At 66.3% G+C, this 55,259-nt stretch carries 56 protein-coding genes (1 of these 56 running past the window's edge); 29 read left to right on the plus strand and 27 right to left on the minus strand.

Features of this window, described 5'->3' with window-relative positions:
* Positions 1-419 precede the first annotated feature (419 nt).
* Positions 420-632 carry a helix-turn-helix domain-containing protein gene (locus VOI27_RS03755; RefSeq protein WP_323763961.1) on the plus strand — a complete coding sequence of 71 codons (213 nt, stop codon included), beginning with the start codon at positions 420-422 and terminating at the stop codon, positions 630-632.
* Between the two features lie 39 nt (positions 633-671).
* Here the strand turns inward: VOI27_RS03755 and VOI27_RS03760 are convergent, their stop codons facing one another.
* From VOI27_RS03760 to VOI27_RS03815, 12 genes are all read right to left on the minus strand, one after another.
* A complete protein-coding gene (locus tag VOI27_RS03760; RefSeq protein ID WP_323763962.1) occupies positions 672-1,874 on the minus strand; it encodes a M24 family metallopeptidase in 1,203 nt (400 codons plus the stop codon).
* A 209-nt stretch (positions 1,875-2,083) separates the two neighbouring features.
* Complete coding sequence (locus VOI27_RS03765) at positions 2,084-3,319, minus strand: FAD-dependent oxidoreductase (RefSeq protein WP_323763963.1); 1,236 nt, start codon at positions 3,317-3,319, stop codon at positions 2,084-2,086.
* A gap of 1 nt (position 3,320) precedes the next feature.
* Complete coding sequence (locus VOI27_RS03770; RefSeq protein ID WP_323763964.1) at positions 3,321-3,638, minus strand: 2Fe-2S iron-sulfur cluster-binding protein; 318 nt, start codon at positions 3,636-3,638, stop codon at positions 3,321-3,323.
* 57 nt (positions 3,639-3,695) lie between these two features.
* Positions 3,696-4,940 (minus strand): cytochrome P450, encoded by a 1,245-nt coding sequence (locus VOI27_RS03775; protein WP_323763965.1) that lies wholly within the window; start codon positions 4,938-4,940, stop codon positions 3,696-3,698.
* On the minus strand, positions 4,933-5,511 hold the full coding sequence (locus tag VOI27_RS03780) for a PadR family transcriptional regulator (RefSeq protein ID WP_323763966.1): 579 nt from the start codon (positions 5,509-5,511) through the stop codon (positions 4,933-4,935). The genes VOI27_RS03775 and VOI27_RS03780 overlap by 8 nt, the downstream gene beginning before the upstream one ends.
* 14 nt (positions 5,512-5,525) lie before the next feature.
* The gene (locus VOI27_RS03785; protein ID WP_323763967.1) at positions 5,526-7,037 is read right to left on the minus strand and encodes a tripartite tricarboxylate transporter permease; all 1,512 of its coding nucleotides are present in this window, start codon (positions 7,035-7,037) and stop codon (positions 5,526-5,528) included.
* A gap of 10 nt (positions 7,038-7,047) precedes the next feature.
* Complete coding sequence (locus VOI27_RS03790; RefSeq protein WP_323763968.1) at positions 7,048-7,497, minus strand: hypothetical protein; 450 nt, start codon at positions 7,495-7,497, stop codon at positions 7,048-7,050.
* A gap of 63 nt (positions 7,498-7,560) precedes the next feature.
* Complete coding sequence (locus VOI27_RS03795) at positions 7,561-8,523, minus strand: tripartite tricarboxylate transporter substrate binding protein (RefSeq protein WP_323763969.1); 963 nt, start codon at positions 8,521-8,523, stop codon at positions 7,561-7,563.
* Between the two features lie 60 nt (positions 8,524-8,583).
* Positions 8,584-9,351: an SDR family NAD(P)-dependent oxidoreductase gene (locus VOI27_RS03800; protein ID WP_323763970.1), complete on the minus strand. Its 768-nt coding sequence runs from the start codon at positions 9,349-9,351 to the stop codon at positions 8,584-8,586.
* Positions 9,352-9,376: 25 nt separating this feature from the next.
* The gene (locus tag VOI27_RS03805; protein ID WP_323763971.1) at positions 9,377-10,816 is read right to left on the minus strand and encodes an aldehyde dehydrogenase family protein; all 1,440 of its coding nucleotides are present in this window, start codon (positions 10,814-10,816) and stop codon (positions 9,377-9,379) included.
* Positions 10,817-10,879: 63 nt separating this feature from the next.
* Positions 10,880-12,373, minus strand: a complete 1,494-nt coding sequence (locus VOI27_RS03810; RefSeq protein ID WP_323763972.1) for a carotenoid oxygenase family protein — start codon at positions 12,371-12,373, stop codon at positions 10,880-10,882.
* A gap of 116 nt (positions 12,374-12,489) precedes the next feature.
* Positions 12,490-13,389, minus strand: coding sequence for an alpha/beta hydrolase (locus VOI27_RS03815; protein ID WP_323763973.1), 900 nt, complete (start codon positions 13,387-13,389; stop codon positions 12,490-12,492).
* 90 nt (positions 13,390-13,479) lie between these two features.
* Between VOI27_RS03815 and VOI27_RS03820 the strand changes: the two genes are divergently transcribed.
* From VOI27_RS03820 to VOI27_RS03830, 3 genes are all read left to right on the plus strand, one after another.
* Positions 13,480-14,190 (plus strand): alpha/beta hydrolase, encoded by a 711-nt coding sequence (locus VOI27_RS03820; protein WP_323763974.1) that lies wholly within the window; start codon positions 13,480-13,482, stop codon positions 14,188-14,190.
* A gap of 2 nt (positions 14,191-14,192) precedes the next feature.
* Positions 14,193-14,975: an alpha/beta hydrolase gene (locus VOI27_RS03825; protein WP_323763975.1), complete on the plus strand. Its 783-nt coding sequence runs from the start codon at positions 14,193-14,195 to the stop codon at positions 14,973-14,975.
* Positions 14,976-15,503: 528 nt separating this feature from the next.
* Positions 15,504-16,610: an ABC transporter substrate-binding protein gene (locus tag VOI27_RS03830; RefSeq protein ID WP_323763976.1), complete on the plus strand. Its 1,107-nt coding sequence runs from the start codon at positions 15,504-15,506 to the stop codon at positions 16,608-16,610.
* A gap of 154 nt (positions 16,611-16,764) precedes the next feature.
* Here the strand turns inward: VOI27_RS03830 and VOI27_RS03835 are convergent, their stop codons facing one another.
* From VOI27_RS03835 to VOI27_RS03845, 3 genes are read right to left on the minus strand one after another with little or no spacing between them, the layout of a single operon-like run.
* The gene (locus tag VOI27_RS03835) at positions 16,765-17,865 is read right to left on the minus strand and encodes an NADH:flavin oxidoreductase (protein WP_323763977.1); all 1,101 of its coding nucleotides are present in this window, start codon (positions 17,863-17,865) and stop codon (positions 16,765-16,767) included.
* Positions 17,855-18,505 (minus strand): nuclear transport factor 2 family protein, encoded by a 651-nt coding sequence (locus VOI27_RS03840; protein ID WP_323763978.1) that lies wholly within the window; start codon positions 18,503-18,505, stop codon positions 17,855-17,857. Before VOI27_RS03840 ends, VOI27_RS03835 begins: the two co-directional genes overlap by 11 nt.
* Positions 18,498-18,989, minus strand: a complete 492-nt coding sequence (locus VOI27_RS03845) for a nuclear transport factor 2 family protein (RefSeq protein ID WP_323763979.1) — start codon at positions 18,987-18,989, stop codon at positions 18,498-18,500. The genes VOI27_RS03840 and VOI27_RS03845 overlap by 8 nt, the downstream gene beginning before the upstream one ends.
* Before the next feature lie 166 nt (positions 18,990-19,155).
* On the opposite strand from VOI27_RS03845, the gene VOI27_RS03850 reads away from it, so the two are divergent.
* From VOI27_RS03850 to VOI27_RS03895, 10 genes are all read left to right on the plus strand, one after another.
* Positions 19,156-21,408, plus strand: a complete 2,253-nt coding sequence (locus VOI27_RS03850; RefSeq protein ID WP_323763980.1) for an acyl-CoA dehydrogenase — start codon at positions 19,156-19,158, stop codon at positions 21,406-21,408.
* A complete protein-coding gene (locus VOI27_RS03855; RefSeq protein ID WP_323763981.1) occupies positions 21,405-21,845 on the plus strand; it encodes a nuclear transport factor 2 family protein in 441 nt (146 codons plus the stop codon). Before VOI27_RS03850 ends, VOI27_RS03855 begins: the two co-directional genes overlap by 4 nt.
* A gap of 116 nt (positions 21,846-21,961) precedes the next feature.
* Positions 21,962-22,717, plus strand: coding sequence for an SDR family NAD(P)-dependent oxidoreductase (locus tag VOI27_RS03860; protein WP_323763982.1), 756 nt, complete (start codon positions 21,962-21,964; stop codon positions 22,715-22,717).
* A gap of 11 nt (positions 22,718-22,728) precedes the next feature.
* Positions 22,729-23,808: a nitronate monooxygenase gene (locus tag VOI27_RS03865; protein WP_323763983.1), complete on the plus strand. Its 1,080-nt coding sequence runs from the start codon at positions 22,729-22,731 to the stop codon at positions 23,806-23,808.
* On the plus strand, positions 23,801-24,574 hold the full coding sequence (locus VOI27_RS03870; protein WP_323763984.1) for an enoyl-CoA hydratase family protein: 774 nt from the start codon (positions 23,801-23,803) through the stop codon (positions 24,572-24,574). The genes VOI27_RS03865 and VOI27_RS03870 overlap by 8 nt, the downstream gene beginning before the upstream one ends.
* Positions 24,571-25,359: an SDR family oxidoreductase gene (locus tag VOI27_RS03875; protein WP_323763985.1), complete on the plus strand. Its 789-nt coding sequence runs from the start codon at positions 24,571-24,573 to the stop codon at positions 25,357-25,359. Before VOI27_RS03870 ends, VOI27_RS03875 begins: the two co-directional genes overlap by 4 nt.
* A 9-nt stretch (positions 25,360-25,368) precedes the next feature.
* Positions 25,369-25,836, plus strand: a complete 468-nt coding sequence (locus VOI27_RS03880) for a MaoC family dehydratase (RefSeq protein WP_323763986.1) — start codon at positions 25,369-25,371, stop codon at positions 25,834-25,836.
* Positions 25,837-25,929: 93 nt separating this feature from the next.
* On the plus strand, positions 25,930-26,808 hold the full coding sequence (locus VOI27_RS03885; RefSeq protein WP_323763987.1) for a CoA transferase subunit A: 879 nt from the start codon (positions 25,930-25,932) through the stop codon (positions 26,806-26,808).
* A 14-nt stretch (positions 26,809-26,822) separates the two neighbouring features.
* Positions 26,823-27,623: a ketoacid CoA transferase gene (locus tag VOI27_RS03890; RefSeq protein ID WP_323763988.1), complete on the plus strand. Its 801-nt coding sequence runs from the start codon at positions 26,823-26,825 to the stop codon at positions 27,621-27,623.
* Positions 27,620-28,396: an SDR family NAD(P)-dependent oxidoreductase gene (locus VOI27_RS03895; protein ID WP_323763989.1), complete on the plus strand. Its 777-nt coding sequence runs from the start codon at positions 27,620-27,622 to the stop codon at positions 28,394-28,396. Before VOI27_RS03890 ends, VOI27_RS03895 begins: the two co-directional genes overlap by 4 nt.
* 63 nt (positions 28,397-28,459) lie before the next feature.
* On the opposite strand, the gene VOI27_RS03900 is transcribed toward VOI27_RS03895, so the two are convergent.
* Positions 28,460-29,440: a helix-turn-helix transcriptional regulator gene (locus tag VOI27_RS03900; protein WP_323763990.1), complete on the minus strand. Its 981-nt coding sequence runs from the start codon at positions 29,438-29,440 to the stop codon at positions 28,460-28,462.
* Between the two features lie 250 nt (positions 29,441-29,690).
* On the opposite strand from VOI27_RS03900, the gene VOI27_RS03905 reads away from it, so the two are divergent.
* The 13 genes from VOI27_RS03905 to VOI27_RS03965 all read left to right on the plus strand — a co-directional run bounded on the left by VOI27_RS03905 (position 29,691) and on the right by VOI27_RS03965 (position 42,402).
* Positions 29,691-30,887: an acetyl-CoA C-acyltransferase gene (locus VOI27_RS03905; protein ID WP_323763991.1), complete on the plus strand. Its 1,197-nt coding sequence runs from the start codon at positions 29,691-29,693 to the stop codon at positions 30,885-30,887.
* A 9-nt stretch (positions 30,888-30,896) separates the two neighbouring features.
* Positions 30,897-31,778 (plus strand): sugar phosphate isomerase/epimerase family protein, encoded by an 882-nt coding sequence (locus tag VOI27_RS03910; protein WP_323763992.1) that lies wholly within the window; start codon positions 30,897-30,899, stop codon positions 31,776-31,778.
* Positions 31,771-32,523 carry a TetR/AcrR family transcriptional regulator gene (locus VOI27_RS03915; protein ID WP_323763993.1) on the plus strand — a complete coding sequence of 251 codons (753 nt, stop codon included), beginning with the start codon at positions 31,771-31,773 and terminating at the stop codon, positions 32,521-32,523. Before VOI27_RS03910 ends, VOI27_RS03915 begins: the two co-directional genes overlap by 8 nt.
* A gap of 113 nt (positions 32,524-32,636) precedes the next feature.
* The gene (locus tag VOI27_RS03920; protein ID WP_323763994.1) at positions 32,637-33,536 is read left to right on the plus strand and encodes a branched-chain amino acid ABC transporter permease; all 900 of its coding nucleotides are present in this window, start codon (positions 32,637-32,639) and stop codon (positions 33,534-33,536) included.
* Positions 33,537-33,539: 3 nt separating this feature from the next.
* A complete protein-coding gene (locus VOI27_RS03925; protein ID WP_323763995.1) occupies positions 33,540-35,342 on the plus strand; it encodes an ABC transporter permease subunit in 1,803 nt (600 codons plus the stop codon).
* Positions 35,335-36,051 carry an ABC transporter ATP-binding protein gene (locus tag VOI27_RS03930; protein ID WP_323763996.1) on the plus strand — a complete coding sequence of 239 codons (717 nt, stop codon included), beginning with the start codon at positions 35,335-35,337 and terminating at the stop codon, positions 36,049-36,051. Before VOI27_RS03925 ends, VOI27_RS03930 begins: the two co-directional genes overlap by 8 nt.
* Positions 36,044-36,544: an acyl-CoA thioesterase gene (locus tag VOI27_RS03935; RefSeq protein ID WP_323763997.1), complete on the plus strand. Its 501-nt coding sequence runs from the start codon at positions 36,044-36,046 to the stop codon at positions 36,542-36,544. Before VOI27_RS03930 ends, VOI27_RS03935 begins: the two co-directional genes overlap by 8 nt.
* Before the next feature lie 87 nt (positions 36,545-36,631).
* Entirely contained in the window at positions 36,632-37,522 is an 891-nt protein-coding gene (locus tag VOI27_RS03940; protein WP_323763998.1) for an enoyl-CoA hydratase, read from the plus strand.
* Positions 37,523-37,526: 4 nt separating this feature from the next.
* Positions 37,527-38,690, plus strand: coding sequence for an acyl-CoA dehydrogenase (locus tag VOI27_RS03945; protein WP_323763999.1), 1,164 nt, complete (start codon positions 37,527-37,529; stop codon positions 38,688-38,690).
* A gap of 5 nt (positions 38,691-38,695) precedes the next feature.
* Entirely contained in the window at positions 38,696-39,739 is a 1,044-nt protein-coding gene (locus VOI27_RS03950) for an acyl-CoA dehydrogenase family protein (RefSeq protein WP_323764000.1), read from the plus strand.
* Between the two features lies 1 nt (position 39,740).
* The gene (locus tag VOI27_RS03955) at positions 39,741-40,892 is read left to right on the plus strand and encodes an acetyl-CoA C-acetyltransferase (protein ID WP_323764001.1); all 1,152 of its coding nucleotides are present in this window, start codon (positions 39,741-39,743) and stop codon (positions 40,890-40,892) included.
* A gap of 1 nt (position 40,893) precedes the next feature.
* Positions 40,894-41,493 (plus strand): phenylacetic acid degradation protein PaaY, encoded by a 600-nt coding sequence (locus VOI27_RS03960; RefSeq protein ID WP_323764002.1) that lies wholly within the window; start codon positions 40,894-40,896, stop codon positions 41,491-41,493.
* A gap of 3 nt (positions 41,494-41,496) precedes the next feature.
* Positions 41,497-42,402, plus strand: coding sequence for an SDR family oxidoreductase (locus tag VOI27_RS03965; RefSeq protein WP_323764003.1), 906 nt, complete (start codon positions 41,497-41,499; stop codon positions 42,400-42,402).
* 46 nt (positions 42,403-42,448) lie between these two features.
* Here VOI27_RS03965 and VOI27_RS03970 read toward each other — a convergent pair whose 3' ends face one another.
* A complete protein-coding gene (locus VOI27_RS03970) occupies positions 42,449-43,246 on the minus strand; it encodes an SDR family oxidoreductase (RefSeq protein ID WP_323764004.1) in 798 nt (265 codons plus the stop codon).
* Between the two features lie 152 nt (positions 43,247-43,398).
* On the opposite strand from VOI27_RS03970, the gene VOI27_RS03975 reads away from it, so the two are divergent.
* On the plus strand, positions 43,399-44,970 hold the full coding sequence (locus VOI27_RS03975) for an AMP-binding protein (protein ID WP_323764005.1): 1,572 nt from the start codon (positions 43,399-43,401) through the stop codon (positions 44,968-44,970).
* 7 nt (positions 44,971-44,977) lie between these two features.
* Here VOI27_RS03975 and VOI27_RS03980 read toward each other — a convergent pair whose 3' ends face one another.
* From VOI27_RS03980 to VOI27_RS04015, 8 genes are all read right to left on the minus strand, one after another.
* Positions 44,978-45,796, minus strand: a complete 819-nt coding sequence (locus tag VOI27_RS03980; RefSeq protein WP_323764006.1) for a glucose 1-dehydrogenase — start codon at positions 45,794-45,796, stop codon at positions 44,978-44,980.
* Positions 45,793-46,542: an SDR family NAD(P)-dependent oxidoreductase gene (locus VOI27_RS03985; RefSeq protein WP_323764007.1), complete on the minus strand. Its 750-nt coding sequence runs from the start codon at positions 46,540-46,542 to the stop codon at positions 45,793-45,795. The genes VOI27_RS03980 and VOI27_RS03985 overlap by 4 nt, the downstream gene beginning before the upstream one ends.
* A complete protein-coding gene (locus VOI27_RS03990) occupies positions 46,539-48,473 on the minus strand; it encodes an ABC transporter permease (RefSeq protein ID WP_323764008.1) in 1,935 nt (644 codons plus the stop codon). Before VOI27_RS03990 ends, VOI27_RS03985 begins: the two co-directional genes overlap by 4 nt.
* A gap of 1 nt (position 48,474) precedes the next feature.
* A complete protein-coding gene (locus VOI27_RS03995; RefSeq protein WP_416374640.1) occupies positions 48,475-49,182 on the minus strand; it encodes an ABC transporter ATP-binding protein in 708 nt (235 codons plus the stop codon).
* Positions 49,175-49,927: an ABC transporter ATP-binding protein gene (locus VOI27_RS04000; RefSeq protein WP_323764009.1), complete on the minus strand. Its 753-nt coding sequence runs from the start codon at positions 49,925-49,927 to the stop codon at positions 49,175-49,177. The genes VOI27_RS03995 and VOI27_RS04000 overlap by 8 nt, the downstream gene beginning before the upstream one ends.
* A 1-nt stretch (position 49,928) precedes the next feature.
* A complete protein-coding gene (locus VOI27_RS04005; protein ID WP_323764010.1) occupies positions 49,929-50,216 on the minus strand; it encodes a DUF1330 domain-containing protein in 288 nt (95 codons plus the stop codon).
* Positions 50,217-50,222: 6 nt separating this feature from the next.
* The gene (locus VOI27_RS04010) at positions 50,223-51,425 is read right to left on the minus strand and encodes an ABC transporter substrate-binding protein (RefSeq protein WP_323764011.1); all 1,203 of its coding nucleotides are present in this window, start codon (positions 51,423-51,425) and stop codon (positions 50,223-50,225) included.
* A 111-nt stretch (positions 51,426-51,536) separates the two neighbouring features.
* Positions 51,537-52,295 carry an SDR family NAD(P)-dependent oxidoreductase gene (locus tag VOI27_RS04015; RefSeq protein WP_323764012.1) on the minus strand — a complete coding sequence of 253 codons (759 nt, stop codon included), beginning with the start codon at positions 52,293-52,295 and terminating at the stop codon, positions 51,537-51,539.
* Positions 52,296-52,453: 158 nt separating this feature from the next.
* Between VOI27_RS04015 and VOI27_RS04020 the strand changes: the two genes are divergently transcribed.
* Positions 52,454-53,995, plus strand: a complete 1,542-nt coding sequence (locus VOI27_RS04020; RefSeq protein WP_323764013.1) for a class I adenylate-forming enzyme family protein — start codon at positions 52,454-52,456, stop codon at positions 53,993-53,995.
* Between the two features lie 23 nt (positions 53,996-54,018).
* Here the strand turns inward: VOI27_RS04020 and VOI27_RS04025 are convergent, their stop codons facing one another.
* Together VOI27_RS04025 and VOI27_RS04030 are read right to left on the minus strand one after the other, a co-directional pair.
* Positions 54,019-54,870 (minus strand): SDR family NAD(P)-dependent oxidoreductase, encoded by an 852-nt coding sequence (locus VOI27_RS04025; protein WP_323764014.1) that lies wholly within the window; start codon positions 54,868-54,870, stop codon positions 54,019-54,021.
* Positions 54,867-55,259, minus strand: partial view of an NAD-dependent epimerase/dehydratase family protein gene (locus tag VOI27_RS04030; protein ID WP_323764015.1) — the 3' end only. The gene runs 531 nt beyond the window's last position; 393 of the gene's 924 nt are visible here — the last part of the coding sequence; its start codon lies beyond the right edge, outside the window — the gene reads right to left on this strand; the stop codon is at positions 54,867-54,869. The genes VOI27_RS04025 and VOI27_RS04030 overlap by 4 nt, the downstream gene beginning before the upstream one ends.

The following is a 55,259-nucleotide window of genomic DNA, read 5'->3' on the forward strand; positions in this document are numbered from 1 at the left end:
GCTATTCTCCTGCATGGTTCGTCCTCCTGGCTTGAGGCTCTGCTCGCCGAGCAACCCTCGTTGAAAGCCGCCAGTGTAGGGCGAACCACCCGTCACAGGTCAGCCTCAGAAGGACATACGGTCTTACGATTTGAGAAAGATGGAGGTCTGCTGACCTGTGGAGGCGGATCGGCGGCGACCGAAATGATGGTCGAATTGATTTCGGACGACTACGGCAGGGACTTTGCCATCGCGGTCGCCGACATGTGTCTGAAAAACCCGGACGCCTCACCCGACCGGGAACAACGCTCGTCTATCGCAAAAGCCATTAGCTCGAGGAACGCCAGGCTGCTGCATGTGCTCAGGTCGATGTATGCGCATATCGAAGACCCCCTGACACTGGATGAACTGCGGAGAACGCCGAGATCTCACGCCGCCAGATGGAACGACTCTTCAGGTTGTTTCTGGACGAATCCCCGGCCACCACCTACCGCAATATCCGGCTGGACAGGGCACATTCGCTGCTGGCGGAAACCGATATGAGCGTCACGGAAATCGCCGTTGCCTGTGGGTTCAACGATGTTTCCCTGCTGGCGCGGCATTTCAAGGCCCGCTTCGGCGAAACGCCATACGGAAAGCGCGGCAAGAAATGACCGCGCGGCACCGGGTCCGGCGCCGCGCGGCGTAGGGGATCAGCCGACGACGTTGAACCCCGGGCCGTAGGGATAGCCGGTGATGTTCTCGTTACCGTCTTCGGTTATGATTAGGATGTCGTGCTCGCGGTAGCCCCCTGCCCCGGGTTGACCTTCCGGGATCGTCAGCATCGGCTCCATAGAGATCACCATGCCAGGCTCCATCACCGTGTCGATATCTTCGCGCAGTTCCAGCCCCGCCTCGCGGCCGTAGTAGTGCGACAGCACACCGAAGCTGTGGCCGTAGCCAAAGGTCCGATATTGCAGCAGGTCGCGCTCGGCAAAGAAATTGTTGATCGCGTGCGTGACCGCGGCGCAGGAAACACCCGGCTTGAGCAGCGACATGCCATATTCATGTGCTGCCACGTTGGCCTCCCAGAGCTTCCGGCTCGCCTCGTCCACCTCACCCACGAACATGGTACGTTCGAGCGCGGTGTAATAGCCCGAGATCATCGGAAAGGTGTTGAGCGACAGGATATCGCCACGCTGCAACCGGCGGCCCGTCACCGGATTATGCGCGCCATCGGTATTGATGCCCGACTGGAACCAGACCCAGGTGTCGCGGTATTCCGCCTCCGGGAACCGCTTGGCAATTTCCAGCTCCATCGCATCGCGCCCGGCCATCGCCACGTCGATCTCGCGCACACCTTCCTTGATGGCGTCCTTGATCGCATAGCCGCCCACGTCGGCCACCTGGGCGCCATGACGGATCAGGGCGATTTCGGCTTCGGATTTGTGCATGCGCTGGCGCATGGTCGCAGGCGCGATGTCCTTGGTCCCGGACGGCTGAAGAAACGCGTCCAGAAGCGCCTTCTGCGCCAGCGAAATGTGATCGCCTTCGCAACCGATGACCTTGCCGGTGCCGGTCACCGACAGGATCGCCCGCCAGTAGTTGTCTCGCCGCCAGTCGGTGTAGGTGATGCTGTCGCCGTGACTGCGTCGCCACGGCTGCGCGGCATCGATCCCCGCGCTGATGGTAACGCATTCGGTGTCTGTCACGACCAGCCCGTAAGGCCGCCCGAAAGCGCAATACAGAAAGCCGGAATAATAAGCGATATTGTGCATCGAGGTGAAGACACAGGCATCGACGCCTGTCTTGGACATGTGCGCCCGCAACCCGGTCAGCCGGGCATCGTATTCGGCACCCTCGAATGGCAAAACGCGGTCGCCTTGGTGAAAACGGTAGAAATCGGGACGGTCCATCGGAACACTCCTACTCTTTGCGTCACCGCGAGAAGGGACAATCTCCCCTCTCCGCGGTTACGGCAAAGCAAGACCCCGGCGTTCAGGATAGTTGATCGGGCATACGCTCAACGCGCTGGCGACGCCATCGCCTGCCCTGCCGGCTCATATGCCGCAAACCGGGGATTCGGACAAGAAGGAGTGACGGTTCGTAGTCGCGATTTGCTGCGCTAGCCCATCACGAACGCCTTCATCCCCTTGATGTCACCAGCGGCGATCAAAGCGGGGTCCGGGGTCCTGCCGGTCGACAGGATTTTTCGTGCCAACATGTGCTCGCCCGCGCTGTTGAGCGTTTCGACCGCCTGGATAATTCCGTCCTTTAGGTGATAAACCGCACGCAAGGCACCGGTCGCGGGATCGGTGATGGGAAGTGTCGTGTCGCTGCCCTCCGCCAGCCCTGCGATCTGCAGTTTGGTGGCGCCGATATCGGACCAGAACCACGGTACGGCTCCGTAGCACACCCCACTGCCGCAAAGCGTGCTTGCAACCGCACGGGCCTGATCGGTGGCATTCTGAACCGACTCCAGCCGCAGGCGTCGCCCGGATGCGAAATCGGGAAAATTGCAGCAATCTCCGATGGCGAATATGGCCGGGTCCGACGTTGCCAATTTCGTATCGACCCGAATGCCGTTGTCGAGTGTAAGTCCGGCAGCCTCGGCCAAACTGATATCGGGGGTCGCGCCGATCCCCGCCAGAACCAGATCGCAGTCGAGCGACTGGCCATCTGACAACCGGACCGATGACACCCGGCCATCTTGCCCCACCAGAGCCTGGACACCGGTGCCGGTCAGAACTTTCACGCCCTGACTTTCAAGACCCGCGCCGATTGCCGCCGCCACCTGCGGACTGGCTGCCCGGCCCATAAGCCGGTCTGCGACTTCGACGACGGTCACCTCAAGTCCGCGCGCCGCCAGCATCGCTGCCGCCTCGAGCCCGATAAAGCCGCCTCCGACGATCACGGCGCGTCGGGCGACGACAATGTCGTCGCGCAACGCACGGGCGTCATGGGCGGTACGCAGGTGGTGCACCCCCGCCAGGTCCGCCCCGGGGATCGACAATCTGCGAGCCACCGTTCCGGTGGCAAGTACAAGAGCTTCGTAATCCAGAGTTTCGCCGTTCGACAATGTGACCTGCCGCCCAGCACAGTCGATAGCGGTCACCGACGTGCCCAGCATCGTCTCGATGCTGTTCTCTTCGAAAAACCGAGGACCGCGCAGGGATTGCAGTGCGGCGTCGGGCGTTTTCATGAAGGACTTGGAAAGCGGCGGCTTGTGATAGGGGAAATCCTCGTCTGCCGAGACCAGCGTCACCGGTTTCGTGTAGCCGTTTTCACGCAAGCTGGCCGCGGCCTGCGTCCCGCCGTGTCCCGCGCCGACAATGACCACTCCTGGTATCGTGTCCTCCATCTCAGCGCCCAACGACCTTGAAGACCGTACCGTCCATTGTGTCCGCCACGGGTATCTGACAGGTCAGGCGGCTGGTTTCCTGCATCTCGTCGGAGGTGAATTCCAGCACGTCGCGTTCCGTCTCGGACATCTCGGGCAGCCCGGCATCCGGGGCTTCGACGACGAGACAATGGCAGGTCGCACACATGCAGGCGCCGCCGCATTCCGCGGCAATGCCCGCCACGCCCGCGGCGGTGGCCGCATGCATGATGCTTTCGCCAATGGCTGCCTGGATATAGCGGCTGGCGCCAGATGGTTCGATGAAGGTAAGTGTAATCATAAGGGTATCCTCCGGTAACGCCCGGCTCGTTTTCAAAGGCCAGGACGGGATGTGAGACTATTCGTTGAGATCGACCAGAAGCCGCCCCGGCCCGCGCACCAGGATCGTGCGTTGCCAATGCGGGTCGGTGTCCGGCACCAGGGTCATGTTCGGAAACGCCTGCGACAGCAGTTCCAGCACCAGTTTCAGTTCGAGCTTTGCCAGCGGCGCGCCCATGCAGAAGTGGATGCCGTAGCCAAAGCTGACGTGATCGCGGGCATTGGCGCGGGTGCCTTCGAAATCATGCGGACAGGCGAAGTGGGCCTCGTCACGGTTGGCCGAGGCGAGCGACATCATGATCGGCGCGCCCTCGGGTAGTGTGACATCGCCGACCTTGACCTCTTCGGTCGTGACGCGGCGCCAGATCACCACCGGCGGACCGGCGCGCAAACCTTCCTCGACATAAGCGGGCGCCAGTGTCGGTTCATTGACCAGCCGGTCCCATTCCTCGCGGTCGCGCAGCAGCATGTGCATGGTGTTGCCGATGGCGTTGGTGGTGGTCTCATGTCCGGCCAGCAGCACGCCGAAGGTCAGGTTCTGGATCTCGCCCAGGCTGATCGCGTCCGGATCCCTGGCATGGGCGGCCAGCAGGTGGCTGGGATAATCGTCGCCGGGGTTTTTCTGGCGGTCGGCGATGATGGCGCCGCAGTAGTTCCAGAAATCCATCACCTGGCGGCCGGCTTCCATCTTGGCCTCGAAATCGGCATCGCCCGAGATCATGTCGAACCGGCTGTCGGCCCAGACCTTGATCTTGCGCGCGTCGATATCCGGCACGCCCAGCAACAGAAACAGCACCCGGGCGGGCAGCTCATAGGCGAAATCGTCGACCAGATCGACCCGGCCCCGCCCCCGCAGCTTGTTCACCGCGGCCTCGACCATCTCGCGGATCTGCGGCTCGCGGGTCTTGAACTGGCGGATGTTCAGGAAGGACTGTGCCACCTGGCGGATGCGGGTGTGTTTGGGCCGGTCGCAATTGGCCTGGGTCTTGTCGCGGCGAAAGCCCTCTTCCTTGAGATATGCGACAAGCTCTGGCGGATACGCCGTCAGCGGGTCGTGCACGTTAGCGGCGGAGAATCGGTCGGGATCGGCAAAGATCGCGCGCACGTCGTCGCGGCGAGTGACGATCCAGTAGCCGGTGCCTTGGTCGAAGAACACCGGTTCCTCTTCGCGTTTGCGGGCGAAGAATTCGGTCATGCCGTCATGCTCAAAGGGGCGGAATTCGCTCCAATCCACGGAATGGGGACATGTTGCAAGATCAGTCATGGGTCATTGCCTCCTTCAGCATGTGGATGACGCCGCGGCTCCAGACCGCCTCTTCCTGAAAATTCGCGATACGACGGGCCAAGAGCACGTTGCGGTAGAAGCGCCAGTCGCGCGGGTTCTTGATCTCCTGCGGAAACCGGGTGCGATGCTCGGCCAGCAGGGTTTCCAGCCATTCCATCGTCGCGTGCAGATAGGCGATCCGACGCTCCAGCATCACGACGACTTCGGCGGGCTCCTTGGTCCATGCCGAATAGAGCATGGTCAGGAAATCGTCGCGCAGCACCGGCGGTTCGGGTTCCGAACCCACCCAGTTGGTCAGCGCCTCGCGCCCGGCCTCGGTCACAGTATAGATGCGCTTGTTCGGGCGCCCGGTCTGCTTGTATTCCTCGGATTGAACGAGGCCCTGCTTTTCCAGCCGCGTCAGCGTCGGATAGACTTGGCTGGTGTTGACCGGACGGATCGGCTCTAGCTGCTTGACGATGTCATAGCCCGACTGCGGCTCGCGCAGCAGAACCCCCAGGCACTGGTAGCACAGGGTGTTGAGCTTGAGCGCCTTGTTCACATCTACCATTTGTCCGCCATCCATCATTGCGTCACCTCCTTGGTTGTGGCGGCAAGGCGGGCGTCGCGCAACCGGCGGACGGTTTTCAGCACGGCAAAGCCCAGGACGACGGCGATGGCGACAAGGATGACCTGGGAATAGATACGGGTATAGAAGATCGAGTAATCGCCCTGTGACAGAACCAGTGCCCGGCGGAAGGAGACCTCGATGATCGGCGTCAGAACCATGGCCAGCACGAAGGCCGCGACCGAATAGTCGAGCCTGCGCACGATCCAGGCCGCGATGCCCAGCCCGAGCGCGACCCAGAGGTCGAAGAACTGGCCCTTGGAGGAATAGATGCCGATCAGCGACGAGATCAGGATCGCCGGTACCAGGAAGGAATTCGGTGTCACCAGCGCGCGCACGAAGACCTGGGTCAGCGCCTTGCCCATGAAGAACATGCCGACGGTGGTGGCCATGAAGCCGATGAAGATGGTCTGGATCAGCTCGGGGTTGTTGCGCATCATCTGCGGACCCGGCTGGATGCCAGCGATGATGAAGGCCCCCGCGATGATCGCGATCGAGGCAGAGCCGGGGATGCCCAGCGCCAGGAAGGGCAGCAGCGCGCCGCCCACGGTGGCGTTGTTTGCCGCATCCGGCGCCGCAATGCCTTCGCCGCTGCCCTTGCCGAATTTCTCGGGCGTGCTCGAGGTCGCCTTGGCGGTCGAATAGGCCAGCCAGCACGACACTGTCGAGCCGACACCGGGCAGGACGCCCATGAAGGACCCGATGGCCGAGCCCGAAATCATCGCCTTGAGCGCGCCCAGCATTTCGCGGAACGTCAGGCTGATCTTCATGTGGTGGGCTTCGAAGGTATAGGCCTTGTTGATACGGCTCGACAGCATCATGAAGACCTCGGAGAAAGCGAAAAGTCCCACCGCGACGGCCACGAGATTAAGACCCTCGTAAAGTTCGAAGAAGTCCGCCGTCAGGCGCGACGAGCCGGTAAAGAGGTCAAGCCCCACGGTCCCCGCCAGAAGGCCGAGCGCGACCGAGATCATCGCCTTCACGAAATCCTTGGCACCAAAGGTGGCCACCGCCAGCAAGCCCACGACCCCCAAGAGGAAGAATTCCGGATCGGCCAGTTTCAGCGCAAAGCGCGCCACGGGCACGGCGAAGAAGATCAACACGAGGCCGCCGAAGATACCGCCAAAGGTCGAGCCATAGAGCGAATAGGCCAGCGCCTTGCCGGGCGACTCGGTCTTGGCCATCTCGCGCCCGTCGAGCACGATCGGCGCGGCCATGGCGGTTCCGGGAATGCCCAGCACGATTGCCGATATCGACCCGCCGTATTCAGCACCCTGGTAGCAGGCCAGCAGCATGAGAATCGAGTTGACCGGGCTCATTGCGTAGGACAGCGGCAACAGCAGCGTCACACCGATGATCAGTCCCAGACCGGGCAAGGCGCCGAAGAGCATCCCGACAAAGAGGCCCAGCATGATCGACAGCGCGGCAGAGCCGAGCATCACGAGGTCGAGGTTGGTGAGAAAATCCATGATGGTGGCCTCAGAGGTCAACGAAGACGAAGAAGGTGAAGGTCACGTAGCACAGCGCCGTGATCCCGGCGGCAACCGCGGCATTGACTGCGAAAAGCCGCGCCGACGGGCCGTGCGGCCAACGGTAGTAGGTGAACAATCCGAACTGGAACAGGAAGCACTGCACGAAGAAATAGCCCAGCGTCTCCCAGCTCAGCAGGAAGCCCGCGATCACCGCGATGGTGATCAGCACGCGGCCCAGGTATTCCGACGTAAACGCGCCGACATCGCCCGCGATCACGGCGCGCACCGCGCCAAGCCCGCAGAGGCCGAGGATCAGCCATGCCAGGAACCCGGGAAGAAAGCCGCTGCCGACATCTCCGGGCATGGTGACCGGAATTTCCGAGACGGCGCGGATCACCAGCACCGACAGCACCGAAAGCGCGGCATAGACGATCAGGTTCATGGTTCGGATAGACATGGTTGGTTCCTCCCAGGGTGTTTGGGCGGGTCACGGGCGCGCGGCCCGTGACCCGCCGGGCCATCAGTCGATCAGGCCCAGACGCTTCATGGTCTTGCTGTTGCGCGCGACCGCATTGTCGATGATCTCGCCAAAGGCTTCCGGCCCGGCATAGGCCGGCGTCAGCTGGTACTTGGCAAAGAGGTCCTGTACGTCGGGCGACCCCATCGCGGCCTCGAATGCGCTGTCGAGGATCGCGACGCGGTCGGCGGGAATGTCCTTGTGACCGACGATGCCGGAGAAGAACACAACCTGGGCGTCCAGTCCCAGTTCGGCGGTCGTGGGGATGTCGTCATAGACCTCATTGGCGGGCTTGGTCGGGGTCAGAAAGACGATCGGACGGATCTCGCCGTCGCGGTGCAGGTCGGGCAACTGGTTGGTGCCCATGATCTGGCCGCCCATCAGAGAGGTTGTCAGCTGCGCCGAGCCCTCGAAGGGAATGTGGCGAATGTCGATGCCCAGTTCGGCGGCCAGTTCTTCGGTCGCGATGTGACCGCCGCTGCCGGTGCCGCCCGAGGTGCCGTAGGTGAAATCGCCCGGGTTCGCCTTCACCCACTCGATCCACTGGTCGTAGGTCTCGATCTCGGAATCGCTGCGGACGTTGATCGACGCCGGAATGTCATAGAGCCGGGTGATCGCCTGAAAATCGTCGACGGCGTACTGCGTCTTGCCGTAGAGCGGCTGGATGACCAGCGGCGAGGCGGTCAGGAAGACCACCGTGTGACCATCCGGGTCCTCGTTGACCGCAGCGGTCAGCCCGATGGTGGCACCCCCGCCGGGCTTGTTGACCACGACGATCTTCTGCTGGTTCGGCAGATGCTCTTCGGCGGCGCGTGCGATGGCGCGGGCGAAGGCATCGGTCAGGCCACCGGCACCGTAGGGCACGATCACCTCGATCGGCTTTTCGGGAAAGCCTTCGGCGGCCAGCGGTGCGGCGCCAAGCGTGACGGCCAGGGCGGCCAGGGTGGTTTTCAGTCGAAGTGTCATGGGTTCCTCCTCTGCATGACGGGCACCTGCACGCTTTGGCGCAGGCGATCTTTCTGGGGGTCAGCTGACCAGGCGTGTGCCGCCGCTGACTTCGATGATTTCGCCGGTGACATATGCCGCCGCCGATGACGCCAGAAACAGCGCCGGTCCGGCCAGGTCCTCGGGTTCTCCGATCCGCGCCAGCGGGATGCGGGCGACGAGATGGGCGTATTTTTCCTTGGCGTCGACCGCGTGGAAAGGGCTGTCGACCAACCCCGGCGCCACGGCGTTCACCCGGATGCCGTCGGGCGCCAGTTCCTTGGCCAGCGCGCGGGTCAGCACGTCGACCCCGCCCTTGGCGGTGGCATAGGCCGCCCCGCCCGGCACGCCGCCCGAGCGGGTGACGCAGGAGCTGACATTGACGATGGCCGGGTTCTTGGCCTTGCGCAGCAGCGGGATGGTGGCATTGCTGACCAGAAAGACGGTCTTGAGGTTCTTTTCGATCACCTGGTCCCAGGCGTCCTCTTCCATCTCGGCGATCTTGGATTTGCGCGGCGAGCCGCCGGCGCAATTCACCAGAACGGACAGCCCGCCCATCTCGGTCTCGATTGCGGCGCACATTTCCCTGACGCGCGCGGCATCGGTCAGATCGCCGTCCAGCGCCAGCGCGGTGCCGCCTTCGGCCTCGATCTCGGTTTTCAGCTTTTCGGTCACATCGCGCTGGTTCAGCCCGTGCAGGACCACCCTGGCCCCCGAGGCCGCGAACAGCCGCGCAATCGCCGTGCCGATGCCAGAGCCGCTGCCGGTGACCCACACGGTATGGCCTGTCATGTCGAAAGGAGTTGTCATTTTCTGTTCCGCCTTTTTTTCCAGATCACGCATCGAACCACCACGGCGATTTCCGCGTTGACCGGTTGACCAGCAGCGCCTTGCGACGCAAAAACCGCTTGATTGAATCCGGCCCCAGGCGCGACCCGCCCAGACCGGAGGATTTGAACGCGGTCTTTTCCGCTACCGTGGCGTCACCGATGAAGAACGGCGCAAGACCCGCGTCATTGATCGAAATACCGCCCAGATCGAGCCGCCGGGCCACCGCCAGGGCGTCGTCCTCGAGCCCGAAGACCGCACCGGAAAGCCCGTAGGGGCTGTCATTGGCAAGACGCACGGCCTCGTCCACGGTGTCGAAGGCCATGACCGGCATCAGCGGGCCAAAGCTCTCTTCGGTCATCACGGCCATGTCGTGATCGACATTGGACAGCACGGTCGGCGCGCACCAGAGCCCGCCGCCATGGGTCTCGATCTCGCCGCCGCTGTGGACCTCGGCACCCTTGGCGCGGGCATCGGCGAGGTGCGCCGCGATGATCTCGGCCTGCGGCGCAAAGGTCAGCGGGCCGATCCGCCCGTCGTCCGGCTCGGGAAGCGCCAGTTTCACCGCGCGGGCCTTTTCGGCCAGTTGCGCGACAAAGGCGTCGTGCAGGCTGCGATGCACATAGATGCGCTCGATCGAATAGCATTGCTGCCCGGTGGCCAGCGTGGCACCGGTCAGGATCGCGCTTGTGGCCCGGTCCAGATCGGCGCCTTCCAGCACGATTGCCGGATCCTTGCCGCCCAACTCGGTAAAGCAGGGGATGAAACGCGCGGCGGCCTGCGAGGCGACCTTGCGCCCCGTCGCGGTCGAGCCGGTGAAACAGATCATGTCCGCCTCATCGACCAGCGCCGCGCCCAGGGCTCCGGCGCCGCATACATAGTGCAGGACCTCCGCCAGTTCGGGCACCTCGGCGATACTCGCAACCAGCGGCTCGACGAAACGCGGCGTGACTTCCGAGGGCTTGATGATGACCGCGCAGCCCGCCAGCAGCGCCGGGATCGCATCCATCAGCGACAGCGACAGCGGAAAGTTCCACGGGCTGATGACGCCTAGCACCGGATAGGGCGAATAATCGGCGAAAGAATGAATGTCGGGGTTGGCGGTGGGCGTCGGCTCCAGCGTCAGCGCTTTGCGCGCCACGGCGGACCAGCGGTCGACCCACTTGCCGATATTGCCGATCTCGCGCAGGGATTCCGCGTGCCGTCCGGTATCGGCAGTCACGGCAGCGACGATTTCCGGCGCGGCGGCGTCGACCTTTTCGACCCAGTGCGTCAGAATGGCTATGCGGGCCTCGAGGCCAAGCGCCTGCCAGTCGACCTGGGCGGCGCGGGCGGCGCGGGCGATGTCTTGCAGCTCGGAGGGGGTCGTCGGCACAAAGCTGTAATCGGCAACACCGGTGCGCGGATTGCGGACCTCGATTGTGGTGACGGGCGTATCCAGGGTCACGGGCGGCTTCCTTTTGTCGGGGGCAAAGGCGGGCGGGATGCGGGACACCCCGCCCTAGCGGGTTCAGGCAGGCTGACGCTCGCCATCAAGGCGGTCGGCCTCGACCCAGCAGGCATGGGTGCCATTGGTGATCTGCGTCGGCAGGACGATCCGCGCAATCGGACCGGCGCTGACATCGCGGGCATCCAGCACCAGGCATTCCGACGTATTGGTGTTCATGTCGGTCAGGAAGGTCAGCAGATAGCCGTCATCCTCTTCGGTCGCACCTTCGCGCAGCGCGATCACCGGCTCGCTGCCGAAACGGTTGTTGCCGTACTCGAAGCGCTGGTCGGATCCGGTCGCGAGGTCATATTTCTTGACGCCGGCCATGTGCCAGTCACCCGGCTTGAACAGCGTGTTGAAGCTGTACTTGTAGGGCTTGCCGACGATGTCGTTGGCCACGACCGGGAATTCCGACACTTCGTCGTCGATGGTTTCCTCGGTGGTCTGGCCGGTCTTGAGGTTGAAGCGCCAGCGGTACATGTGCGTGCCGGTGTTGTGCTTGTCGAGGTGCTTGCGGATACGCTCATGCGCGTCCTCGCCCTGTTCGCCGACCTGCGGCTTGCCGGGGCGGCGCTGGATACAGCCGTCCATGATGACCTCGTCGCCCTTTTCATAGCAGTTCGACAGGTGCAGGATGAAGCACGGCTTGGCCTCGAACCAGCGGATGTCCGAGTTGTCGCCATAGCGCGGCACGATGCCGAAACGCGCGGGCTGATCCTTGAAGAAGGTCAGCTTGCGGATGCCCTGGTTCAGCAGTTCCGGGTCGAAGTGATAGGGCAGATCGTGCAGGATGGTGAAGTTCTTGGTGATGCCCATGTCATGCGGCCAGCGCGGCCCGGGCAGTTCGATCGGCTCGAAATGCGCCAGCTGCCCGTCGCGGCCGATCACGCCGTAATGCATGTAGGGATAGGTTTCGCCGAAATTGAAGAACATCAGCTCGCCGGTGTCGACATCGGTCTTGAAGTGCGAACAGATGCCGAAGGGCTGGATCAGCTTGCCCCAGGAATGCACGCCCTTGGTTTCCAGCGTCTCCATGTCGAGGTGATAGGGCTCGCCGCACTGCGACATCGACGCCACCAGCTTGCCCGCATGCGCCATCACGTCGACGCCGGCGTTGTCCTTCATGGTGCCCATGGCACCCCAGCCGCGGAACTCGGCCTTGTGCGGCTCGAGCATCCCCGGCCAGAGCGACTTGCCGCCCATCGCCTGCTCGGCCAGGTAGCCGACGGTCTTGATGACGCGGTTGCGATAGGTCGCCTTGCCGTTTTCAATGCGGACGGCATGGACCATGCCGTCACCGTCGAACGGATGATAGGTGCCCATCGGCGCATGCATCTGGTTGTGGCTGTTGCGGACGTACATGCCGTTCAGGTCCGAAGGGATCTCGCCGATGACCTTCATGCTGTCGGTGTCGGCGGTGTATTCGGTGTCGACCGGGCGAAACAGGCCCTTGAGATAGGGGTTATCGGTGTCTTCCGGAACGGTGACGTTCAGCTTGGCGTGGATGTCGAGCATCTGGGCTCCTCCCATTTCACAATGCACATCGGTTGACGTTAGTTGTGATACAACAAGCGATATATGTCAATATTTATATATACTGACTGCTTTGCGCCGAATTTTTTACTTGAATTTCAGAGCAAGTGCCGCACGAACCAGTCGCGCGCAGCGCCCGAGACCGTGTCGAAGGCCGTCGTATAGGCCTCGAAATGCCCACCTCGAATCATTTCCAACCTCTTGGGCTGGCGTGCCTGCTCATAGGCGCCGAGGGCGAGGTCGGTCGGCGTGATCGCATCGCGGTCTGCCACGATCATCAACAAGGGACAGGGTGAGATGAAGGAAACCCATGCGCCCGGCTCATAAGCCCGGGAGTACTCCAGCGAGCGCAGCGTCACCTCGTTACGCCAACCGCCCCCGCGTCGTGCCGCGTTGGTGTACCATTCGACGGCATCCGGCGCGGAATAGACCGCCGGATCGCCGCTGCCGTGCGGAACCAGATTCCAAACCTTCGGCGCCGCTCCTTGCATGCGCGCCAGCCGGTCCTGAGCGTTCGCCTTGGCCGAATCGTCAATTTTATCAGGGGTAAACCGACGCTTGGCGACGGCATTACCGCTGATCGTCGGCACTTGGGATACGACGCATTTGACGCGCGGATCGGTGGCCGCAACGATGAGCACATGGCCACCGCTGTAGCTTGTTCCCCATATTCCAATCCGCTCCGCATCGACCTCCTCTTGCGCAGCGATCCAGGTCATCGCATTGCGGTAATCCTCGATCTGCGTGGCAGGGTCGATCTCTTGTCGCGGCACACCGTCACTGGCGCCAAGACGGCGGTAGTCGAACAACAACACGGCGAACCCAGCCGCGGCAAAGCTCTCAGCAAAGCGGTCGAGATACATCTCCTTAACCGCCCCGAATCCATGCGCCATGACGATGGCGGGCCAAGGCTCCGAACCGGGCCGTGGCGTGTAGAGCCAGCCGCGCACGCAGTCGCCGTCAGATGAAAACGCGATATCTTGCCGTTGAAAGTCCATTATGTCACTCCTTTATTATATATATTTTGACATATCGTTTCAGATCTGTAAAGCCTGCTCAAGGACCCGAATCTCAATTGGAGGCGCTTTATGGACATCCTGGCCGTGCCCGGCATCAACAATACCGCCGCAACTTTCGACGGGTTTTGCCGCAACATGCCCGCCCATCATCGCGTGATCGCCACCAACTGCCCCGCCCTCGACACTGTTGGCGCCATCGCTGAAGCCTTGCTAGCAGAGACGTCTGGGCGGTCCGTTGTGCTGGGCCATTCCTTTGGTGGCTACGTCGCGCTCGCCATGCTGGCCGCAGCACCTGAGCGTATCGCCGGGGTCGTGCTGGTCAACTCGAACGACTGGGCCGACAGCGACGCCGCGGCCGCCGGACGGCTGAACAAGGCCAAGTGCGCCGAAGCTGGCGAGTACGCCGTGCTGGCTGCCGCCGCCTCGGCCCGCGCCTATCACCCGGACAATGTCGGGCGCGCCGACCTGATGGAGGAACGCGCCGCCGGCCTGATCGGCTACGGCGCCGAACGCTATGCCGCGCACATGCGCGCCAGCGCCACCCGGCCCGACAGCGGCGCCCTGCTTAAGGCGACCGAAGCCGCGCTGCTGGTGGTCAGTGCCGATCATGACGTCGTCATCCCGACCGAAAAACAGACCGAGATGGCAAAGCGCATCGGCGCGGAACAAGCAGTCCTGGCTGGTGCCGGTCACATGTTGCCCGTCGAACAGCCCAAGGCCCTAGCCCGTGCGGTTGCCAACTGGCTCGACGCCGCTTTCTCCAAGAACAAAGGACAGTGACCATGACCGCTCCCCTGCCCAACTACCGCGTCTTTGGCACCGGCGACACAACGCTTTTCGCGCTGCACGGTGCCTATGGCGACGGCCGGTACTTCGAGGATTTCGCACACCGCATTACCGCTGCCGGATATCGCGTGGTGGTCTGGGACTGTCCAGGCTACGGAACCTCTCCTGCGGTTCAACCCGCCAGCATCGAACGTTTTGCCGAGGCTGCCATCGCCTTGGTCCGAAAGGAGACGACCAAGCGCAATATCCTCCTCGGTCATTCGATGGGCGCATTGATTGGCCCCTATGCCGCTAACCGGGAGCCTCTGATCGACGGGCTGATCCTGTCCGCTGGCTCACGCGGCTTCGCAGCGCGTACTCCGGAGGATCAAAAGCAGTACATGAAGGCCCGTCTGGCCCCAATTGAGAACGGGATCAGCGTCCGTGAATACGCGATGCCGATGATAACCAGCATGATGGCCAAGGGGGCGTCTGGTCCCCTGGTCGACAAGGTCTTCGAGGTTGTACTGTCGATGAAAACGGAGACCTTCGCCACGTCGATCCGCGCCATCGGGAGCTATGATGGGCGGCCGGCACTGAACGATCTCAAGACGCCGACGCTGATGATCGCGGGCCGCGAAGACCCTGCCTGCACGGCAGACGGCATGAAGCTGATGCACGAGATGGTCGATAGCAGCGAGTTCCACGTGATCGAAGGTGCGGGACACTATGCGTTTGCAGAGCGGCCAAACGAATTTTGCGATCTGGTGCTGCGCTTTCTTCGCCGGCTGCAACCCTGATCGATGTTGACGTGGCCGCCGGGCCCTAGCTCGGCGACGCGATGCACACGGAGAGGCGGTCTGATCAGACCGGTCCCTTGACGCCGACAGCCAACCGAAGATCGCGAATATCTGTTAGTCACGAGGGCTTCGTCAACCAGCAGGCACGGGGTCGTGAGCTCCTTGAGGCGATTTCCAGCTACGGCGAGCAGCCTAATCAATCTTGTTCGGGACCGAAATAGAATCCTCGGCGACGAGGTGGCGACAAGCAGCCCGATCTGTCCGCCACACGGCTCGGTCGCTCTCCAGCAGCGGCATTGAACCTAGGCGCCCGTCGACCGATAATTCCAACTGGCTGGAGGACCTGCTCACTCGTCCGAACGGACGACGCGCGCTCCGGGCAACCTGAGACTATGAAGCCAGAACCTCGGGAGGAAAGGACCTAAAATGAGGACCAAAAAATCACTTGCGCGCACATCCGGAATGTCGGCAGCGCTTGTCGCGTTGTGTGCTGCAGGCGCCTTGGCGCAGGAGAACGACAAGTTCCAAATGGGTGCTATTGTTTCAATCACCGGCAGCGGCGCAGCCATCGGCACCGCGGCCTCTATGGGCTGGGAGTTGGCGGTCGACCAGCTAAACGAGTCTGGCGGCATCATGGGCAAGCAGGTCGAACTGACCATCGCCGACAGTGAGACCGACCCGACCCACGCGGTCAGCGAGGCGCGCCGGCTGGTCGACAACGTCGGAATCGCGGGCTTGGTGGGCCCCGTAACCTCGCAGGAGACCATCCCGGTGACCACAGTTCTGACCGAAGCGAAGGTCGCGCAGATCACCACCGCAGCCTCGGCCACGCTCACGCCCGAGGCCGCGCCCTATCACTTCTCGAACTCGCCCACAGGGCTCAATCAGATGATCGCCAATATCAAATACGCGATCGAGGTCCTGGGCGCCGAGCGCATCGCGCTGATTTCAGACAACGGCGGCATGTCGCAGGCCGCCGCAGCCGAGATCGCCGACTTCCTGGAAACCGAGGGCAAGCCGCTGGTCGCGGTGCAGGAATTCGCGTTTCGCGCCGAAGACATGACACCGCAGATCTTCTCGCTGCGCAAGGCAGACGCCGATGCGATCCTGCTGATCAACTCGCTGGTCGACGACACCCGCCGCTTCTTGCAGAACCGCGAGGAGATCGGCTGGTATGTGCCCGTGCTGGGCAGCCTGACCACCACCAACTACGCGGTGGGCATTGCCAAGGACCTGGGCGAGGAAGCCTTTGAAGACGTGGTCTCGGTGCAGTTCACCGGTATGACCTACTGTCCCGGCGATCCGATGGGCGAGAGCGATTTCGCCAAGTTCGCCGACGCCGCGACCGAAGCCTACCCCGACATCGCTTCGGTCGGCGGCCCCTCCGGCATCGCTCCCTTCTATGTCGAGCCGCTTATACTCGCCCAGGCGATCGAGGGCGCGGGCACCACCGACGGGGCCAAGGTGGCGGCCTGGATCGAGCAGAACTCGGAACAGATCGACAACATGCTAGGCACCTTCGGCGCGTCTCCGGAAACTCATTTCCTGCCCTCGGCGGATGCGATGGTGGTGGTTAAGAACCCCTATGCCCAACGCGAGGACGGGCTGGTTGAGCGGATCCGCTGCGACGGCTGATCCCAGCGATACGATCTTGGAGGGCGGCCCCTTGAGGCCGCCCTTTTTCACTGGACGCAGGCGATGGGCCAAGACCTCCGGCAGCAAAAAAGGCCCCGCAAAATGCTGCGGGGCCGCGCGGCCCGGAGGCTGCAACTGACGGGGAGCGTCAGTGTCAATAAAGCGTTTCAAGCTGGCTCTTGTCGAAACCGCGCCCCGCTTCGGGTCGGCCCTTGCGCAAAAGGTGCGGCCAATCGGGATCGGCCAAAACCGCGCGCCCGACAGCCAGCAAATCAATCTCGCCCCGTGCGAGCGGCCCCTCAATGGCCTCGACCGAGGCCGCGGCCGAGGACTTGATCCCTGCCTGCTCCAACCCGACCCCGCCGACCGAGATGGTCGGCAACCCGGTCAGCTCGGTGACCCAGCCCGCCATGGTGCGCGCGGGGTCCGCTTCGGGAAACCCGGGTTCCCAGAACCGGCGCGTCGAGCAATGCAGAATCGACAGGCCCGCATCTGCGATCGGGCGCAGGATCTCACCTAGCACCGCCGGCGTCTCGGCCAGGCGCACGCGGTAGTCCTGCTGTTTCCATTGCGACCAGCGCAGCGAGACGGGGAAGTCCGGCCCCACCTCGGCCCGCACCGCGGCGATCACCGCGCAGGCGAAGCGGGTGCGCGCCACGTGGTCGCCGCCCCATCGGTCGCGACGTCGATTGGTCCGCTCCCAGAGAAACTCGTCGATCAGGTAGCCATGCGCGCCATGCAGTTCGACCCCGTCGAAGCCCAGCCGCTTCGCATCCCCGGCGGCCCGAGCATAGGCGGTGATGACGTCCTCGATGTCACGCTCGCTCATCGCGCGCGTCGGCACCTCGCCGCGGATCGTCGGGTTTGTGTTTTCGGACGGGCCGAAGCCCGGCACCGCGGGATCAGGCCCCATGCCCGGCTGGCGGAAACTTCCGACATGCCAGAGCTGCGGCATCATCTTGCCGCCCGCCGCGTGCACCGCGTCGATCACCTTTTTCCAGCCCTCCAGCGCCGCCCCGTGAAACCGCGGCACCGCCTCGTAGCATTCCGCCGAAGGGTGATCGATATAGGTGGCCTCCGACAGGATCAGCCCGATGCCACCTTCGACCCGGCGCCGGTAGTATTCCACCACACCGTCACGCGGAATGCCGTCGGGGCAGAAATACCGGCTCATTGGCGCCATCACCAGGCGGTTGGGCAGCGAGAGGCCCGCCACCTCGACGGGGCCGAACAGCGGCGAGAGATCAACGGACACGGATATGCTCCACTTCAATTCCTTTGCGCATGGTTTCAATGAACCGCTCCAGCGGTGCCGGCTCGGCCACCGCGACAGGCGCGTCGACACCCGCGTGGAGGCCCGACCAGAAGGCTGCCCAAGAGGGAAACAGCGCGTGGTAATTGCCGGAATAGGGTTCGCGCCCTGGCCAGCGCATCTTGCGCTCCCCCACCGGCGGCTTGCCCAGGTCGGAAGCGTACCAGTAGAGCGGCTGGCGGCTGCGGAAGAACCAGCGTCCGCCGATCCGCTCATAGCGGTCATGGTACATCATCTGCATGATCACCCAGTCCGCGCCGGTCTCATGTTCATTCTTGGAATAGACGATGCCGACGGCAGTGTCAGGGTCGAGAAACTCGATCACCTGCGAGCCGACGTGATGCGAGGTGCCGTCGAACTGCTGGCTCAGGGTCTCGGTGAACCAGGCCTTGAGCGCGGCACGCCCTGTCCGGCCCTTGCCGGCGCGCACGTCCTCGGGGAACAGCCCCACCAGCGCGTCCATGTCGCGCATGTCGAGCGCCAGCGCGTATTTCGACGGCAGTTGGCGGATTTCCTCGCGCGATTCGATGCGGTCGAGCCGGGCGAGGATCTCCTCCTGCCGGGCGTTCATGGGATCAGTCATCAGTCATTTCCTTCGGTTGCGCCCAGTCGAGCAGCGCCCGCGCGGCGCGCGCGCCATCGAGCAAGTCCGCGCGGCGCGATGTGGCGGTCCAGCCCGCCGCGCCCTTTTCAAACACCCAGCGATTGGCACTGAGGCGGCCGATCCGCCAGCCGTCGCCTTTGTGCAAAACCACCATGGAATAGCCGAAGGCACGTGCCCGCCTGCCGTCCACGGTGATCTTGTGCGGTGACAGCACATGGCCACACCCCCGCGACACGTAGGCCTGATGCGCGTCGAACCCAGTGAGCGCGGCGATTTCGCCCCGGCCGTCAAGGCACCAGTTCGCTCCGATCTCGTAGCGCCCACCTTCGGCCCAGGTCGCCGCCGCTGCATCGCCGTTGCAAGCGTCGACCGCCGGGCCGTAGCCCGCGATCAGATCGGCGATCTGCTGGCGATCTTCCAGCGCGGTGATCCGCGCTGCGAGGCTGTCGAGCGATTCCGGCACGCGCGGGCTCCTGTGTTGCGGGCGGAGTCCTTCCACCCAGTATCACCTCGCATGGGCGGCCGGCTTCCGGCATCCTCAGTTCGGACGATGTTCGGCCGCCGGCGCGATGGCACCACGGGCCGGACAGGGCACAGTGGAGAGGGATGAAAGTGACATGACCGGCGGCATGAACGACGAAATCCAAATGATCCGCGATGCCCTGGTGCGCTATCTCGAGGCCGCGGGCGGGCTGACGCCGGCGCGCCGGGCGCATGACGGGACCTACGATCCCCAGTTCGGCCGCGCTCTGCTGGCTGAGCTTCAACTCGGCGGTCTCAATTTGCCGGAGCGCGCCGGCGGGTTGGACCTCGGCCTGTCGTCGCTGCTGCCCGTGGCGCGCGAGCTGGGTCGGGTGCTGACCCCGGCGCCACTGGTCTCGACATTGGGCGTCGCCGCGCCGCTGCTGGCGGCCGTCGGTACCCCCGGCGATGCGCTGCTGAGCCGGATCGCCGACGGCGAGATCACCGCCTGCCTCGCCAATTGGCAGCCCGAGACCGCGCAGGCCCGCCGCTCGGGCGCGGGCTTCTCCCTCACCGCGGACTGCGGACCCGTGCCCGATGCGGCGGCTTGCGACGTCCTGCTGGTGCTGGCCGAACAGGATGGCGAGATCGCGCTTTTTTCGGTCACGGCATCCGACGTTGCGGAACCCGTCGAGAGCTTCGACCCGACACAACCCACGGCGCGAGTCACCCTGGCGGATGCCGCGCTGCCCGCCTCGGCCCGCCTCGACACGCTTGCGCCCGATGCACTTGCCGCGGCGCTGGCCCAGGCGCGCATCGCCCTCGCGGCCGAGGCGGCTGGTGCGGCGCGCGCGGCCTTCGAGATGACCCTTAACTACATCGGCGAACGGCAGCAATTCGGCCGCAGTATCGCTTCCTTCCAGGCCATCAAGCACCGTGCCGCGGAGATGTTCGTCCGGCTCAACGCGCTCGACGCGCTGATCGACGGCGCGGCCGTGGCTGCCGATGCGGGCGATCGCCTGGCACAGGGCGAGGCGCTGGCGGCCTGGTCGCAGGCACAGGCCGTGCAGCTCGACGTCGCTGCCGAGGCGATCCAGCTACACGGCGGCGTCGGCGCCACCTGGGAATACGACCCGCATCTTTTCTTCAAGCGCGCCCGGGCGCAGGCCGATCTTGGCGGGGCGATCGAGACCGGCTTCGAACGCCTCGGCGCGGCCCTGCTGGACGGCAGCCTCTCCGCCATCCCCGACCCCGCCGAGACACCCTTTCGCCGCGAGGTGCGCGACTGGCTGGCGTCGCACCTGACCGGCAGGTTCGAGCCGATCATCGACCGCGGCCATGCCGGCGACGGCGACAGCGAGGTCAACCTGCGCAAGGCCTGGGAGCGCGAGTTGGCCCAAGGCGGCTGGACCGGCCTCGGACTGCCGAAACAGGTCGGCGGACGCGGCCTGTCGGTGGCCGACCAGGTGGCCTTTCACGAGGAGTACGCCCGCGCCGGCGGCCCCGGCCGCATGGGCCACATCGGCGAGGGGCTGGTGGCCCCGACCTTGCTCAGCCACGGCACCCCGGAGCAGCGAGACCGCTTTCTGCCCAGCATCCTCGGCGGCAAGACCTTCTGGGCGCAGGGCTATTCCGAGCCCGGCGCCGGCTCGGATCTGGCGGCGGTGCGCACCCGTGCGCGAAAATGCCCCGAAACCGGCGATTGGCTGGTCAGCGGCCAGAAGACCTGGACCTCGCTGGCGCATGTCTCGGACTGGATCTTCGTGCTGGCCCGGGCCGAAGAGGGTTCGGTCGGACGCAGGGGTTTGATTTTCCTGCTGATACCGCTCGATCAGCCCGGCATCACCTTCCGTCCGATCAAGCAGATCAACGGCGGGGCGGAGTTCAACGAGGTGTTTTTCGACGACGCCCGTGCCCGGGCCGAGGATGCTCTCGGCGCGGTCGGTGACGGCTGGTCGGTGGCGATGGCGCTTCTGGGTCATGAGCGTGGGATCTCGACGCTCGGACAACAGATGGGTTTTGCGCGTGAACTCGACACGGTGGTGCAAGAGGCCCGCAAACGCCCCGATGCCGCGCGGCTGACGGCGACGTTGGGACGGGCCTGGGCTGGGCTCCGGGCCATGCGCCACGGCGCGCTGCGGATGCTGTCGGCGCAGGCCAGGGGCCGCGTCGGGGCAGAGATCCTGGGCTACAAGCTCGAGTGGTCCGAATGGCACCAGGCGCTCGGCGATCTGGCCATGGAGGTGCTGGGAGCGGAGGCAGCGGCATGGTCCGACGACCCGCTGCGCCGCCGCTTGCAGCATCTCTACCTCTTCTCCCGCGCCGACACGATCTATGGCGGCACCTCGGAGATCCAGCTCAACATCATCGCTGAACAGGGCCTCGGCATGCCGCGCGAACCGCGGGGAACCGACACATGATCCGCCCCCACGACGCCGCGACCTTGGCCGACAGCGAGGCGCTGACCCGGCTCGTCACCGCCTATTCCCGCGCCATTGATCGGCGCGATTTCGACCTGCTCGCCGCGCTCTACCTGCCCGAGGCCTCCGACACCCACGGGCACGCCTTCTCGGGCGGCGTCGCCGATTACCTGGCCTATTTGCGCAAGGCGCTCTCGGCCTATGAGGCCACGACGCATTATGTGCTGCAGACGCACTTCGAGATCGACGGCGACGCTGCCGAGGGCGAGGTGCACAAACTGAATTATCACCGCACCCATGGCCCGGATGCGGTACACGTCGTCACCGGCTCGCGCAGCCTCGACCGCTACGCCAGGCGCGACGGCGCATGGTATTTCCGCGCGCGCCACGTAGTCAATGACTGGATCGACCGGCGGCCCGCGGAGGAGGCCCATTAGGCCGATCCCGCCGCCACCGCCGAGCGCGGACAGGCTGGGCCGGAGGATGCCAGTTTCCGCCTGCTGCCACGGCTTGCGCAGGCACTTCACGGACACAGGAAACATCGGGGAAAGACATGAAGGACTTCGAACGCAAAACCGTCGCGATCACCGGCGCCGCGCATGGCATCGGTCGCGCCATCGCGCTGGGCTTTTCCGCCCAGGGGGCCGACCTGGCGCTCTTCGATCTCGACGGCGCGGCTTTGGAACAGACCGCCGAAGACGCCCGCGCGCAGGGCGCACAGGTCTTCACCCGCCAGGGGGATTTCTGCGATCTGGACACCATCACAGGCAGTTTCGCCGCCGCCAAAGAGGCGCTCGGCACCCCCGACGTGCTGGTCAACAACCTCGGCCAGACCGCCCGCGAAAAGACCACGCCGTTTTCCGAGGCGCCACATGACGTGCTCGATTTCGTGCTCGACATCTCGCTGCGCGCTGCGGTTCATTGCACCCGCGAGGTGCTGCCGGGAATGAAAGAACGCGGCTCGGGGCGGATCGTCTCGATCTCGTCCGACAGTGCCTACAACGGCGACCTGGGATGCGTCGATTATGCCGCCGCCAAGTCCGGCGTACTGGGCTTCACCCGTGGCCTGGCGCGTGAGATCGGGCCACTGGGCATGACCGCCAATGCCGTCTGCCCCGGCCCCACCAACACCCGCGCCATGCAGCGCATCCCCCGCGACAGTTTCGAGCGCGCCCGCGACGCAGTGCCGATGAAGCAGATATGCGAGCCCGAGGACATCGCCAACGCCGTGCTCTTCCTCGCCTCTGACAAGGCGCGTTTTATCACCGGGCAGACGCTGCCCGTGAACGGCGGCCGGGTGTTCAATTGACCGCCGCCGCGATGAAGACCCCCCTGACCGCGCTGCTGGGCTGCGCCGCGCCGGTGGTGCAGACCGCGATGGGCTGGGTGGCCGAGCCGCCTCTGGTGGCGGCCACGACGCGCGCCGGGGGCTTCGGCTTCCTCGCCGGCGCGTCGATCCCGCCGGGCGAGGTCGAGGCGAAAATCCGCGCGGTCGAAGAGGCCTGCGACGGGCTTTTCGGCGTCAACTTCCACATGTTCCAGCCCAATGCCGACGAGATCATCGGTGCGATCCTCGCCCATGCCGGGCGCATCCGCGCCGTCAGCTACGGTCGCGGGCCGGACGCCGCCACCATCGCGCGCTTCAAGGCGGCGGGCATCCTCTGCATGCCCACGGTTGGCGCGGTGAAACACGCGGTCAAGGCGGTCGAACTGGGCGCCGACATCATCACCGTGCAGGGCGGCGAAGGCGGCGGACACACCGGATCGGTGCCGACCTCGCTGCTTCTGCCGCAGGTGCTTGATGCCGTCGACGTGCCGGTGGTCGCGGCCGGCGGTTTTCACGACGGGCGCGGTCTTGCCGCCGCGCTGGCCTGGGGGGCCACTGGCATCGCCATGGGCACGCGGTTCCTGCTGACCACCGAAAGCCCGGTGGCGCGCGACACGCTCGAGGTCTATTTGCGCACCGGCAACCCGCAGGACATCCGGATCACCCGCGCCGTCGACGGTCTGCCGCAACGTTTCATCGACAATGCCGAGGTGCAGCGGCTGGAGCTGATGAGCGCCCCCGCCCGCCTCGCCGCCAGCCTGCGTCACGGGCTGGCCTACGGGCGGCAGAGCGACATGTCTCTGGGCCAGATGGCAAGGCTTCTCTGGCGCTCGGCCCGGTCCGACGACGGGTCTTTCGCCGCCACCGTCATGGCACCCAACCTGCCGAGGCTTGTGCAGCGCGGGCTCCTGCGCGGTGACACAAAGGCCGGGCTGCTGCCGTCGGGCCAGGTCGCGGCGCTGATCGACGAACTGCAAAGCTGCGAAGACCTGATTTCCGGCATCGTGACCGAGGCCCGGGCCCGGATCGACGCCCTGTCCCATCTGACCACAGCGGAGGCCCCAAATGGCTGACCCGATCCGCCTGACCATCGACGCCCATATCGCCGAGATCGTCATCGACAACCCGCCCGTCAACGCGCTCGACAGCGCCGGCTGGTTCCAACTGGCCCGCACCATCGAGGCCGCCCATGCCGACCCGGAGACCCGCGTCGTGGTGATCCGCGCCGAGGGGCGCGGCTTCTGCGCCGGGGTCGACATCAAGGAATTGCAGGCCCACCCCGAGCGCATCATCGACGTCAACCGCGGCAACTGGGAGAGCTTCCGCGCGGTTCACCTCGGCCGCGCGCCAGTCATCGTCGCCGCCCATGGCTTCGTGCTGGGCGGCGGCATCGGGCTGTGCGGCTCGGCCGACATGGTGCTCTTGAGCGAGGATGCGACGCTGGGCGTGCCCGAAGTCGATCGCGGCGCCTTGGGCGCCGGCGCCCACCTGCAGCGCATGTTCCCGGTGCAGCTGGTGCGTCAGATGTATTTCACCGGCGAGCCGATCACCGCCGCCGAGGCCGCCCGTCACGGCGCCATTGCCGAGGTGCTGCCTAAGGGCGAGCTGCACGACGCCGCGATGCGGCTGGCTGATAAGATCGCCAGCAAGAGCCCGGTGATGATCGCGCTCGCGAAGGAATCGCTCAACGGCGTCGAGCTCACCGACCTTGAGCGCGACTACCGCTGGGAACAGGGGTTCACCGCGCAAGCCTATCTGACCGCCGAATCGCAAGCCACGCGCGACGCCTTTGTCGCCACCGGCAAGGCTGCGGACTTCTCGAAAAAGGACAAGACATGAGCATCCAGGTTCCAGACTACGTGCCCGGCCACGGGCTGTTGAAAGACCGATCGGTGCTGATCACCGCCGCCGCCGGCAAGGGCATCGGATTTGCCACGGCGCGCCGCGCCGTCGAGGAAGGCGCGCGTACGGTGATGGTGTCCGACATCCACGAGGGACGGTTGGCGCAGGCGGTCGAGGAGCTGTCGGCGCTGGCCCCGGGTTGCGCGGTCCACGGCCAGCTCTGCAACGTCACGCAGGAGGACGAGGTGCAGGCACTGGTTTCGGCAGCCGAGGACAGGCTCGGCGGTGTCGACGTGCTGGTCAACAATGCTGGGCTGGGTGGGTTGAGACCGGTGGTCGAGATGGGTGACGAGGAATGGCAGCGTGTGCTTGACGTCACGCTCACCGGCACCATGCGGATGACCCGCGCGATGCTGCCGCACATGAATACGCGCCGCGCTGGCGCCATCGTCAACAATGCCTCGGTGCTGGGCTGGCGGGCGCAGAAGGGACAGGCGCATTACTCCGCCGCCAAGGCCGGCGTCATGGCGCTGACCCGCTGTTCCGGGCTGGAAGCCGCCGAGCACGGCGTGCGGATCAATGCCGTCTCGCCCTCGATCGCGATGCATGAATTCCTCGCCCGTTCCGCCCCCGAGGACGCCCTGCGCGCGCTGGCCGAACGCGAGGCCTTCGGCCGCGCCGCCGAGGTCTGGGAGGTCGCCAACGTGATCGTGTTCCTCGCCTCCGACTATGCCTCCTACATGGTTGGCGAAGTCGTTTCCGTTTCCTCTCAACATGCCTGAGGCCCGCCTATGACGTTCAACTTCTCTTCCGCCGACGAGGTGATCGCCGCCGTCGGCACAAAGCTCGGCCCGACCGACTGGATGACCATCGAACAGGACCGGATCGACATGTTCGCCGAGGCCACCGGCGATCATCAGTGGCTGCACGTCGATCCGGAGCGCGCCGCCAAGGGCCCCTTCGGGCGCACCATCGCGCATGGCTTTTTGACGCTGTCACTGGTCAACATGGTGCTGCCCGATCTCTTTATGCCGTCGAACATCGACTGGGGCGTGAACTACGGCGTCGACCGGGTGCGTTTTCCCGCGCCGGTGCCGGTGGGGTCGCGCATCCGGGTGGTGGGCGAGATCCTCGGTGCCGAGGATCTGGGCAACCGCACCGTGCAGACACGGGTGCGCCTGACCGTCGAGATCGAGGGCAGCGACCGCCCCGGCTGCGTCGCCGACACGCTGCAACGTTACGCCTTCCTGCCCGGTTGAGACCGCGCGGCCCGCGTTAGTCCCAACAGACGATGAGCCCCGGCGGCGGCTGTCCGAAGATGGGCCCGACACCAATAGAATGTGAGTGAACAAATGGACAAGAGGACCGATCTTCCCGATGCGATCGCCAGCCTGCAAGATGGCATGACGATCGGCATCGGCGGCTGGGGACCACGGCGCAAGCCGATGGCGCTGATCCGCGAAATCCTGCGCTCCGACCTGAAGGATCTGCACCTGGTCTGCTACGGCGGGCCGGAGGTCGGCATGCTCTGTGCCGCGGGCAAGGTGTCGAAGCTGACCTACGGCTTCGTCTCGCTCGACAAGATCCCTCTAGAACCCTGGTATCGCAAGGCGCGCGAGAACGGCACCGTCTCGGTCAACGAGTTGGACGAAGGGCTGCTGCTGCTGGGCCTGCGGGCCGCCGCTGAACGGGTGCCCTTCGCGCCGACGCGCGTCGGCCTCGGCAGCTCAGTGCCCGAAATCAACTCCTACATGAAGACCGTCGCATCACCCTATGACCCCAATGACATCCTGCTGGCGATGCCTGCCATCCCGCTCGACGTGTCGCTGATCCACGTGGCGCGGGCCGACAGGATGGGTAACACCCGCTCCGAAGGGCCCGATCCCTTCTTCGACGACCTTTTTGCCGGGGCCGCAGAGCGGGTGATCGTCAGCGCCGAGGAGGTGGTCGACCGGCTCGACCAGAGCGATGCCGAGGATGCCAAGAAGAGCCTGTTCCACCGCGGGCTGGTCGACAAGGTCGTTGCGGCGCCGTTGGGTGCGCATCCCACCACCTCGCATGGCCACTACGGCTGGGACATGGAGCACCTCAAGCTTTACGGTGCCACCGCCGGCGATACCGCGGCCTGGGCCGAATACAATGACCGCTACGTCGCGGGCGGTGAGGCGGCCTATGTCAATGCGCTCGGCGGGGCCGAGGCGATCCTTAAACTTCCCATCCCAGTGTTTTGAGCGAGGGTAACCCCATGACCCGAGAACCAGATTTTACCTTGTCCGAACTGATGATCACCGCCGCAGCCGAGGCGTTCCGCGGCGATGGCGAGATCCTCGTCACCGGCATCGGCCCCCTGCCCCGCGTTGCGACTGGCCTGGCCAAGCTCACTTTCGAGCCGGGGCTGATGATGACCGACGGCGAGGCCTTCCTGACTGAGGACCCGGTGCCCCTGGGCGCCAAACCCGAGGATGTGCCGGGGTTTTCCGGCTGGATGCCTTATCACCGGGTGTTCAGCACGCTTTGGTCCGGGCGCCGTCACGCCATGGTGACGCCGGTGCAGATCGACCGCTGGGCGCAGGGCAATATTTCCTGCCTCGGTGACTTCGCCAGGCCCAAGGTGCAGATGCTGGGCGTGCGTGGCTTTCCGGGCAATTCGATTAGCCACAAGAACTCGATGCTGATCCCCTCCCATTCCAAGCGGGTATTCGTCGAGGGCGAGGTGGATGTGGTCAGCTCGCTGGGCTTTTCCGATGCCCGCTGGCCCGAGGGCATGCGCCGCCCCGAAATCGAGATCGGCCGTATTGTGACCGACCTCTGCGTGATGGACTTCAACGGCCCCGACCACGCGGCACAGGTCATCTCGCTGCATCCCGGGGTCACCTTGGAACAGGTGCAAGGGGCCACGGGCTTCCCGCTACTGCGGGCCGCGGACATGGGCGAAACCCCGGCGCCCGCCGCGGCAGACTTGGAGATCATCCGCCGGCTGGATCCGCTCGACATGCGCGCCCGCGCCGTCAAGGGCAATCCTCCGGGCGTGCGTCAGGCCGCATGAGCCCGGACACGGACGCCGACAAGGGCACCGCTCTCGTCATCGGCGGCAGCGGTGGCATCGGCGCGGTGATCTGCGATGTCCTGGCCGGCCACGGCTGGGGCATTGCGCTGACCTATCACTCGAATGCCGCGCGCGCCGAACAAGCCGCCGACGCAGTGCGGCACCGTGGCCGGCGAGCCCTTGCCTGCGCTTTGAACCTCGAAAGCCCCGAGGCCGCGCCGGCCCTGATCGCCCGGGTCGAGGCCGAGTTCGGCCGGCTCGACACGCTGGTCTATGCCGCTGGCCCGCTGGTCGAACTGGTGCACCTCAGCCGCACCGACCCGGCACAGATGGAACGGCATCTGATGCAGGACACGTTGGGTTTCTTCCGCGTGGTGCATGCGGCCCTCCCTGCGCTGCGCAGGACGCAGGGTTCGGTCGTAGCCTGCCACAGCGCCGCGCAATACCGTTACGCGCCGGCGGACGGGCTGTCGATCGTGCCGAAAGCCGGGGTTTCGGCCATCGTGGCCGGCATCGCCAAGGAAGAGGGGCGTTTCGGCATTCGTGCCAATGGCGTCGGCATCGGTCTGATCGAGGCCGGGCAGATGGAGGCGCTGACCGCCTCCGGGAACATCGACGCCACCTATCTGGAGGCCGCTGCGCGGGCCACGCCGCTGCGGCGCGCCGGCAAGCCCGAGGACATCGCCGAGGCGGTGGCCTTCTTCGCCGATCCCGCGCGCGCCGGGTTTGTCACCGGACAGAACATCTCGGTCGACGGCGGCTACTCGGTTTGAGCCTGCAAATGTAAACAGGGGCGTCACCGCGCCCCCGTCCCGTTTTCGCTCGGGCGGGAGGCGTCACGCCGCCTCTTTCCCCGATCCGCCGCCCAGCATTGCCACGCTGCCCAGCACCAGCCGCACCAGTTCGGTCTGCCGGTTGATGCCGCATTTCGAAAAGATCGAACGCAGGTGCGCCCGTGCGGTGTTGCGGCTGATCGCCAGCTCGTCCGAGGCCTCGTCCAGCGTGTGTCCCATCGACAGGATGCCGGTCAGAACGGCCTCGGCCGGCGTCAGATCGAACAGCCGGCGCAGCATGTCGACCTGCGGCTCGCGGTTGGCTTCGCCGTCGCGGATGGTGATGGCGCAGGCGATATTGCCGTTGCGCGGCGTCGGCGTGACCGGCTGGATGACGAGGCCGACCGTCGCCTCGGAATTGCGGCGATGGATTTGCAGCACCTCTGCCGGATCCTCCTGCCCGGCCTCGGCGGCGGCGCGGATCGCGGCCTGAAGGCTGCGGTCCTTGGTGCCGCAGGTCGCCTGCACCGTCCCGGCCCGCAGGCGCAGCCCGTCGCCGCGCGCGATCATCGTCTCGGCGGCGCCGGTCATGGCGACGATGCGGCGCTCGGCGTCGAGGAACACGGTGCCGATGGCGAGCCGCCCGAGCAGGGCGGAGCCATGGCTGCGTTCGACCTCGGCACTGCCCAGGCGGGTCGAGAGCGAGACCGCGCGGTCGAGGTGCATCAGCAGACCGGTCATGGCGTCGGGCTTGGCCCCCGCCCAGGTGCGCGCGTAGAGCGACAATGCCAGCCGCTGCCCCGCGTCATTCACCGGGCCGTTGAGCCGGCGGACGCGCTGGAGCCCGTCGTCGCAAAGGCCGAAGCGCGCCAGCGCGGTCTCGCAGCCGCGCTCGATCCGGTCGAGACGGACGCCCTCGGCGCCGGAGACCCCGGCGATCAGCCGCAGCGCGGCCTCGAGATCGTTCTGATCGACCACCGAGGCGTAGATCGTGTCGATCAGCGCCGACTGCGATTCGCTCTGAGACCCTGCCGAATCCAACATCACCAAATCCTCCCATCGCCTGTTTTGCTGACGCTTTTTCGACACTCTGTCGGTTTTTGCGTCATCTCATCCAAACTTTGACACTGAGTCGACGACGAGTCAATCTTTTTGACAGTCCGTCGAATAACGCGTCAAAACGTCAGGGAAATTGACGCTTTTGGCGACTGGTAGTCCTCTCAGACGATGCTGCGCGGTGTCGGACGCGGTTGTCTCGGAGCCAGGATTCAGGCTCCTAGGAAAGGGACACCGCATGAGCGCAGTCATCGTCTCGACGGCGAGAACCCCGATCGGCAAGGCGTTTCGCGGCGCTTTTAACGACACCGAGGCGCCGGCCATGTCGGGCCACACAGTGCGCGAGGCCCTGCACCGCGCCGGTGTCGATCCCGCGCGGGTCGGCGATGTGGTGATGGGATGCTCGGCCCAGCAGGGCACGCAGGGCTACAACATCGGCCGGCTGAGCGCGATCGCCGCCGGCTGCCCCGACAGCGTACCGGGCATGACGGTCGACCGGATGTGTTCGTCGGGCCTGATGGCGATTGCCATGGCCCATCGCGAAATCGAACACGACGGGCTCGAGGTCGCCATCGCGGGCGGGGTGGAATCGATCTCGCTGGTGCAGAACAGGCACAAGAACAGCCACCGCAACGTCTCTACCGCGGTGATCAGGAAATCGCCGCATATGTACATGCCGATGATCGAAACCGCCGAAATCGTGGCCGAGCGCTACGGCATATCGCGCGAGGCGCAGGATGCCTTTGCCGCCGAGAGCCAGCGCCGCACCGTAGCCGCGCAGGAGGCCGGACGGTTCGCCGCCGAACTGGCGCCGATGACCTCGGTGAAGAAGGTCAAGTCCGACAGCGGAGAACTGGTCCCGCAGGAGGTCACGCTGACCGCCGACGAGGGGATGCGCGCCGGAACCACGGCCGAGAAACTCGCCGGGCTGGAGCCGGTCTACAAGGGCGGCACCGTCATCGAACAGGGCCGCTGCATCACCGCCGGCAACAGCTCGCAGCTGTCCGATGGCGCGGCGGCGCTGGTGCTGACCTCGGACAAGCTGGCCGAGGCCGAGGGGCTGACCCCGCTGGGCGCGTTCCGCGGCATGGCGGTGGCCGGCTGCGCGCCCGAGGAGATGGGCATCGGCCCGGTGCTCGCGGTGCCGAAACTGCTGGCGCATCACGGGCTGAGCGTCGACGACATCGATCTGTGGGAGCTGAACGAGGCCTTCGCCAGCCAGGCGCTTCATTGCCGCGACAGGCTGGGCATCGACCCGTCCAGGCTCAACGTCAACGGCGGCGCCATCGCGGTCGGCCATCCCTTCGGCATGACAGGCGCACGGCTGGCCGGACACATCCTGCACGAAGGGCGCCGGCGCGACGCGAAGCTGGGCGTCGTCACCATGTGCATCGGCGGCGGCATGGGGGCCGCCGGCCTTTTCGAGATCTTCTGAAGCGATGTGATGAAAGCGCAAGCGCCCCCTCCGCTCTTTTGCTCCGCCTACACCGTGGCGGGGGCGCCCCCGGGCGCGGCGCCGCGCTTCGATTTCGCGGCGCGGGTCGCGGCGGTTGCGGATGCCGGGATGAACGGGCTGACCGTGCATGATGCCGATCCGGCGCTGGCGCCCGCGCGCGTCGGCGCGGCGCGGGAGGCCTTGGCCTCCAGCGGGCTGGTGGTTCCGGCGGTGGATTTCGTCTCCGACTGGCACCTCGCCGGCCGCGACACCATGGCCGAGGCCCTGCGCGTCGCCGAAGCCATGGATGCGCCGCTGATCCATATGGGCGCCGATCTTGCGGCCGACATGCCGCCCCTCTCCGACCTGATCGGCCCCTTCCGCAGCGTGTGCTGCCGCGCCGCCGATGCCGGCCGCAGGGTCGCACTCGAACCGCTTGCCTGGGGGCGGGTTTGCTCGGTCGAGGTGGCCTGCGAGTTAATCGATCGCGCCGGGCCGGGCTGTGCCGGCCTCGTCCTCGACCTCTGGCACCTTTGTATCAACGGCACGCCCGCCCGCAAATCGCTCGGATCGCTGGACCTCTCTCTTGTGAGCACAGTGCAAATCAGTGATGCTGCCGTGATGACCAATCCCTCGCCAGACGCATTGAAAGAAGCTACCCGTGAGCGGGCATTCCCTGGCGACGGAACACTGGATTGCGCCGGTTTCCTTGCCGCGCTCTGGCCGGCGCTCGACAGGTCGGGCGTCACCGTCGAGGTCCTCTCGCCCGCAGCGCAGCGGCACCCGATTGACCAGACCGCCGAACGCGCCGCGACAAGCGCGCGGCAGGTGATTGCAACCGCCGCGAAACTGCGCGCCCAAGACCGGTCGGGAGACAGAAACCATGGCTGACACATCGGTGACCACAGATCAGGGCCGGTCAGAACCGGATACCCGCAAGGACACCAACCTGCGCCGCGAACTAGTGCGGGAGGAGCTGCTCGACAACGCCGCACTGATGTTTGACGAACATGGTTTCGACCGGGTGTCGATGGCGATGATTGCCCGTCAGGTGGGGCTGGGGCGGTCGGCGATCTACCATTACTTCGCGTCCAAGGACGATATCCTCGCCACGCTGGTCGAAGCCGAGGCGATGGCGCCGGTCGGCCGCATCCGCGAGATCGCCGGCGACGACAGTCGCAGCACCGCTGACCGGCTGATGCAGGTTGTGCGCGACGGGGTAGTACGGCGGCTGTCTTCGGGGTCGCGCTTCGTGCGGCTGGCGCGTCTCGAGGCGCAGATCCCCGATCACATGCGCAAGGACTACGACAAGTCGCGCCGTGCCATTTACGACGAGCATGTCACCCTCATCGAAAAGGGCATCGCGCGGGGAGAGTTCCGCCCCACCAATTCCCATGTCGCCGCCTTCGGCATCATCGGCATGGCCAACTGGACCTCGCGCTGGTTCCGCGCCGATGGCAGCCTGAGCGCCCAGGAAGTCGCCGACATTATCGCCGATCTGGCTTTGGCCAGCCTGCGGGTGCCGGAAAGCACGGACGAGCGGCTGGGCCAGCTTCAGGCGCGGCTGAACGAGGTCGCGGGCGAGCTGAGCAGCCTCGCGGATTCGATCGGGCCGGCGCCAACCGCCAAGGGTTAGTCCGTCAGGACGATGGGCCGCACCGGCTTCTGCGGCACCATATGAGACAGACGGATGCGCTTGGCATCCCGGGCGACTTGCGCCCGAGCCGCATTGCATCATTGGGAGGATACATGCTGGGCGACCTATTCAACAACTTCGACATGATCATGACGATCTTGCTTCGAGGCGCCGCCGTGGGATCGCTCTTCGCGATCATCGCGATGAGCTTCAACGTGGTGCACAATGCCACCGGCATCCTGAACTTCGCGCAGGGCGCGATCTTCATGCTGGGGGCCTTCGGCGCCTATCTCTTTGCCAACCGGGTCGGCTTTTCGATCTGGATCCCGATGCTGGTGGTTGTCAGCCTCGGCATCGGGCTGTTTACCGCCGCGCAGGGCTGGCTGACGCTGAAGCCGCTGCGATCGTCGGTGGAGCAGAACAGCTGGATCATCTCGACGATGTCGGTCTCGGTGATCATCGCAGCGATCCTGACGCTGAACTTCGGCGTCTTTGGCAACATGGTGCGCGGCCCCGTGCCGCGAGTCGAGCTGTTTGGCGTGCGCACCCCCGGCGCCTTCCTGTTGGCGATCACCGCGATGTTCGCTTGGTATTTCGCCCTGCGCTGGTTCCTGAAGCGCACTTTTCACGGCCTCGCCATCAGCGCGCTGAGCCAGGATTTCGACGCCGCCCGCGCCGCGGGGTTGAACGTGAGGCACCTGCAATTGCTGGCCTTCGGCATCTCTGGCGTGATCGCCGGGTCGGTAGGCTTCATGGTGGCGCCGATGATCTCGGTCAGCCCGGACGCGGGGCTTCGCTACGTGCTGAATGGCTTCGTCGCCGCGGTGGTCGGTGGCATCGGCAATAACACCGGCACGCTGATCGGCGGGCCGCTGGTGGGAATCGTCGCGGCCTTCACCGCCTTCTACATCGGCGGTGCCTATCAGGATCTGGCCTCGCTGATGCTACTGGTGATGATACTCATGTTCCTGCCCCAGGGCCTTTTCGGACGCGCCGCGGCGCGCAGGGTGTAACCGATGACCGCAAGCAACACACTCGTCGCCACCCAGCCGCGCGCCGCCAAGGCCCGCAGCTTCGACAGCGACCGCCAACAGCTCTGGATCGCCGTCGTCCTTTTGCTGATCACCGGGGTCGTCCCGTCGTTCTTGGGCGGTTCCTACTGGCAGCATTCGTTCCAGCTGATGAACATCTACATCGCGGTGACGATCCTTCAGAACTTCCTGTTCGTCGACGCCGGGCAGAAATCCTTCGGACAGGGCGTGCTTCTGGGCCTCGGCGCCTACGGGCTGGCGATTGCCTCGGGCATCCACGGGTTGCACATCGGGCTGGGCATGCTGATCGGCATCGGCGCCGCCACGTTGGGCGGGTTGGTCTTCGCCCTGCCGGCGCTCAGGGTACAGGGCTTTCACCTCGGCTTCGTGACGCTCTCGGCCGCGGTGGTCTTTCCGCAACTGCTGCTGCAACTCGACGACCTGACGCAGGGCCTCAACGGCATTTCGATGCCGCCGCACGGGCTGACCGATCCGCTGGTCCTTGGCATCGACGGGCTGACCATGCTGACCACCGCCATGCCGATTGCTTCGCTGGCCTTTCACTACGTCATGCGCAATTCGCGGCTGGGTCGGCGCATGCGCACCGCAGCTGAAAGCCCCGAGGCGGCGCGGTCGCTGGGTATCAGCCCGGGCAAGATGAGCTCGCTGGCCTTTCTTCTTGCGGCCATCGGCACCGGAATTTGCGGGCTGCTCTTCGTCCCGGCGGTGAGCTTCGTGACGCCGCAGAGTTTTCTGATGGATGTCTCCTTCGTGTTCTTCTTTGCTGTGGTTGTCGGCGGGCGTGGACAACTGCTGGGGCCAATCGTGGGCATCTGGGCGGTGTTCACCATCCCTAACATCCTGCTGGTCGACCTGGCCGAGTACAAACCGCTGATCTACGGCTTCATCACGCTGGCGGTGGTGATCCTTTTTCCCGACGGCATTGTCGGCACCATCGAGGGCGTCCGCAGCAAGCGCCGGCAATCGGGCGGTGGCGAACGGGCCTTCCACCTAACATCCCTGACCCGCTGGCTGTCGAACCTGCGCGATCACGAGGTGTCCGCCGATGCCCCGCCGATCATCTCGCTCAAGGGTGCGACCAAGCGCTTCGGCTCGGTGGTGGCTGTCGATCACGTCGATTTCGACCTGCGTCCGGGCGAGATCCACGGGCTGGTGGGCGCCAATGGTTCGGGCAAGACCTCACTGCTCAACATCCTCAACGGGTTCAGCCGGATGAACGAGGGCAGCTATCGATTCGCCGGGCGCGACGTGGCGAGGGCCTCCGCCCCGGTGATTGCGCGCCTGGGCCTTGGCCGCACCTTCCAGACGCCGCGGATTTTCCCATCCTTCTCGGTCTGGAACAACGTCCGCGTCGGTCTCGATGCCCGCGACAGCGCCCTGCCGGACGAGTTGGCGCACATCCTCGACGAGATGCGCCTTGACCATGAGAACGCCAAACCTGCCCTGCTCTCGCATGGCCAACGGAGGTTGCTGGAAGTGGTGCGCGTGGCGCTGAAGGACAGCCGCGTCGTGCTGTTTGACGAACCGGCTGCGGGGCTTTCGCAGGAGGAGCGCGAAGAATTCTCGCAGCTCATCTACCTACTCAGCCGCAAGCTGGGCACCGCGGTGGTTCTGGTCGAGCATGACCTCGACCTGGTCTGGTCCATCGCCGACCACATCACCGTGCTGGAGACCGGGGCGTTGATCGCTCAGGGCACGCCGAAAGACCTGGCCGGCGATCCGGCGGTGCAACATCTCTTCGTGGGGGGCGAACATGCCAATGCTTGAAGTAAGAAACCTCACCGCCGGCTATGGCGACATTCCGGTGGTGCGCGACGTCTCGCTGTCAGTCGATGAAGGCGAGATCCTGCTGATCGGCGGTGAGAACGGTGCCGGCAAGTCGACGCTTTTGCGCGCGATCAGCGGCTTCAACGCGCCTGCCTCGGGCAGCGTGACGCTGTCGGACCGCAACATCACCGGCCTGCCGCCAGAGATATCCGCACGCGAAGGGCTGCGGCTGGTGCTCGACAATCACCGGGTCTTTCCCGAGCTGACGGTGCATGACAACCTGCGTCTCGGACAGGCCTCGGGCCGTGCCGATCCCGACGCGCTGGCCCGCGCGCTGGAGGAGATCCACGCGGTCTTTCCGATCCTTAAAGAAAAGCGCGGCCAGCGCGCCCGCGACCTCTCGGGCGGGCAGCAGCAGATTCTGGCGCTGGGGCAGGCGTTTGTAGCCCGGCCCAAGGTGTTGCTCTGTGACGAGCCTTCCATGGGCGTGGCGCAGATGCTGCTGCCGCCGATCCTCGCCTTCCTACGCAAATGGGCCGAGTCGGGCACCGCGGTGATCATCGTCGAGCAGCACCTCAAGGTGACCCAGCCCTACACTGATCGGGCCCTGATCATCAGCCGCGGCGAGGTGGCGCTGGAGTGCCGGTCGAGCGATCTGAACAGTCGCCTAGAAGCCTGGCGGCGCGAGCGCATGGCCGAACATGCCTGACACCGCCCTGCCCGTCTGGGCCGGTGGCATCAGCTGGCGGGGCACGGTGGCGCCCGCCGACACCGACGAGAACGGCCATATGAACGTGGGCGCCTACGACCGGATGCTCGATGCCACCGACACGGCCTTCTTCCTCGACCTGGGCTGGACCCCGGACTATCCGCGCCTTGACCTGCGCGGGTTCTTCCGCGTCGAAAAACACCTGCGCTATCTCTCGGAGCTGTTCGAGGGCACGCCGCTTCTGGGCACCGCCCGAATCCTGCGCACCGACCTGAAGAAGTTCCACCTCTGTTTTCAGCTCTGGAACGCGGACACCGGCATCCGCTCGGCGATGATGGAAACCATGGTGTTGCACATGGACCTCGAGGCACGCCGCGCCGCCGCCATGACGCCCGGCACCTTTGCCCGGCGTGTCACCGCGCAGGCCGAGGCCGACAGCCGCACGCCGGCGCCGCCCGATCTGGGCCACGCCATCCGCTTCGATCCGGCCTGACCGCATCACGTTAGTCTCAACAGACGATGAGCCGGCGGCCCGCCTGCGGCTAGGCTCCAGCACAGAGTAGCAGAGGATCGCCCCGCCATGAGTCCCGACCGACCCACCCCGCCGGAGTACGAAACCGACACCCCGGTCACCTACAGCACCGAGAACCAGGTCGCCTGGCTAATGATGAACCGCGCCCGGTTCAACAACGCGCAGAACTCGCAGATGACCTATGCGCTTGACGACGCCTTCCAGCGCGCGGTCAATGACCCGGAGGTGAAAGCCATCGTGCTGGGCGGCGAGGGCAAGCATTTCTCGGCCGGCCACGACATCGGCACCCCAGGCCGCGACGTCGATAGCGCTTTCCCCCGGCGCCTGCTGTGGGAAGATCACACTACCAAGCCCGGCGCGGAATACCTCTACACCCGTGAACACGAGCAATACCTCGGCATGTGTCGCCGGTGGCGCGATTGCCCCAAGCCCACCATCGCCATGGTGCAGGGTGCCTGCGTCGCCGGTGGGCTGATGCTGGCATGGGTCTGCGATCTGATCGTCGCCTCAGACGATGCCTTCTTTCAGGATCCAGTGATCCGCATGGGCATTCCCGGCGTCGAGTATTTCGCCCATGCCTTCGAGCTGCCGCCGCGGATCGCCAAGGAATTCCTGCTCTTGGGCGAACGCATGCCCGCCGCCCGCGCCGCGCATTTCGGCATGGTCAACAAGGTGGTGCCGCGCGACGATCTGCAAAGCGCCGTGCAGGGCTGGGCCGAGACGCTGGCCGAGCGGCCGTCGCTGGGATCCTGGCTGACCAAGCAGGCGGTCAACCACATCGAGGATTTGCGCGGCAAGCGCACCGGCATGGACGCGGCGTATCACATGCATCATTTCGCCCATGCGCAGAACGAACTGGTCTCGGGCGACCGGCTGTCGGGGCTTGACGCCGCCGGCATGGCGCGCGCCAACAAGGCCGCCGAACAGGACAAGGGCTGAGCGCATGGACCTGAGCTATACCGAAGACCAGCGCGCCTTTCGCGCCGAGGTGCGCGACTGGATGCAGACCAACGTGCCGCGCAAGCCTCTGCCCAGCTTCGATGCCTCGCGCGCGGGGTTCGAGGCACATCGGGCGTGGGAAGCGCAGCTGAACGAAGGCCGCTGGTCGATGGTGACATGGCCCGAGGATTACGGCGGGCGCGGGCTCGACCTGATCCGCTGGCTGATCTTCGAAGAGGAATACTACGGCGCCGGCGCCCCGCTGCGGGTCAACCAGAACGGCATCTTCCTGCTCGGCCCGACATTGATGGAGTTCGGCACCGAGGCGCAGAAGGCGCGGTTCCTGCCCCGGATGGCCACCGGCGAGGACATCTGGGCGCAGGCCTGGTCCGAGCCGCAGGCAGGCTCGGACCTTGCGGCGGTGCGGGCGAAGGCGCGGCGCGACGGGGATGGCTACGTGCTCTCGGGCCACAAGATATGGTCGTCGCGCGCGGTCTATGCCGACTGGGCCTTCGGCCTGTTCCGCACTGACCCCAAAAGCGAGCGCCACCACGGGCTGAGCCTGATCCTGTTCCCCCTCGACGCCCCCGGGGTGACGCGGCAGCCGATCCACCAGATCAACGGCGAGCACGGGTTTGCCGAGATTTTCCTCGACGAAGTGCGGGTTCCCGCGGAGAACATCCTTGGCGCCGAGGGCGAGGGCTGGAAAATCTGCATGGCCACCGCCGGTTTTGAACGCGGGCTGATGCTGCGCAGCCCGGCGCGCTACCAAGTGGCGGCGCGCGCGCTGGTGCAACTGGCGGAAAGCCGCGGCGACGCGCTCGACCCGGTGCTGCGCGCCCGCGTGGCCGAGGCCACGATGGGCGCCGAGGCTTACGGGCTGTCGATCTATGTCACCGCCTCGCGGCTGATGGCCGGCGGCAAGATCGGCGCCGAGGCCTCGACCAACAAGATCTTCTGGTCCGAACTGGACATCGCGCTGCACGAAACCGCGCTCGACATCCTTGGGCCGAGCGCCGAACTTCACCCCTGCGCGCCGGCCGCGCCCGATGCCGGCAACTGGCTCGATGGCTACCTGTTTTCGCTGGCCGGGCCGATCTATGCCGGCACCAACGAGATTCAGCGCAACATCATCGCCGAGCGCATGCTCGGCCTGCCAAGAAAGTGAGCGCCATGAAATTCGTGATCACCGAAGAACAGCAGATGATGACCGACATGGTGCAGGACTTCCTGTCGGAGAACTGCACGCCGGCGCAACTGCGCGCGCTGGCCGACAAGAGCGAAAGCCACGACCCGGCCCGCTGGTCTGCGCTCTGCGACCTGGGCCTGCCCGGCGCGATGCTGGGCGAGGCGGCGGGCGGCCTGGGCCTTTCCGCGCAGGACGTCATCGGGCTGGTGCGCGCCAGCGGCGCCGCGCTGCTGCCCGAACCCCTGGCCGAGACGATGGGCATCGCCCTGCCCGCACTGGAGGCCCTTGGCGCGCCCGCCAGCATCCCCGATATCCTGTCGGGCGCACGGCGCATCGCCGTGGCCCATCCGCTGGCCCCGCTGGTCGAGGGCGCCGACAGCGCCGACGCTATCCTCATGTTCACCGACTGCGCGGTTCGCCTGATCCCCTCTGCCGGCGCCGAACTGACGCCGCAGCCGGGCATCGACCCGCTGCGCCGTCTCTTCACCGTCGCCGGAACCGAAGGCGAGACGCTGGCCGAGGGCGACGCCGCCACGGCCGCCACCGGGCGCGCGGGCGAGACCGGCGCGCTCTTTGCCGCCGCGCAGCTCCTCGGCATCGCGCAGAAGGCCATCGACATCTCGGTTGCCTATGCTTGCGAACGCCAGCAGTTCGGCAAGCCCATCGGCACATACCAGGCGCTGAAGCACCACCTCGCCAGCGCGCAGGTCGCGGTGGAATTCGCCCGCCCGGTGCTGCTGGCCGCCGCCGCCACGGCCGCCCACCCCGCGGACCGCGCCGCCCGCGCCCGCGTCAGCCACGCCAAGTTCGCCTGTGGCCGCGCCGCCGATCAGGCCTGCCGCACCGCGATCCAAGTGCACGGCGGCATGGGCTACAGCCAGGAAGCGGACGTGCATCTCTACCTTAAGCGCGCGCTCGCGCTGCGCCAGAGCTGGGGCAGCGAAACCTTCCACCGCAACCGCTATGCCGACCGCCTGGGCGCTCTGCCGCTCGGGCCGGGCACGCTCTTCGACCTGGAGACCACCTGAAATGACCCAAGCCTTTATCGTCGACGCCATCCGCACCCCCATCGGGCGCAAGAAGGGGTCATTGGCCGACATGCATTCCGCCGATCTGGGCGCGGTTCCGCTCAAGGTGTTATTGGAGCGCACCGATGTCGATCCCGGCGCCGTCGACGACGTGATCTATGGTTGCTGCGACACCATCGGGAGCCAAGCGGGCGACATCGCGCGCACCTGCTGGCTGGCCGCCGGGCTGCCGCTGCATGTGCCCGGTGTCACCATCGACCGACAATGCGGATCATCGCAACAGGCGGTGCATTTCGCGGCGCAGGCGGTGATGAGCGGCACGCAGGACATGGTGATCGCCGGCGGCGTGCAGAACATGAACGCCATCCCGATTTCCGCCGCGATGCTGGCCGGGCAGGCCTATGGTTTCGCCGATCCCTTCCGCGGCTCCGAGGGCTGGGACAACCGCTTCGGTCAGCAAGAGTTGAGCCAGTTCCGCTCGGCCGAGATGATCGCGGAGAAGTGGGATTGCACCCGCGAAGAGATGGAGCGTTTCGCCTTGGCCAGCCACGACCGCGCGCTTACGGCGATCGACGACGGGCGCATGGCCGCGGAAATCACCCCAGCGGGCGGTCTGACCATTGATGAGACGCCCCGTCGCGGCACTACACTTGAGAAGATGGCCGAGCTTCAGCCGATCTCGGAAGGCGGGCGCATCACCGCCGCCGTCGCCAGCCAGACCTGCGACGGCGCGGCGGCGATACTTCTGGCCTCCGAAGCGGCGGTCAAGGCGCACGGGCTGAAACCCCGCGCGCGCATCCACCACATGAGCGTGCGCGCCGATGATCCGGTCTGGATGCTGACCGCGCCGATCCCCGCCACCCGGCATGCGCTGGACAAGGCCGGACTCGGCGTCGATGACATCGACCTCTTCGAATGCAACGAGGCCTTCGCCTCGATCCCCATGGCCTGGATGAAGGAACTCGGCATTCCACACGAGAAGGTGAACGTGAACGGCGGCGGCATCTCGCTTGGCCACCCCATCGGCGCCACCGGGGCGCGGCTGATGACGACGCTGCTCTACGAGTTGGAGCGGCGCGGCGGGCGCTACGGGCTTCAGACCATGTGCGAGGGCGGCGGTCAGGCCAACGTGACGATCATCGAGCGGCTTTGACATGCCGGTCTATGCATTCGAGGGCTGCGTTCCGGTGCTGCACCCCACGGCCTTTCTGCATCCCACGGCGGTGCTGATCGGTGACGTGCAGGTGGGCGCGCGCTGCTACATCGGCGCGGGCGCGGCTTTGCGCGGCGATTTCGGACGGATCACGGTGGCGGACCACGTCAGCGTGCAGGACAGTTGCACCTTGCACAGCGCCGCGGGGTCCGACTGCGTCGTCGCCGAGGGCACCACCATAAGTCACGGCGCAGTACTCCACGGCTGCCGGATCGGCACCGACACGCTGGTGGGGATCAATGCGGTGGTGCTCGACGAGGCAGATATCGGCGCGGAATGCCTGATCGGCGCGATGACGCTGGTACGGTCCGAGATGGTGGTGCCGGCCCGGCACTTCGTCGCGGGCAACCCGGCGCGGATCATCCGAGAACTGGCGGCAGACCGGATCGGCTGGGCGCAGAGCCGCGACGGCGAATACCCCCGCCTTGCCGACCGCTGCCGCGCCGGGCTGGTCGAATGCGCGGCACTGAGCGCACCCGAGGACAACCGCCCACGCAACACGGGCAACGCACAGGCCGTGCGGCTGAAGGAAAAGGAGTAGAACATGAGACTTTGCGAGGACCGCGTGGTCATCGTCACCGGCGCTGGCCGAGGGCTGGGCCGCGCCTATGCATTGGAACTGGCCCGCCAGGGGGCGGCGGTGGTGGTCAATGACCTAGGCGTCAGCAACCACGGCGAGGACACCGGCGAGCGCCCTGCCGAAGTCGTGGTACGCGAGATCGAAGCCGCCGGCGGGCGGGCGCTGGCGAACTTCTGCGACGTCGCCGACTGGGACGCCACCGGCGAGATGGTGCGCCAGACCATCGAGACCTTCGGCGGGCTGCACGCTGTGGTCAACAACGCCGGTTTCGTGCGCGACCGGATGTTCGTCTCGGCCACGCCGGACGAATGGGACGCGATCATGCGCGTGCACCTGCGCGGCCACTTCTGCACTGCGCGTCACGCGGTGGAGCATTGGCGCGGCGAGGCCAAGGCCGGCCGGTCGGTCGACGCGCGGATCATCAACACCACCTCGGGCGCCGGGCTGCACGGCTCCATCGGCCAGACCGCCTATGCGACAGCGAAGGGCGGCATTGCCGCAATGACCCTGGTGCAAGCGGCGGAACTGGCGCGCTACGGCATCACCGCCAATGCGCTGGCGCCCAACGCACGTACCCGAATGACCGAAGACGCCTTCGGCGACGCGATGAACCGTAAGGACGGCGATTTCGACATCTACGCGCCCGAAAACACGGCGCCGCTGGTGGCCTGGCTCTGTTCGGCGGCGTCCGAGGGTGTGACCGGCGAGGTCTTCGAACTGCTGGGTGGTAATCTGAGGCTCTGCCTCGGCTGGTCGGATGGGCCGTCAGAGGATGCGAAATCGCGCTGGGATGCGGACAAGATCGGCGCCGCTGTGGCACGCCTGAAGGCCGACCGCCCGGCGGCGAAGCCGGTTTGGGGCAGCGCCTGAGCGAAATGTGGCGGACCGGGCGCCGCCAGGGCCGCCCGGCCGCGGCTCATCCCTGGGCGTGACGCTCGACCAGATCGAGAAACAGGGGCCGCTCGCCACCGCCGTGCACCTCGAGCGCCGCGCCCGACACATATGCCGCCATATCGGACGAAAGGTAGAGCGTGGCCGCGGCAATGTCGTCTGGCGCGCCCAGCCGCCCGGCCGGCAGAGACGCCGCGATGGCATCCCGCGCGGCGACACCGCCATAAGGCAGCGCATCGCCGCCACTGTCGACCAGCCCCACCACGATTGCATTGACCCGGATCCTCGGCCCCCATTCGGCCGCGAGGCTGCGGGTCAGCCCCAGAAGCCCGGCCTTGGCGGCCCCATAGACGGCAGTGCCGGGCGAGGGCCGGGTGGCCGAGACCGAAGCGATGTTGACGATCGACCCGCCGCCCTCGTTGCGCATCATCCAGCGATGCACCGCCTGCGACATGTGAATCGGCGCCATGAGGTTGAGCGCCATGATCTTCTCGTGAAACCGCGGTGAGACCGTCGCCGCCTCGGCCGCCGGCGCACCGCCAGCGTTGTTCACCAGAATGTCGATCCGCCCCAGCGCCGCGCCGACCGCGTCGACGAAGCCGGCCACCGCCTCGGCGTCGCGCACGTCGCAGGGCCAGAACCGCGCCCGCCGTCCCTCCGCCTCGGGCAGTTCCTCCGGCGCGTTGCGCCCGCAGATCGCCACCTCGGCGCCCTGCGCCAGTAGCATCCGCGCGATCCCGGCGCCGATCCCGCGGCTGCCGCCGGTCACGATGGCGACGCGGCCCTCAAGCTGGATTCCGGCGCTCGACAACGGTGATGTCATTCCTCACCCCTTTTGCTTATCGTCCTTCAGCCAACATTTTAACCGCTCCGCGTGCTCCGGCGTCGTCCTGTCGGACGATGAGCGAAGCCGCGAACTCGGGCAAGTCCTGTCCTGCGTCGCCCGGCGCCACGGATCAGATCAGGGAGAGCCGGATGCTCGAAACCGCGAAATGGACCTTCACCACCCTGCCCGCCTGCTGTGCGCGGGCCGCGGATGTCTATGGCAATGCGCCCTTCATCGAAGATGACGGCCAGGTGGTGTCGTTTCGCGCCTTCGACGATGAACGCCGCCGCTTTGCCAAGGCGCTGATCGCCTCAGGGATCGAAGCCGGCGACCGGATCATGATCCTCGCTCCGAACTCGGCCGAATGGCTGATCGCCGCGATGGGCGCGGCCAGCGCCGGGGCGATAATGATCCCGGTCTCCACCAGGTTCCGCAGCGCCGAGATCGAAGACCTTGCGCTGCGCGGCGGCGCAAGGCTGATCTTGTCGGTGGGCCGCTTCCTCGACCGGCATTTCCCCGACATGCTGACCGAGGCCACCCGCGCCCAGCTTTCCGAGGTGGTAGTGCTCGACCATGCCGGCGGTGATACCGGCTGGGCCGATTTCATGGCCCGGGCCGAGAAGGTCTCCGACGACGCACTCGCCGCGCGCGAGGCGGCGCTGACGCCCGAGACCACTTGCGACATCCTCTTCACCTCGGGCACCACCGGGCGCTCCAAGGGCGTGATGTATGCCCACCGGCAGTTCCTCAAGGTGGTGGCCGCCTGGACCGACCGCGTCGGCATCCGGCGCGGCGACCGTGTGCTGGTGATCCCGCCGTTCTTCCATGCCTTCGGCTACCGCGGCGGCGCCATCGGCGCGCTGATCACCGGCGCCACCGTGCTGCCGCACAAGGCCTATGACCCGGCGGAGGTGCTGGCCCGCGTGGAACGCGACCGGGTCAGTGTCATCCCAGGCCCGCCGGCGATCTTCCAGGGCATGCTCAACCAGCCGGGCTTCGACCGAGTCGACCGTTCGTCGCTGCGCCTCGGCATCACCGGCGGCGCGGTGATCCCCTCGGTACTGGTTGAGCGGATGAAGACCGATCTGGGCTGCGAAGGCGTCTGCAACGGCTACGGGCTGACCGAATGCGGCGGCTACGGCACCATGTGCCACACCACCGACCCAATCGAGACCGTCGCCGGGACCGCCGGCACCCCGATGCCCGAGGTCGAAATGATGATCCGCGGCGAGGATGGCCGGCCGGTGCCACAGGGCGAAACCGGCGAGATCGCCATCCGCGGCTATATCGTGATGCAGGGCTATTACGACGATCCCGAGGCCACGGCCCGCACCATCACGCCCGAAGGCTGGCTGCTCACCGGCGACGTGGGCCGCTTCGATGCGGCAGGCAACCTCGTGGTCGAGGACCGGCTCAAGGACATGTACATCACCGGCGGTTTTAACTGCTACCCGGCCGAGATCGAGCGTATGCTCTCTGCCCACCCCGCGGTGGGCCAGGCGGCGGTGATCGGCGTGCCGGATGCGCGGCTGGGCGAGGTCGGCAAAGCCTTCGTGGTGTTGCGCCCCGGCGCGCAGGTCACCGAGGCCGAGCTGATCGCCTGGTCGCGCGAACAGATGGCCAACTACAAGGTGCCGCGCGTCGTGGAGATCCGCTCGGCCTTGCCGGTGAGCGCCCAGGGCAAGGTGCTGAAACGCGAACTGGCGGCCGAGACCGCCTGACCCGCCGTCAGGCGCGGGTCGGCTCCGCCTCCGGCCCGATCCGGAAGCGGTCGACATCGCCCGCCGCGCCATAGGCCTGCCAGCCGCCGTCCACCGGCAGCACTGTGCCGGTGATGTAGGAGGCCCAGTCCGACAAGAGGAAAGCCGCGGCCCGGGCCATCTCGTCCGGCAGGGCCAGTCGCTGCAGCGGCGTGCGCCGGGCGATCTGGCCGAAGTCGAGCGTCTTGCGGTCGATCAGTTCCTGTACCATCGGTGTGCGTGTATAGGCTGGAGCGATGGCATTGACCCGCACCCCCGCAGGCCCCCATTCGCAAGCCAAAGCCTTAGTCAGGTGGTCGACGCCGGCCTTGCTGACGCCATAGGCTGAGCGACCGGGAAACCCCGTCGCCGCCACGATCGACGAGACGTTCACGACCGCGCCCTGCCCCGCCGCCAGCATGGCCGGCGCTGCGGCGCGACACATCAGGAAGGTGCCGCGCAGGTTGACATCGAGAACGTGCTGCCAGCCGTCGGGGTCGCTGTCGCGCACTATGTGGAATTGGTCGGCAATGCCCGCGGCATTGACCAGCAGCCGGGGCTCTCCGATCTTTTGCTCGCATTCCGCAACCATCCGCGCCGCATCCGCCGCGTCGCTGACGTCGCCTTCGGTGATCATCTCGGCGCCGGTCTCGGTCAGGGCGGTCGCCATTGACTCCGCGTTGCGATCGGCCAGGGCCACCCGGGCACCGAGCGCTGCGAGCCGCGTGGCAATGGCCGCGCCGATGCCGCTGGCGCCGCCGGTCACCATGGCGACCTGACCGTCGAACCGAAGGTCCATGCCGCTCATCTGTCTGGGTCCTTTCCGTCATCCTCCGCGACCTTGAAATGCGCATCGGGGGTCCAGTCCTCCGCGGGCCGGCGGTGCAGATGCCAATAGAAATCCGCGACCCTTTCGGGGCCATATGGCGTGTCTTGCGCCATCGTGCCGTGTATCGCCACGGTCGAGACCTGAACGCCCGAGGGCGCAAGTTCGAGCGCCAGCGAATGACCCAGGCTTCGCAGCGCCGCCTTTCCGAGCGACACCGCGCCCCATTCGATCCACGGCCCGAAAGACAGCACGCCGCCGGTCAGTAGGATCGTGCCGCGCCCGCGCTGGATCATTGCCGGCGCGACCTGTCGCGCCGCCGTGAGCGCCCCGGCCACATTGGCGCGGAAGCTGTCGGTCAGCGCCTCGGCGTCCATCGGTGCACCGCGCGCGCGCCAGCCGGACGCATCGCCATATTGCGCGGTCTCGATCCCCGAGAGCGTCACGAAGCGCGAGGGCTCGACGATGGCGGCGTTGTAGATCATGAGCTCCGGCGCGCCCTGCGCTGCCTCCAGCCGATCCAGCGCCGCGGTCAGCGCAACGGGATCTGCTGCATCGGCGACCTCGCTGCGGGTGTCCAGACCCTCTTCGGCCAGCGTCCTTTGATAGCCGGCCACCGCCTCTACCCGCCGCGCCACGAAGCCAGTCGCCAGCCCAGCCCGGGCGCAGCGCCGCACCAGCGATACGCCCAATCCCGGACCCGCGCCGACGATCACCGCCGCGCTCATTCGCCCGGTGTCACGTCGGCCGCACCAGTGGCGGCCGCTTCGCGCATACGGTCAGCGCGGCGGCCCAGCCAGCTCTCGAGCGTTCCCACCACGCCCTGCCGCAGGAACAGAACGCAGAGCACGAAGGCCGCGCCCTGCACCACGATCACCCAGGCGCCGAATTCGGCGAACTCGCGTTGCAGCGTCACCACGATGGCCGCCCCGACCACGGGACCGAGGATCGTGCCGACACCGCCGATCAGCGTCATCAAGAGCGCATCGGCCGAGGTCATGAAATGCAGGTCCGCGAGCGAGGCGATCTGGAACACAATGGCCTTCATCCCGCCCGCGACCCCGGCGAGCATGGCCGAGAGCGTGAAGGCGATCAGCTTGAACCGCTCGGTCGAATAACCCAGCGAGACGGCGCGCTGGTCGTTGTCGCGGATCGCTTTCAGCACCTGGCCGAAGGGTGAACGCAGCAGCCGGTAGATGAAGGCGAATCCCAGCAGGAAGACGGCGAGTACGAAGAAATACATGGTCATCGTGTCGTTCAGGTCGAACACGCCGAAAAGCACCCCGCGCGGCACCGATTGTATGCCGTCTTCGCCGTGCGTCCAGCCGGCCTGCACCGCGTAGAACACCACGATCTGCGCCAGCGCCAGCGTGATCATCGCGAAATAGAGCCCCTGGCGCCGGATTGCCAGCCAACCGAACAGCGCGCCGATGGCGGTGGCCAGCAGGGTGCCGCCGAGAATCGCCAGCTCCGGCGGCCAGCCCCAGACCGAAGCGATATGCGCCGCGCCATAGGCCGAGGCCCCGAAGAAAGCAGCATGGCCGAAGGCCAGCAGCCCGACATAGCCGAAAACCAGGTTGTAGGCGCAGGCGAAGAGCGCGAAGCAGAGGATCTTCATCGCGAAGACCGGGTAGACCACATAGGGCAGGATCACCCCGATCACCGCCAGCACCGGGATCCAGATGCGCCCGTTCTCAAGGATGCTCTCGCGCCGGGCGATGGTGATGTCCGCCCCGGAATGGGCGCTGGTTTCCTTGCCGAAAAGCCCCTGCGGCCGCAGGATCAAAACCAGCGCCATGCAGATGAAGATGATCGTCGACGACGCCTCTGGCCAGAACACCTTGGTCAGCCCCTCGATGATGCCCAGCCCGATGCCCGCCACGATGGCGCCGGCGATCGAGCCCATGCCGCCTATCACCACGACGGCGAAGATGGTGATGATGATCGATTGTCCCATCTGCGGGCTGACCTGGTAGATCGGCGCCGCCATCACCCCGGTCAGCCCCGCCAGTCCGACACCGAAGGCATAGGTCAGCATCAGCATCCGTGGCACGTTGATCCCGAAGGCACGCACCAGGTCGGGGTTCTCGGTCGCGGCGCGCAGATAGGCGCCCAATCGCGTGCGCTCGATCACCGCCCAGGTGCCGATGCAGACCGCCAGCGCCGCGAAGATCACCCAGACCCGGTAGATCGGCAATAACATGAACCCGAGGTTCACCCCGCCCCTCAGCGCCTCGGGCACTCCGTATTGCTGCCCCGCCGCGCCGAACTTGACGTTGAATAGCCCCTCGATGACGAAGGCCAGCCCGACGGTCAGCAACAGCCCGTAGGCATGTTCGAGGTCATAGACCCGGCGGATAAACAACTGCTCGGTGATCGCCCCCACCACGGCCACCGCCGGTGGCACGAGGATCAGCGCCCACCAATAGCCGAGTTCGGGCAGCCCGAGGCCGGGAAACAGCTGCGGCAGGCTGGCCAGGAACCACGCACCGAAGGCTCCGAGCATGTATTGCGCGCCATGGACGAAGTTGCCGATCCTTAGCATGCCGAAGATGATCGCCACGCCCATGCTCATCATCGCGTAGAACAGCCCGTTGATCAGCCCGATCAGGACTTGACCATAAAGAAGCGCCGGCGGAAATCCCAGAAGTTCGGTCATGTCATGCCTTCAGATAGTGTTCGACGCGGCTGCCATCGGCGGCCAGCTCGGCGCGGTCCATGCAATCGATCACGCGACCATGTTCCACCACGTAGTGACGGTCGGCAAGGCGCGCGGCGAAGCGGTAGTTCTGTTCCACCAGCACCACCGTCAGCCCGCGCGCCTTGATGGTGCGGATCACCTCGGCGATCTGCTGCACGATCACCGGGGCCAGCCCCTCGGTCGGCTCGTCCAGCAGCAGGATGTCGGCGCCGGTCCGGAGGATTCGTGCGATCGCCAGCATCTGCTGCTCACCCCCCGAGAGCTTGCCGCCGGAGCTGCGCCAGCGTTCCGCCAGGTTCGGGAAAAGCGCCAGAAGCTCTTCCTCGGTCAGGCCGCTCTTGGCGACCACCGGCGGCAGGCGCAGGTTCTCGGCCACGGTGAGGCTGGTAAAGATGCCGCGCTCTTCCGGGCACCAAGCGAGGCCCTGCGCACCGATGTATTCCGGCTTGCGGCCGAGGATGTCCGCGCCGCGCAGCCGGATCTGGCCCGTCGCGCGCCGCATCAGCCCCATCATCGCGCGCAGGGTGGTCGATTTGCCAGCACCGTTGCGACCCAGAAGCGAAACGACCTCGCCCCGGCGCACCGTGAAGTCCATGCCGTGCAGCGCCTGGCCCTCGCCATACCACGCCCGGAGGTCCGAGACCTCGAGAACCGCCTGATCAGTCAATCTCGCCTCCGATATAGGCTTCGATCACTTCCTGATTGCCGGAGATCTGGGCGTAATCGCCCTCGGCCAGCACCTGGCCCCGCGCCAGCACGGTGATCCGGTCGGCCAGCCGCGCCACCACCGACAGGTTGTGCTCGACCATCAGGATCGTGCGCCGCTCGGCCTCTGCCGCGATCAGGTCCGAGATTCGCGCCACATCCTCCTGCCCCAGCCCGGCCATCGGCTCGTCGAGCAGCATCACCTCCGGGTCCAGCGCCAGCGTCGTAGCGAACTCCAGCGCCCGCTTGCGGCCATAGGGCAGCCCGGCCGCCGGCCGGTCGCGCCACTCGGTCAAGCCCACCGCCGCGAGCAGCGCGTCGATCCGCTCGTTCAGCCCGTCAAGCGCCGCCTCGCCGCGCCAGAAGGCATAAGACAGCCCGGTCGGACGTTGCAGCGCGATGCGGAGGTTGTCGGCCACGGTCATCCGCCCGAAGATCGCCGAGATCTGAAACGAGCGCACCATCCCCCGCCGTGCCACCTGCGCCGACTTGCTGCCAGTGATGTCGCGGCCGTTGAAACGAATGCTGCCCTCGCTTGGCGCGAGGAACTTGGACACAAGGTTAAAAACCGTGGTCTTGCCCGCGCCATTGGGCCCGATCAGCGCATGCACCGAATGGCGCGCGACGCTCAGGTCGACGCCCTCGACCGCCGTGAAGCCGCCGAAGCGGCGCGTCAGCCCGCGGGTCTCGATGATTGCGTCGGTCATCTCAGGTTCCTTCGACCAGCACGCCATGACCTGTCGCGGCGCGCCGCCTGAGCGGGACAAGCGCTTGATAGGCCGGCGAGAAATAGAACTCCCGCGCCGCCTCGGCGCTCGGGAAGGCGACCACCGACAGGCTGTCTGGATGCCACTCGCCCTCCAGCGGCTCGATCCGGTCGCCGCTCAGCACGAATGTCCCGCCGGCCGCCGTCATCACCGGCCGCGCGACGCGGCGATACTCCTGCCACGCCGCGCGGTCGGTGATGCGAAGGTCGAAGACGAGATATCCAGCCATGGTCCATCAGCCGCCGCTGGTGACCAAAGGACAATTCGAGGCGCTGAGGGGCTGGAACGCCTGTTCGGCCGGCACCGTCGCCTCGAGCTCGAAATACTCCTGCGTGTCGCCGATGGCCTCGGGGCTGCGCACTTCGAGCAGGTACATGTCATGCACCAGCCGGCCGTTCGGGTAAAGCGTGCCGTTCTTGACGAACATGTCGTCCAGCTCCGCCTCCTGCATCGCCGCGATCACTGCTTCGGGGTCATCGGTCCCGGCCTCCTGCACGGCGTTGAGATAGGCGGTCGCGGCGGAATAGTTGCCCGCGGCCACCCAGCCCGGGGCATTGCCGGTGATCTCCATCATCCGCTCGCCGAAATCGCGCGAGGCTTCGTTCTGGGTCCAGAACCATGGCGCGGCGAACTGCACACCTTCCAGCGCCTCGGCCCCGATGGAACGCGCGTCGGACTGGTGCAGGAAGGTCACCGCGACTTCCATGCCGCTGTCGATCAGACCGAATTCCTGGATCTGCTTGAGCGCGTTTATCAGCTCTGAGCCGTTCAGGTTGACCTGGATCACCTCGGCCCCTGAGGCCTGGGCCTGCAGGATGAAGGACGAGAAGTCCGTGGTGCCCAGTGGCGCTGCCACCTTGCCCGCGATCTCGCCGCCGCCCTTGGCCACGGCGGTTTCGACCCAGAAGGTCATCACCTTGCCGGCCTCGTAATCGGGTGACAGGATGAAGAATTTCTTCAGTCCCTTGTCGAGTTGCGCGTTCACCGCCGTACCGACGGTCGAATAGGCGTCATAGGCCCAAGCCAGTACGCGGCCGTTGCAATCGGCCTCGGTCGGGCGGTCGGTCAGCGGCGAGACGAAGAGGCCCATCTTGCCGCTGTCGCCGATCAGCGTGTTCAGCCCCAGCGCGATCGCCGAGTTGGGCACGTCCATGATTACGTCGACGCCCTCGGTATCGAGCCATTCGCGGGCGATCGAGAGTGCCACGTCGGGCTTGTTCTGATGGTCGGCAGCAACGAATTCGATCGGCTGGCCCAGTACCTCGCCGCCGAAATCGCTGATCGCAAGCTTGACGGCCTCGACCGCCTCGGCGCCGCCGAGCGCGGAAAAGGATGTTGATTGATCGTTGAGCACGCCGATCTTGACGCTGTTGTCCGCAGCCTGAGCCGCGCCTGCCGCCAGTGCCATCGTCGCAGCCGTCGCAAGTAGATGTCTCATGTCGTCCTCCCTAAAGCAGAGGGCGCCGGCGCGCATTGGCGCGGGCCGCTCCTTGTTTGAAAGCTGACAGCCGCGAGGCCTGCGCTACATCGTCCAATGGGACTACCCCGCTCAAGAGATCAGGATGCCGCTGTCCACCGGCAGGATCTGCCCGGTGGTCCGGCGCGATGCGTCCGAGGCCAGAAACAGCGCTGCCTGCGCCACGTCCTTGGGCTCGGCCAGGCCCAGCAGATGCGCCTTGCGCTGCGCCTCCAAGTGCGGCTCGGTCTCGAAAAAATGCAGCACCCGGTCGGTGGCCACGGCCCCGGGCACCAGCGTATTGACGCGGATGCCGTCTCCGGCAAACTCCACCGCCATCGAGCGGGTCAGCGCGATGATCCCGCCCTTAGCGGCGGTATAGGCGTCGCGGTTGGGCACCCCCATCGCGCCCGCGATCGAGGCGGTGTTGATGATCGCGCCACCGCCCCGCGCGCGCAGGTGCGGGATGGTGTGCCGCGCCATCGACCATGTGCCGAACAGCTCGACCCGCATGCAGCGCCAGAACTCCGCGTCCGGCGCTTCCGTCAGCGGCCCGTCGGCGCTACTCGAGCCTCCGGCGTTGTTGTAAAGCACGTCGATGCCGCCGAAATGCGCCGCCACCGCGTCGATGACTGGCGGCACATGCTCCGGCGCGTCGAAATCCAGCGAGAAGAACTCCGCCGCCCCGCCGTCGCGCCGGATATGGCCGACGATGGCCGCCCCGCGCGCCGCATCCCGCCCCAGCACCGCCACCTGCGCGCCCTCGGCCGCGAAGAGCCGCGCCGCGCAAGCGCCGATGCCCGAGGTCGCCCCGGTGATGATCGCCACCTTACCGTGCAGTCTTCCCGCCATCACTGTGCTCCTTCCTGCCGGTCGCGCGTCAGTCTGCGCGCCGGAAGGCCGCGCGCATCGTCCGCCCGGACGAGCCCTGCCGCGCGGATAGTCCCGCCGGACGATGCGAGGCGCCAGCGTCCCGGCCAGCATGAGACCAGGGCAAGGGGAGAGACCGAATGGAAACACTGAACCAGATGCTGCGGCGCAATCTCGCGTTGCTGCCGGATCGGACGTTCCTGATTGCCGGCGAGGCGCATATAAGCTACGCCGAATTCGGCGCGCGCACCGCCCGCATGGCGCATGTGCTCGGCGAGGCCGGCGTCGGACCGGGCGACCGTGTCGGGCTTTACCTGCCCTCGACACCGCTGATGGCAGTTGCGTTCTGGGCCTGCCAGCGGCTCGGCGCGGTGCCTGCGCCGCTGACGGCGATGATGCGCCGGTCCGAGATCGCCGGCATCCTCGACCGCAGCGACCTGCGCGCCCTGGTGGCCGATGCCGAAACGGTCGGTGAACTGCCCGACACCACGGACCTTTCCGACTTGCGGCTCCTTGTCTCCGGCGCCGCGCACCCCGGGGCCATCGACCTTGACGCGGCGATGAAGGATGCGTCCGACAGCTTCTCCGATCATGCGCAGGATCTCACCGACAGCTCGGCGCTGTTCTTCTCCTCCGGCACCACCGGCCAGCCCAAGGCCATCGAGCAGACCCATTTCGCCACCGCAAGCTCGTTGCGCGACATGTCGGTGGCCCACGGGTCGCGCTTCGGGGCCGAGACTTATCTTTGCGCCGTGCCGTTATTCACCAACTTCGGGCTGACGGTGACGCTCAACCTCTGCCTCTACACCGGCGGCACCCTGGTGTTGCACGAACGCTGGGACACCGAGCGGGTGCTGACCGACATCGCCCGCTATCAGGCCACCTATTTCGGCGGCACGCCGACGATGTATGTCTACATGGCCGGCGCCTTCGATGCCGCGCGCCACGACCTGTCGTCGCTCAGGGTCTGCACCACCGGCGGCGCCCCGGTGCCGCAACCGATCATCCGCCGCTTCGAGGACCTCTCCGGCGCGCGCGTCAGCCAGGTCTACGGCGCGACCGAGGTCTGCGGACAGGTGGTGATGGAACCAGTCACCGGCCCGCGCCGCGCCGGGGCGGCGGGGCTGCCGGTCGGTGCGGCGCGGGTCACCATCGTCGGCGAGGACGACGCGCCGCTGCCCCAGGGCGAGATCGGCGAAGTGGTGATCGGCGGCGATACGGTGGCGCGAGGCTACGACAAACCGCAGGCGACGGCGGCCAGCTTCACCCCGCGCGGCTGGCTCTCCGGCGATCTCGGGTTTCTCGACGCGGATGGGTTCCTGTTCATCGTCGACCGCAAGAAGGACGTGATCATCACCGGCGGCCACAACATCTATCCGCTGGAGGTGGAAAGCGTGCTCTACCGCCACGGCGGCGTGTCGATCTGCGCCGTGGTGCCCGCGCCCGATGCGGTGAAGGGCGAGATCCCAGTGGCGGTGCTGGTGCCCCTGTCCGGCGCAACGCTGGAGGCCGAGGCGCTGCGCGAACACTGCCGCACGCATCTGGCCGCCTACAAGGTGCCGCGCCGCTTCGAGGTGATCGACGAGATGCCGGTGGAAGCCGCCAAGATCCGCAAGCGCGACTTGGTGGAGGCGCTGCGCGGCGACGGCTTGGATCAGTTCCGGCACCGGGCCCTGACGTAGGCGCCAGGGCCGACCGGCGTTTCTTAGTCCGACAGGTCGGTATAGCCATCGGCCGCGATGATCGGCAGGTGGGTGAAACTCTCGCCGTCTTGCATCCGCATCCAGGCCCCCGCCGCGATCACTCCACCGTCGACCACGAGCATGATGCCGGTGACCCAGCCCGAAAGCCTTTCGGACGCCAGGTAGAGCGCCGCACCGGCAGAATCCTCGCCGCGACCGAAACGGCCCATGGGGAACCAGCTGCGGATATGTGCACGGTTGGCCTCGGGGACGCGGGTATCGGCGGTGACCTGGATGCTGTCGGTGGTCTCGGGCGCGATCTGGTTCACCCGGATGCCGTGATAGCCCAGTTCGACCGAGAGGCTCTTGGTAAACCCGGTGATCGCCGTCTTGAAGGCCGAATACACGGAGGCGCGCGGAATGCCCCGGATCGCCTCGACCGTCGAGAGGTTGATGATCGACCCGCCCTCGCCCGAGGCTTTCATCAGCGGGATCGCCGCCTTGGTCACCCGGAACATGTGTCGCAGGTTTATGTCGTAGAGCGCCTCCCAGTCCTCTTCGGTCGAGTCCTCGAAGCGGGCGAAGATGCGCAGGTAGTCGCCCACGTTGTTGACCAGCACGTCGAGCCGCCCGAAGCGGTCGCGGACCGCGTCGAACACCCGCGCGATATCCTCGGGCCGGCGCACATCGGCCTCGATCACCATGGCCTTGCCAAGCGCCTTCCGGGCTTCGCCGGTGCGGTCGGGGTGGTTGTCGACCACGATCACCTGCATCCCCGCCTCAAGGAAAAGCTCGGCGGTCGCTCGGCCGATGCCCGCCGCGCCGCCGGTGATCAGCGCGACCTTGCCGGTCACGCGCAGCAGGTCGCCGCTCATTGCGCCGCCTCCTTGCGGCCGGTCGCCATCGCCACCACCTCGGCCACCGCGCGGCGCACGTCGCCGCGGGCGAATCCCAACAATGCGACCGCTTCCGGGTCGGGCTCATAGGCGATGGCGTTGCCGCGGCCCTGAACGATGAAGGCATCGGGCAGAACCTTGTGTTCCTTGTCAACGACCTCGACTTGCGTATCCGTGCCGGCCACGTCGAAGAACATCTGGAAAAAATCGCGGTAGCTCAGGCTCTCGTCGCCCACCAGATAGGCCTTGCCCGGCTGACCGCGCAACAGCGCCCCCTCGATGGCCTGCGCCAATGAGCGCACCGACATGTAGTTCGTTCCGCCCGGCGGCGCGGTGGCGGGTAACTCGGCGCGCTGGCCCCGCCCCCA

It is taken from the genome of Marinovum sp. (genome assembly GCF_034669705.1).
GTDB lineage: Bacteria > Pseudomonadota > Alphaproteobacteria > Rhodobacterales > Rhodobacteraceae > Marinovum.

Bases quoted from the DNA above. Each gene is read 5' to 3' on its own strand.
- VOI27_RS03755 (WP_323763961.1), top strand. From the start codon at position 420: ATGGAACGACTCTTCAGGTTGTTTCTGGACGAATCCCCGGCCACCACC.
- VOI27_RS04020 (WP_323764013.1), top strand. From the start codon at position 52,454: ATGGAAACACTGAACCAGATGCTGCGGCGCAATCTCGCGTTGCTGCCG.
- VOI27_RS03815 (WP_323763973.1), bottom strand. From the start codon at position 13,389: ATGGACTTTCAACGGCAAGATATCGCGTTTTCATCTGACGGCGACTGC.
- VOI27_RS03945 (WP_323763999.1), top strand. From the start codon at position 37,527: ATGGACCTGAGCTATACCGAAGACCAGCGCGCCTTTCGCGCCGAGGTG.
- VOI27_RS03900 (WP_323763990.1), bottom strand. From the start codon at position 29,440: ATGTTGGATTCGGCAGGGTCTCAGAGCGAATCGCAGTCGGCGCTGATC.
- VOI27_RS03820 (WP_323763974.1), top strand. From the start codon at position 13,480: ATGGACATCCTGGCCGTGCCCGGCATCAACAATACCGCCGCAACTTTC.
- VOI27_RS03760 (WP_323763962.1), bottom strand. From the start codon at position 1,874: ATGGACCGTCCCGATTTCTACCGTTTTCACCAAGGCGACCGCGTTTTG.
- VOI27_RS03810 (WP_323763972.1), bottom strand. From the start codon at position 12,373: ATGCTCGACATCCACGCCAAGCTGAACGTCACCGTTCCGGAAGACACC.
- VOI27_RS03885 (WP_323763987.1), top strand. From the start codon at position 25,930: ATGGACAAGAGGACCGATCTTCCCGATGCGATCGCCAGCCTGCAAGAT.
- VOI27_RS03865 (WP_323763983.1), top strand. From the start codon at position 22,729: ATGAAGACCCCCCTGACCGCGCTGCTGGGCTGCGCCGCGCCGGTGGTG.
- VOI27_RS03800 (WP_323763970.1), bottom strand. From the start codon at position 9,351: ATGACAACTCCTTTCGACATGACAGGCCATACCGTGTGGGTCACCGGC.
- VOI27_RS04015 (WP_323764012.1), bottom strand. From the start codon at position 52,295: ATGGCGGGAAGACTGCACGGTAAGGTGGCGATCATCACCGGGGCGACC.
- VOI27_RS03980 (WP_323764006.1), bottom strand. From the start codon at position 45,796: ATGAGCGGCATGGACCTTCGGTTCGACGGTCAGGTCGCCATGGTGACC.
- VOI27_RS03940 (WP_323763998.1), top strand. From the start codon at position 36,632: ATGAGTCCCGACCGACCCACCCCGCCGGAGTACGAAACCGACACCCCG.
- VOI27_RS03910 (WP_323763992.1), top strand. From the start codon at position 30,897: ATGAAAGCGCAAGCGCCCCCTCCGCTCTTTTGCTCCGCCTACACCGTG.
- VOI27_RS03870 (WP_323763984.1), top strand. From the start codon at position 23,801: ATGGCTGACCCGATCCGCCTGACCATCGACGCCCATATCGCCGAGATC.
- VOI27_RS03770 (WP_323763964.1), bottom strand. From the start codon at position 3,638: ATGATTACACTTACCTTCATCGAACCATCTGGCGCCAGCCGCTATATC.
- VOI27_RS03915 (WP_323763993.1), top strand. From the start codon at position 31,771: ATGGCTGACACATCGGTGACCACAGATCAGGGCCGGTCAGAACCGGAT.
- VOI27_RS03960 (WP_323764002.1), top strand. From the start codon at position 40,894: ATGCCGGTCTATGCATTCGAGGGCTGCGTTCCGGTGCTGCACCCCACG.
- VOI27_RS03780 (WP_323763966.1), bottom strand. From the start codon at position 5,511: ATGGTAGATGTGAACAAGGCGCTCAAGCTCAACACCCTGTGCTACCAG.
- VOI27_RS03840 (WP_323763978.1), bottom strand. From the start codon at position 18,505: ATGACTGATCCCATGAACGCCCGGCAGGAGGAGATCCTCGCCCGGCTC.
- VOI27_RS03880 (WP_323763986.1), top strand. From the start codon at position 25,369: ATGACGTTCAACTTCTCTTCCGCCGACGAGGTGATCGCCGCCGTCGGC.
- VOI27_RS03985 (WP_323764007.1), bottom strand. From the start codon at position 46,542: ATGAGCGCGGCGGTGATCGTCGGCGCGGGTCCGGGATTGGGCGTATCG.
- VOI27_RS03795 (WP_323763969.1), bottom strand. From the start codon at position 8,523: ATGACACTTCGACTGAAAACCACCCTGGCCGCCCTGGCCGTCACGCTT.
- VOI27_RS03955 (WP_323764001.1), top strand. From the start codon at position 39,741: ATGACCCAAGCCTTTATCGTCGACGCCATCCGCACCCCCATCGGGCGC.
- VOI27_RS03975 (WP_323764005.1), top strand. From the start codon at position 43,399: ATGCTCGAAACCGCGAAATGGACCTTCACCACCCTGCCCGCCTGCTGT.
- VOI27_RS03925 (WP_323763995.1), top strand. From the start codon at position 33,540: ATGACCGCAAGCAACACACTCGTCGCCACCCAGCCGCGCGCCGCCAAG.
- VOI27_RS03860 (WP_323763982.1), top strand. From the start codon at position 21,962: ATGAAGGACTTCGAACGCAAAACCGTCGCGATCACCGGCGCCGCGCAT.
- VOI27_RS03935 (WP_323763997.1), top strand. From the start codon at position 36,044: ATGCCTGACACCGCCCTGCCCGTCTGGGCCGGTGGCATCAGCTGGCGG.
- VOI27_RS03850 (WP_323763980.1), top strand. From the start codon at position 19,156: ATGAACGACGAAATCCAAATGATCCGCGATGCCCTGGTGCGCTATCTC.
- VOI27_RS03785 (WP_323763967.1), bottom strand. From the start codon at position 7,037: ATGGATTTTCTCACCAACCTCGACCTCGTGATGCTCGGCTCTGCCGCG.
- VOI27_RS03825 (WP_323763975.1), top strand. From the start codon at position 14,193: ATGACCGCTCCCCTGCCCAACTACCGCGTCTTTGGCACCGGCGACACA.
- VOI27_RS03875 (WP_323763985.1), top strand. From the start codon at position 24,571: ATGAGCATCCAGGTTCCAGACTACGTGCCCGGCCACGGGCTGTTGAAA.
- VOI27_RS03920 (WP_323763994.1), top strand. From the start codon at position 32,637: ATGCTGGGCGACCTATTCAACAACTTCGACATGATCATGACGATCTTG.
- VOI27_RS04010 (WP_323764011.1), bottom strand. From the start codon at position 51,425: ATGAGACATCTACTTGCGACGGCTGCGACGATGGCACTGGCGGCAGGC.
- VOI27_RS03855 (WP_323763981.1), top strand. From the start codon at position 21,405: ATGATCCGCCCCCACGACGCCGCGACCTTGGCCGACAGCGAGGCGCTG.
- VOI27_RS03965 (WP_323764003.1), top strand. From the start codon at position 41,497: ATGAGACTTTGCGAGGACCGCGTGGTCATCGTCACCGGCGCTGGCCGA.
- VOI27_RS03890 (WP_323763988.1), top strand. From the start codon at position 26,823: ATGACCCGAGAACCAGATTTTACCTTGTCCGAACTGATGATCACCGCC.
- VOI27_RS03970 (WP_323764004.1), bottom strand. From the start codon at position 43,246: ATGACATCACCGTTGTCGAGCGCCGGAATCCAGCTTGAGGGCCGCGTC.
- VOI27_RS03905 (WP_323763991.1), top strand. From the start codon at position 29,691: ATGAGCGCAGTCATCGTCTCGACGGCGAGAACCCCGATCGGCAAGGCG.
- VOI27_RS03895 (WP_323763989.1), top strand. From the start codon at position 27,620: ATGAGCCCGGACACGGACGCCGACAAGGGCACCGCTCTCGTCATCGGC.
- VOI27_RS03950 (WP_323764000.1), top strand. From the start codon at position 38,696: ATGAAATTCGTGATCACCGAAGAACAGCAGATGATGACCGACATGGTG.
- VOI27_RS03775 (WP_323763965.1), bottom strand. From the start codon at position 4,940: ATGACTGATCTTGCAACATGTCCCCATTCCGTGGATTGGAGCGAATTC.
- VOI27_RS03830 (WP_323763976.1), top strand. From the start codon at position 15,504: ATGGGTGCTATTGTTTCAATCACCGGCAGCGGCGCAGCCATCGGCACC.
- VOI27_RS04000 (WP_323764009.1), bottom strand. From the start codon at position 49,927: ATGACCGACGCAATCATCGAGACCCGCGGGCTGACGCGCCGCTTCGGC.
- VOI27_RS04005 (WP_323764010.1), bottom strand. From the start codon at position 50,216: ATGGCTGGATATCTCGTCTTCGACCTTCGCATCACCGACCGCGCGGCG.
- VOI27_RS04025 (WP_323764014.1), bottom strand. From the start codon at position 54,870: ATGAGCGGCGACCTGCTGCGCGTGACCGGCAAGGTCGCGCTGATCACC.
- VOI27_RS03790 (WP_323763968.1), bottom strand. From the start codon at position 7,497: ATGTCTATCCGAACCATGAACCTGATCGTCTATGCCGCGCTTTCGGTG.
- VOI27_RS03990 (WP_323764008.1), bottom strand. From the start codon at position 48,473: ATGACCGAACTTCTGGGATTTCCGCCGGCGCTTCTTTATGGTCAAGTC.
- VOI27_RS03765 (WP_323763963.1), bottom strand. From the start codon at position 3,319: ATGGAGGACACGATACCAGGAGTGGTCATTGTCGGCGCGGGACACGGC.
- VOI27_RS03930 (WP_323763996.1), top strand. From the start codon at position 35,335: ATGCTTGAAGTAAGAAACCTCACCGCCGGCTATGGCGACATTCCGGTG.